Below are 57,671 nucleotides of genomic sequence, written 5' to 3' on the forward strand. Positions count from 1 at the left end.
GGGGGGTCCCCTTTGCTCCCCTGGTCCCCCCCCCCCCCCCTGGCGTGCCCCCCCCCCCCCCGCCGCCCCCTACCCCCCGCCCCCGCCCCCCCCCCCCCCCGGGGGGGGCCCGGCGGGGGGCGGCCCGCAGCCCCTTCGGCATCCGCGCAAGGAGCTCCTGATGATCGATGTCGCCACGCTGGTCGAGCAGGCCCGGGCGGGCCGGCCGCGGGCGGTCGCCCGGCTGATCACGCTGGTCGAGAACGCCGCGCCGCAGCTGCGGGAGGCGATGGCCGCGCTCGCGCCGTACACCGGGCGGGCGTACACGGTGGGCCTGACCGGCTCGCCCGGGGTCGGCAAGTCGACCTCCACCTCGGCGCTGGTCTCCGCCTACCGGCGGCTCGGCAAGCGGGTCGGGGTGCTGGCCGTCGACCCGTCCTCGCCGTTCTCCGGCGGCGCGCTGCTGGGCGACCGGGTCCGGATGCAGGACCACGCGACCGACCCCGAGGTTTTCATCCGCTCGATGGCCACCCGCGGCCACCTCGGCGGGCTCTCCTGGGCGGCGCCGCAGGCGCTGCGGGTGCTGGACGCGGCCGGCTGCGAGGTGATCCTGGTGGAGACCGTCGGGGTGGGCCAGTCCGAGGTCGAGGTCGCCGCCCAGGCCGACACCACCGTGGTGCTGCTGGCCCCCGGGATGGGCGACGGCATCCAGGCCGCCAAGGCCGGGATCCTGGAGATCGGCGACGTCTTCGTGGTCAACAAGGCCGACCGGGACGGCGCCGACGCCACCGCGCGGGAGCTCAACCACATGCTGGGCCTCGGCGAGGCGCGGGAGGCGGGGGACTGGCGTCCGCCGATCGTCAAGACCGTCGCGGCCCGCGGCGAGGGCGTGGACGAGGTGGTCGAGGCGCTGGAGAAGCACCGCGCCTGGCTGGAGGAGCACGGCGAGCTCGCCGCGCGGCGCCGCCGCCGGGCCGCCGAGGAGATCGAGGCGATCGCGCTGGCCGAGCTGCGCGCCCGGATCGGCGACCTGCGCGGGGACCGGCACCTGGCCGTCCTCGCCGAACGCGTCGCCGAGGGCGCCCTGGACCCGTACGGTGCCGCCGACGAGCTGGTCGCCGGCCTGACCCGCGGCTGACCCGGGCCGGGCGCGCGGGCCCGCGAACCGTTTCCGCCCCGCCGCGATCGGATCGCGGCGGGGCGGAGTGGTGCGTGGGGTGCTACGGCTTGCCGCGCAGGCCGCGGAGGTGTTCGGCGACGGGGGCGAGGGCCTGGTACATGTCGTCGAGCTGCTCCGGGGTGAAGCGGTCGATGAAGTGGGCCCGGACGCTGCGCACGTGGTCGGGGGCGACCCGCTGCATGGTCTCCCAGCCGTGTTCGGTGAGGTGGGCGTAGAGGCCGCGGCGGTCGCCGGGGCACTCCTGGCGCAGCACCAGGCCGGCGTTCTCCATCCGGGTGATCTGGTGGGAGAGGCGGCTCTTCGACTGGAGGGTGGCGGTCGCGAGGTCGGTCATCCGCATCCGGCGGTCCGGGGCCTCGGAGAGCACGACCAGGATCTCGTAGTCGTTGATCGCGAGGTTGTGCGGCTGGAGTTCGCGGCTGAGCTGGTAGTCCAGCAGCTTGGCGACCTCCAGATGGGCGCGCCACATCCGCTGCTCCCTGGCGGTCAGCCAGGGAGTCTCCTCCTCGGGCTGCGACGGAGGGGCGTCCGCGGTCTCGATCGTGTGCGTATCCATGCCCTCTAGCATAGCCGATTTAGTTCAATCTTGTACAAGTTTACAGACCGAAACGTCGTCCGAGGTCGCCCAGGTTACCGAGCCCGGGGATGTTGGGGTTGCCGCCGCCGTGCCCGGCCGTGCCCGGCTGGGACGGCACGCCGCCCACCGGGACGCCCGCCTCGGCGTCGACCGCTCCGACCGACCGCTCCGCCATCAGCTTCTCGCTCGACTGCAGCAGCACCTGGCCGGCGCCGATGAACTCGAACTGGTGCTCCTCGCCGGAGGCCCCGCCGATGCCGGTCAGCCGGCGCAGGCCGCCGATCAGCCCGTGCATGTAGTCGTGGTCGTAGTGGTGGCACGGCGCCGGGCAGTCCGCCCAGCCGACCAGTGCCTGCGGGTCCACCCGGATCGGCGGCTCGACGAAGTGCACCGGGCCGTTGGAGGCGGCGACGAAGCGGCCGGTGCCGATCAGGGTCAGGAAGCCCGGGATGATCGACTGCTTGAGCCGCAGCGTCGGGTCGAAGGCCAGCAGGTTGCCGGAGCGGACGGTCAGGTTGCCCTCGTCCAGGTCGTACGAGTTGAGGTCGAACGCCCGGTCGGCCAGCAGCAGTTTGCCGCGGCCCTCGGCGACCACCCAGTCCGCCGCGTGCATCGGCGAGTTGAAGTGCTGGCCGAGCACCCGGTCGACCGCCCCGGCGCCGACGCCCTTGAAGGTGATGTCGCCGTAGTAGGCGACCATCTTGCCCTTCTGGAGGAAGTAGGAGCCGTTCAGGTCGACCGAGAAGGCGTACGGGTTGACGTTGTCGCCGGCCGGCAGGCTGTGGGCGTCCCACACCACCGGCCCGGTGCCGCCGTGGCCGGTCGGCAGCGGGGCCAGTGGGCCGCCGAACTGCTCCTGGGCGTACGGCTGTTGCTGGCCGTACGGCTGCTGGGGCGGCTGCTGGTACTGCTGCTGGGGCTGGTGGCCGGGCGGGGGCGGCGGGTAGCCCTGCGGCGGGGGCGGCGGGTACCCGCCGGGCTGCGGGTAGCCCGGCTGCGGGCCGTACCCCGGCGGGGGCGGCGGGGTCGCGAAGCCGGGCTGGGTCGGCTGGTTGTGCGGCGAACCGTACGGGGGCTGCGGCGGGTAGGACATCAGAGCTTCTCCTCGCTCGCCTGGACGTACACCGCGCCCTGCCCGGACAGTTCCAGCTGGAACGCCTCGCCCGAGCCGCGGCCGATCATGTCGCGCCAACCCAGCGCCGTGGAGAGCTTGTTGCGCACGTCGCCGCGGTGCGCCACGTACGCCTGGGGGTCGACGTGCACCGACTGGCCGGGGGTGATCGGCAGCTCGAAGACGCCGCCGTGGGCCATCACCGCGACCGAGCCCTGGCCCTCCAGCTTGGTGGTGAACAGGCCCTGTCCGGTGACCTGGCCGCGGACCATGCCCATCACCCCGCCCTGCGAGCCCATGAACATGGTGGACTGCCGCAGCGTGCCCTCGAAGGCGAGCAGCCGGTCCGCCTCGACGTACAGGGTGTCGCCGAACAGGTCGATCACATGGACGTGGTGGCCGCCGTGGCCGAACATCACCCGGCCCTGGCCCTCGACGGTCATCAGTGGGGTGTCCTCGTTGGCCACCCGGCGGCCGATCATCGACATCACGCCGCCCTGCCCGCCGGTGATGTTCGGCGTGAAGCGGACGTCGCCGCTGTACGCGAGCATCGCGCCGCGCTGGCTGAACAGCCGCTGCCCGGGCACCACCTGGGCTTCGACCATCTTCCCGTTGATCTTCGTGAAGCCCATCAGACGTCGCCCCCGATGGTGGCCTTCTCGGAGGGCTGGACGTACACCAGGCCCTCGCCGGTGAACTCGATCTGGACGGCCTCGCCGCCGCCCTCGCCGATGATCGTGGTCCAGCCCGCGCCCGACTTCAGGCTGCGCTGCAGGGTGCCGGTGTGCGCCACGTACGCGCCCGGGTCCACCCGCAGCGGCATGCTCTTGTCGACCCGCAGGATGACGGCCGGGCCGTTGGAGGTGACGGCCGCCCAGCCGTGGCCCTCCACCTTGGTGGTGAACAGGCCGTTGCCCGAGGACATGCCGTTCAGCCCGGTGAAGCTGGTGCCGGTGTGCAGGGCGGACTCGGTGCAGAGGAGGTTGTCCGACTCGACGTACAGCGTTTCGCCGTTCAGCCGCACCAGGCTGATCTCGGTGGCCTTGTCGGCGAAGTAGCAGGTGCCCTGCCCCTTCACTTCCATGACCGTCATCTTCTCGCCGGTCAGCCGGCGGGTGACCATGCCGCGCAGGCCGTCCCCGCCGCCGGTCAACTTCTTGAAGGCCATCTGCCCGGTGTAGGCGACCATCGAGCCGTGTCGCGCCTTGACGGCGTCGCCGCCCAAGTCGACGGCGAGCACGCGCGATCCCTGGAGTCTGAACTGTGCCACGGCCGCAATCTAGCCGCTGCGGCCGTGGCGCGGGGAGGGTGCGTGGGCCGACTGGTACCGGTCTGGGACAAACGCGCCGGTCACGCCCGGCGCACGCGCCCCGGTCAGGCCCGGGCGTGCGCCCCCTGTCCGGGGCTCGGAACGGTGCCGGCCGCCTGCTCGACCTCCAGCAGCGAGGCCGAGTGGCGCTCCGCCTCGAAGGCCACCACGCCGCCGCGCAGCCCGAACAGGCGCTTGGAGAGCATGATCCAGAGCACCGCCGCGATGTTCAGCACCAGGGTGCAGATCTTCAGCGCGCTGACGTGGTGGCTCAGCTCGTAGCCCTCCAGCGGCAGGAAGGCCGCGGTGGCGACCACCGTCAGGTACTCGGCCCAGCGCTTGTTCAGCCAGAGGCCGACCGCCTCGACGATCTCGATCACCGCGTAGGCGATCAGCGCGCCCGCGACGATCAGCAGGGTGCTCTTCTTGAAGTCGAAGGTCTTGCGGATGGTCTCGACGATCGGGGCGTGTTCGAGGTCCCAGTGGAAGTGGTCGGTGACCGGCCTGAACACCGTGAGGTTCTCGTCGAAGACCCGGTGCACCGCGTCCTGGCTGTTGGAGAACTTCCACACGGCCCAGGCGACCACGATGATCAGCAGTCCGCGCAGCACCCGCTCGACGGCCAGGAAGCGCAGGATGAACAGGTCCCGCAGCGCCTTGCCGCGCGGCACCAGCGGCGCTTCGTCGGCCGGGCCGGAGCCGTGCGGGGCGCCCAGCGCGAAGTCGCCGCAGCGCAGGCAGCGCCAGGCGTCGCCGAGGGCGGTCGACGCGTGCAGCCGGGAGGCCAGCTCCGGCTCCGTCGGCGCGTAGGTGGTGTGGCCGCGCTTGGCGCAGGTCCTGCGGTCCCAGTCGCGCTTGAACATGTGGTGAGTACCCCCCGTGTGCGATGCCTCGGCGCCCGGATCGGTGGGCGCGCGGGCAGCAGGATAGGGGTTCCGGGTGACGGGCGGTCGCGCTCGGTGGCGTTCCGGCACAGAGCTGTGACAGGGCGGGCGGGCGCCGGACGGGGCTTCGGCCGGAACCGGACGGGCGCCGGGCCGGCCGCTGTGAGATGGGGCACGGTGGCCACCCCCGGCCGGGGTCCCGTCCGTGGGCTCGGCGATAATGGGCCGGAATGCTTGTGAGTCGCTTCACAAGCGAGCCCGCGCCGCCGACCCCCCATATCGAGGTATCCATCGTGAACAGCAGCGCCGTCCACCGCCTGCGCCTGGTCTCCGGCCCCGAAGGGGTCTCCTTCATCCTGCTGCTGATCTGCTCGGTGCTGAAGCGGACGACCTCGTTCGACGCCGTCCCGGTGATGGGCATGGTGCACGGCGTCCTGTTCATCCTGTACGTGGTCTTCTGGATCCAGGCCTGGCAGGCGCAGAAGTGGGACGCCAAGCGCGGCGTCCTGATGTTCGTGCTCGCGGTGCTGCCCACCGGCGGCTTCTTCGCCGAGCGGATGCTGGCCAAGGAGGAGCGGGGCGAGCTGAAGCCCGCCACCGCCTGAGCCGGCCGCCCGGGCCCCCGCTCGGGCTCCGGCCTCCTCGTGGACGGTCGACAGGCTGCCACGGCCTCCTCTCCCAAAGGGCCGCGGCAGCCTGTCGCCGTTTCTTACCGGGGGTGGCTCGATTTCCTACCGGTTGCTACCGGAGGTGGTGCGGGTCAGCTGACGTTGACGCCGCTCCAGGCCGCCGCGACCGCGTTGTACTCGGTGCTGGAGGCGCCGTACAGGTCGGTGGCGGCCTTCAGGGTCGCGGTGCGGGCGGCCTTGTAGTTGGTGGTGGAGGTCATGTAGACGGTCAGCGCGCGGTACCAGATCGCCGCCGCCTTGTCCCGGCCGATGCCGGTCACCGTCGAGCCGTTGGAGGTCGGGCTGTTGTAGCTGACCCCGTTGATGACCTTCGCCCCGCTGCCCTCGGCGAGCAGGTAGAAGAAGTGGTTGGCGACGCCCGAGGAGTAGTGGACGTCCTTGTTGCCGACCGTGGAGGACCAGTAGTCGGCCGAGGCGCCGTCCTTGGAGGGCTTGTCCATGTAGCGCAGCGGCGTGCCGTTGCCGTTGATGTTGAGCTTCTCGCCGATCAGGTAGTCGCCCGGGTCGACCGCGAGGTTGGCGGACCACTCGACCATGGTGCCGAAGATGTCCGAGGTGGCCTCGTTGAGGCCGCCGGACTCACCGGAGTAGTTGAGGTTCGCGGTGGCGGAGGTGACGCCGTGGCTCATCTCGTGGCCGGACACGTCGATCGCGGTCAGCGGGTGGGTGTTGCCGGAGCCGTCGCCGTACGTCATGCAGAAGCAGGAGTCGTCCCAGAACGCGTTGACGTAGTTGGTGCTGTAGTGGACCCGGCTCGCCGCGCCGACGCCGTTGTTCTTGATGCCGTTGCGGCCGAAGGTGTTCTTGTAGTAGTCCCAGGTGGCCGCCGCGCCGAACTGGGCGTCCACGGCCGCGGATTCGCGGTTGGAGGCCAGGCCGTTGCCGAAGCTGTTGGTGGTGTTGGCGACGAGCGTGCCGCTGCCCGAGGTGCCGCCCTTGAGGTCGGTGGTGGACTGGTTGCCCCGGGAGGCGTCCTTCAGCTGGTAGGAGCTGCCGCTCTGGGTGGTGGTGAGCGAGACGCTGCCGACGTTGACGCCCTTGCCGGTGCCGGTGGCGGTCTTCACCTGCTCGTCGGTGGAGAGCACCTGGCCGGTGGCGGCGTCGGTGACGACCACCTGGCGGCTCGGGGTGCCGTCCGCGCGCTGGCCCTCGACCGTGGTGCGGTGGGCCAGTCGCGGGGTGCCGTCGGCGGCCCAGACGACCAGCTCGGGCGCGCCGGCGCCGTCGACCCGGCTGAGCGCGGCCTCCTCCTGGTCGGCGGCGCCGACCGTGGCCCGCACGGCGGCGGTGGCCTTCTCGGCCGCCTGGGGCGCGGCGAGGCCCGGGGTCAGGCTGGGCACGGACAGCTGCCCGGTGAAGGCCCGGTCGACGGACCTCACCGAGCCGTCGGCCTTCTGGTGGACGACCAGGTCGCCGCCGAGCACCGGCAGGCCCGCGTAGGTCCGGTCGTACCGCAGGTGGCGGGTGCCGTCCTTGTCCACCACCACGTCCTTGGGCACCAGCTTCTCCTGGCCGCCGAGGGCGAGGGCCTGGGCGACCGGGGCGCTCTGCCCGGAGGCCAGCGCGAGCAGCGCGGACTGCTGCTGGGCCGGGGAGGGGGCGGCGGCCTGGGCGGGGACGGCGGCGATCTGGATGACGCCGGCCAGCAGTGCGGTGGCGGAGAGTACGGCTCCGACAGTCAGCTTTCGCTTCACGTACGGGGGTTCCTTCCACGAGACCCGCGGGTGCGTGCGGGTGCGCCGCGTACCGGGGCGCCGGGGTTGGCACCTTGGGGGCGGTAGGGCGCGGACGTGCCGGTCCCGTGCGGTACCTGACGATCCGCCGGAAACGGGTGGGGCGGCGGATGGTCGGACGGGACTTGGTCAGAAGCATGACAATCGTTGGCAGGGATGGACAGGGCGCCTACCGGGATTGGCCAAGAACCGCCAGTGCCGGTACGGATGGTTCGGTTGCCGCCCGTTGCCCGGTTTCGGCGGTTCGTCCCGCTGGCGGGACTCCGCCAGCCGGACGGCCTTGACAGCCCCGGGCGGCTCGGGCGGCCCCGGACGGTCTCGACGGTCCGGGACGGCCCGGGCTGCCGCCCGGAACGTCGGACGCCCGGGCCCTCCTGCCGGAGGACCCGGGCGTCCGACGCGCCTGTGCGGTACGTCAGTTGACGTTGACGGCGGCCCAGGTCGCGGCGACGGCGCTGTACTCGGCGCTGGAGGCGCCGTACAGGTCGGCGGCGGCCTTCAGGGTGCCGGTGCGGGCGCCCGCGTAGTTGGTGGTGGAGGTGAAGTAGGTGGTCAGCGCGCGGTACCAGATCTGGGCGGCCTTGTCCCGGCCGATGCCCGCGAGCGTGGAGCCGTTGGAGGTCGGGCTGTTGTAGCTGACGCCGTTGATGGTCTTGGCGCCGCTGCCCTCGGCGAGCAGGTAGAAGAAGTGGTTGGCGACGCCGGAGGAGTAGTGGACGTCCTTGTTGCCGACGGTGGAGGACCAGTAGTCGGCCGAGGCGCCGTCCTTGGACGGCTTGTCCATGTAGCGCAGCGGGGTGCCGTCCCCGTTGATGTTGATCAACTCGCCGATCAGGTAGTCCGGCTTGTCGGAGGGCAGGTTGGCGTAGAACTCGACCATCGTGCCGAAGATGTCCGAGGTGGCCTCGTTCAGGCCGCCGGACTCGCCCGAGTAGTTGAGGTTGGCGGTGGCGGAGGTGACGCCGTGGCTCATCTCGTGGCCGGCCACGTCGAGTTCGGTGAGCGGGTGGGTGTTGCCGCTGCCGTCGCCGTACGTCATGCAGAAGCAGGAGTCGTCCCAGAACGCGTTCACGTAGTTGGAACCGTAGTGGACCCGGCTGGTGGCGCCGACGCCGTTGTTCTTGATGCCGTTGCGGCCGAAGGTGTTCTTGTAGAAGTCCCAGGTGACCGCCGCACCGTACTGGGCGTCCACGGCGGCGGACTCGCTGTTGGAGGACAGGCCGTTGCCGAAGCTGTTGGTCGTGTTGGCGACCAGGGTGCCCGAGCCGGAGGTCTTGCCCTTCAGGGTGTACGTGGCCTGGCCGCCGCGGGTCGCGTCCTTGAGCTGGTAGCTCGAACCGCTCTGGGTGGTGGTCAGCGGGACGGAGCCGACGAAGACGCCCTTGCCGGTGCCGGCGGCGGTCCGCACCTGCTCGTGGCTGGAGAGCACCTCGCCGCTCGCCGCGTCGGTGACCAGCAGCTGGCGGCTCGGGGTGCCGTCGGCGCGCTCGCCCTCGACCGTGGTGCGGTACGCCAGGCGCGGGCTGCCGTCGGTGGCCCACACGACCAGCTCGGCCTTGCCGGTCTGGTGCACGGCGGTCAGCGGGGACTCGTCCTTGTCGGCGGCGATGCCCACGGTGGACTGCACGGCGCCGGTCGCCTGGTCGGCGGCCTTGTCGGCGGGGATCTGCGGGGTGAGGCTCGGCAGGGCGATGGTGGCGCCGGTGGCCTTGTCCACCGAGGTGGTCGAGCCGTCGGCCTTCTGGTGCACCACCAGGTCGCCGCCCAGGACGGGGAGGCCGGCGAAGGTGCGCTCGTAGCGCAGGTGGCGGGTGCCGTCGGTGTCCACCACGGCGTCCTTGGCCACCAGTTGCTCCTGGCCGCCCAGGGCCAGGGCGTGCGCGACCTTGCCGGCCTGGCCGTTGGCCAGGGCGATCAGGTCGGCGCGCTGCTTCGCGCCCTGGGACTGCGGGGCGGGGTCCGCGACGGCTGCGGTGCTCACCTGGACGACACCGGTGAGCAGGGCGGTGGCGGAGAGTACGGCGACTGCGGCGAGCTTTCGCTTCACGAACGAGTCCTTCCGGAAAACCGCGAGCGGGCGCGGTCGCGCGGCGTTCCGGGGGCCGGGGACGGCACCTGAGGGGCGGAACGGGCGCTGACGTGCGGGCCCCGTGCGGACTGAGCGGCTTCGCCACCGGTGGGTGGGGGTGGTGGCTGCCGAACGGGGTTGATCGAAAGCATGACAATCGAGCAAATCAAATGACAGGTCTTGCTCATGAATTGGCCAAGTCCCGCCACGGCGGAGGAATGTGAACGGATGGACAAAAGGGGCAAATCGTCCTGGTTTGCAGCGGGTTACCGTCCGAACCGAAGCCTGGTGGCGCGGCGCCGGGCCGCTCCGGGGCCAACCCCGGTGCGCCGGTGGCCCGTTGCCGCGCGTTCACATCGGCGCAATGTCCTGGTATGGACCTGGCCGTCCGATTGGCGGGTTCCCGCCACGTGTTGCGCTTGTCCACCATCAGGACGCCTGGTAGCACACGTCCCGTCCGCCGGTACGGTAAGGAGGTGGCCAAGCCCCTCGCTCTCGACTTCGACCCGATCGCCCGCGCCGACGAGCTGTGGACCCGCCGTTGGGGCGGGGTCCCCTCGATGGCGGCGATCACCTCGGTCATGCGCGCGCACCAGATCCTGCTCTCCCGGGTGGACGCGGTGCTCAAGCCGTACGGGCTGACCTTCGCCCGCTACGAGGCCCTGGTGCTGCTGACCTTCAGCCGGACCGGCGAGCTCTCGCTCTCCAAGATCGGCGAGCGGCTCATGGTCCACCCGACCAGCGTCACCAACACCGTCGACCGCCTGGAGCGGGCCGGCCTGGTCGCCCGCCGCCCCAACCCGCTGGACGGCCGCGGCGTGCTGGCCGCGATCACCGGGCGCGGTCGCGAGGTGGTCGAGGAGGCGACCCGGGAGCTGATGGCGATGGAGTTCGGGCTGGAGGAGTACGACGCCGAGCAGTGCCACCAGGTGTTCGAACTGCTCAGGCCGCTGCGGATCGCGGCCGGCGACTTCGCCGAGCCGTCCGAGGGGGCTGCGAGGGGCCGGGCGTGAAGGCGGCTACCCTCGTGTGAGCGGTGCGCGGATCCGGGCGTACCGGCGGACCGTGCCGAGCGAGGCGAGGAAGATCATGAAGGCGACCCCCCTGCTGGGCTGGTACCGGGCCCTGGCCATTGCGACCGGTACGGCGCTGCTGGTGTTCTGCGGCTTCATGGTCGCGAAGTACGGCTTCGACGCGGCCAAGGACGTGACCACGTACGTCGCGATGCTGCACGGCTACCTCTACATCGGGTACTTCGTGGTGACCTTCATGCTCGGGCAGAAGCTGAAGTGGCCGATGGGCCGGCTGGTGCTCACCCTGGCGGCGGGCTGCATCCCGTTCCTCTCCTTCGTCTTCGAGCGCAAGGTGGCCCGTGAGGCCGCCGAGCAGCTCCCGGCGGGCGGCGGCGCCCGCCAGCCGGCCGGCGTCTGAGCCCCGGGCTCCGGCTTCCGGGCTCCGACTCCCAGGTTTCGCGAGAGCGCCCCTTCCCCGACCGGGGGAGGGGCGCTCCTGCGTTCCCGGACCCCGTTCGGGCGGCTCCCGGGGCCCCGGGCCGGATCCCGGGTCCCTTTCGGGGGATCGCGGGCCGTGCGGGCGGGTTGTCCATCGACAAGTACTAGGACGTCCGAGTAAATTGTTAGGACGTCCTACTAGCTGTGCCGCCCCGTCGCCGCGGCGGCCGTACGGAGCGGAGTTCGGGATCATGGACGCCGAGGAGATCGAGCGGGGCCGGCAGCGCTGGCAGCAGCGGTACGACAAGGCCCGCAAGCGCGACGCGGACTTCACCACCCTCTCCGGCGACGAGGTCGAGCCGGTCTACGGCCCGCCCGCCGGGCAGGCCTACGAGGGCTTCGAGCGGATCGGCTGGCCGGGCGAGTACCCGTACACCCGCGGTCTGCACCCGACCGGCTACCGGGGCCGCACCTGGACCATCCGCCAGTTCGCCGGCTTCGGCAACGCCCAGCAGACCAACGAGCGCTACCGGATGATCCTGGACGCGGGCGGCGGCGGCCTCTCGGTCGCCTTCGACATGCCGACCCTGATGGGCTACGACTCGGACGACCCGAAGTCGCTCGGCGAGGTCGGCCACTGCGGTGTGGCCATCGACTCGGCCGCCGACATGGAGGTGCTGTTCGACGGCATCCCGCTCGGCGGGGTCACCACCTCGATGACGATCAGCGGCCCGGCCGTGCCGGTCTTCTGCATGTACCTGGTGGCCGCCGAGCGCCAGGGCGTGGACCCGGCGGTGCTCAACGGCACCCTCCAGACGGACATCTTCAAGGAGTACATCGCGCAGAAGGAGTGGCTCTTCGCCCCCGAGCCGCACCTGCGCCTGATCGGCGACCTGATGGCCTACTGCGCCGAGGGCATCCCCGCGTACAAGCCGCTGTCGGTCTCCGGGTACCACATCCGCGAGGCCGGGGCCACGGCCGCGCAGGAGCTGGCGTACACCCTCGCGGACGGCTTCGGCTACGTCGAGCTGGGCCTCTCCCGCGGCCTGGACGTGGACGTCTTCGCGCCCGGCCTGTCCTTCTTCTTCGACGCGCACCTGGACTTCTTCGAGGAGATCGCCAAGTTCCGCGCCGCGCGCCGGATCTGGGCCCGCTGGATGCGCGAGCGCTTCGGCGCCAAGACCGACAAGGCGCAGTGGCTGCGCTTCCACACCCAGACCGCCGGCGTCTCGCTGACCGCGCAGCAGCCGTACAACAACGTGGTCCGCACCGCCGTCGAGGCGCTGGCCGCGGTGCTCGGCGGCACCAACTCGCTGCACACCAACGCCCTGGACGAGACCCTGGCGCTGCCCTCCGAGCAGGCCGCCGAGATCGCCCTGCGCACCCAGCAGGTGCTGATGGAGGAGACCGGCGTCGCCAACGTCGCCGACCCGCTGGGCGGTTCCTGGTACGTCGAGGCGCTGACCGACCGGATCGAGCAGCAGGCCGAGGCGATCTTCCAGCGGATCCTGGACAAGGGCCGGGAGGACCACGAGATCGGCCCGATCACCTCCGGCATCCTGCGCGGCATCGAGGAGGGCTGGTTCACCGGGGAGATCGCCGAGGCGGCCTTCCAGTACCAGCAGTCGGTGGAGAAGGGCGACAAGCGCGTGGTCGGCGTCAACTGCCACCCGCGCAGCGTCACCCCTGAGCTGGAGATCCTGCGGGTCAGCCACGAGGTCGAACGCGAGCAGGTCCGGGTGCTGCGGGAGCGCAAGGCGGCCCGGGACGACGCGGCCGTCCGGGCCGGGCTGGACGCCATGCTGGCGGCGGCGCGCTCGGGCGAGTCGATGATCCCGCCGATGCTGGACGCGGTGCGCGCCGAGGCGACGCTGGGCGAGATCTGCAACGCGCTGCGCGCGGAGTGGGGCACGTACCAGGAGAACGCGATGTTCTGAGGCCGCGGCCGACGCGGAGCCGCCGTACGGGATCCCGTACGGCGGCTTTGCCGTGTCTCCGGCCGGGGTGCGCTCAGCCCGCGAGCATCGGTCCGAGCAGCAGGTCGGTGAAGCGGCGGGTCCACTCCGGGGTGATCGGCTCGCCGCTGACCAGGACGCGGTGCTCGACGGTGCCCGCGATGGTGTCGAAGATGATGTCGACCTCCTCGCGGGCCGAGGTGTCGTCGGTGTCCGCCTCCAGCTCGCCGCGGGCCTGGGCGGCCGCCCGGCCCTGGCGGACCAGCCGCTTCTGCGGGTCCACGATGGCCTCGCGGATCCGCCGCCGCAGCTGCCGGTCGCGGGTGCCCTCGGCGAACAGCGCGAGCAGCGCGGCCTGGGTCTCCGGGCGGGCCAGCAGGTCGGCGAACTGGGCCACCACGGCCTCGATGTCGGCCCGCAGGCTGCCGAGGTCGGGCATCACCAGCTCGTCGAAGAGGGTGGCGACGGCGTCCACCACGAGCTCGTTCTTGGACGGCCAGCGGCGGTAGAGGGTGGTCTTGGCGACCCCGGCCCGGCTCGCCACGTGGCCCATGGTCAGTCCGCCCCAGCCGAGTTCGGCCAGGGTCTCGCGGGTGGCGTCGAGGATGGCGCGGTCGGCGGCGGCGCTGCGCGGGCGGCCCTTGGCCCGGGCGGTGCCCGCGGGCGCCGGGCAGTCCTGGTGCGTGCCCTGCGGGCTCGCTGGGGGCTGGGCGGCCGGCACCGGGCCTCCTTGCGCTCTACTGGTAAGTAACTTGGGTGGGGCTGGTAACGGTAGCGACTGTTCGTCCGTTCGGGCAGCGGGGCACCCCGGGAAAGTGGGGCAGGTCACGTCCCCGAACCACCGGAGGGGCTTGCGGCCGGGCCACCGGCTCCAGTTACGCTACGACTCGTAGCGAAAGCAGTGACAACCAGGCGCCGCGTCCCGTGGGACGGGAGCGGCGCGGGCGCGGGTGGGGATCCGCGCCGAACGGTCCAGGCTACCGGGGGAGGGGCACGGCGCCCGGGAACCCGCACCGCGCGGTCCGCGCGGGGCGACTTTCCGGAGGTTGGTGCCCGCGAGCAGCGCGGACGGGGGAGGATGGTGCCATGCAGCCACGGAATTCGCGTCTCAACAGCTCCGCCCTGCGCGGTGCGGTCGACCTCGCCGCAGTGAAGGCGGCCGGCGAAGCCGCCCAGAAGGCCGAGCAGGCCCGGGCCGAGCGGGCTCGTCAGGCGTCCGCCGCCGATGCGGACGGAGCCGCCCCCGCCCAGTCCGCCCACCAGCTCGTCATCGACGTCACCGAGGACACCTTCGAGACCGAGGTCGTCCAGCGCTCCACCGAGGTGCCGGTCGTCATCGACTTCTGGGCCGAGTGGTGCGGGCCCTGCAAACAGCTGAGCCCGGTCCTGGAGGGCCTGGCCGAGGAGTACGCCGGCCGCTTCGTGCTCGCCAAGATTGACGTCGACGCCAACCCGCTGCTCTCCCAGCAGTTCGGCATCCAGGGCATCCCGGCCGTGATGGCCGTGGTGGCCGGCCAGCTGGTGCCGCTGTTCCAGGGCGCGGAGAGCGCGGCCAACATCCGTCAGATCCTGGACCAGCTGATCCTGGTCGCCGAGCAGCGCTTCGGCGTGGCCGGCCTGGCCGGTGGCGCGGCCGCCCCGGGCGAGGCCCCGGCCGCCGCCCCGCAGCGCCCCGAGGACCCGGCGCTGTCCGCCGCGCACGACGCGCTGGACGCCGGCGACCTGGGCGGTGCCATCCAGGCCTACCGGAACGTGCTGGCCGAGCAGCCGGGCAACACCGAGGCCAAGCTGGGCCTGGCCCAGGCCGAGCTGCTGAAGCGGATCGAGGGTCTGGACCTCCAGGCCGTCCGGGCGGCGGCCGCCGCCGACCCGAAGGACGTCGGGATCCAGCTCAAGGCGGCCGACCTGGACCTGGTCGGCGGTCACGTCGAGGACGCCTTCGGGCGCCTGGTGGCCACCGTCGGGCGGACGGCCGGCGAGGACCGGGACACCGCCCGGCTGCGCCTGCTGGAGCTGTTCGAGGTGATCGGCCCGGAGGACCCGCGGGTCGTCGCGGCCCGGACGGCGCTGGCGCGCGTGCTGTTCTGAGCCCGCTCCGAGCCGGTTCCCGGTCCGTCCCGAGCCGGTTCTGAGCCCGGATCAGGTCCGCTGCCTGGCACGGCGGATGACCTGCGGTGTCGCTGGTGATTTGGCGACAATCCGGTCAACTGAACAGAGGTTTACCAAATCTTGATTTCACCCGTGGGTGGTCACCTTGTGTGACCGCCCACGGGTGTTTCGCTTGCGTTTCCGGCAGATTTCGCCGTCACGTTTCCTTCAAGACGTCACGCAGGGTGTGGCCCGGGTCGATTCCATGATCAACGCCACCTGATGTTGCATTACCCGTCAGTAAGGAACCTCTTGTGCTTCGCCCGGGATTCAAGCACGATCGGCCACGCCCGGTCCCGGGCTCCACACCCCGACCCCGGTCGGCCACGCGGAGCGCGGGATCCCCACCGGGCGGTCCGTCGGCCCCGGCCGGCGGGAGGGAGGGCAGGGGGGTATCCGCGGTCCCACGGCGGTTCCTGTCCTTCGACCGGCCGCGCGGCCCTGCGCGGTCGCTGGTTGTCGCTCGGGGGTGATCGCCGATGTCGTCGGTCCTGCCCGCCGCCCCGCAAGGACGGCCGGTGCTTGGACGGGAGGTCCGCTGCACGCGGGCCGCTCCCGCGTCCGACGACGCCCAAGGCGCTCTCCGCTACCGAGGACGTAGCTCTCTCCCATCCCAGGTCCCCACCGGTGCGGGACGCGCCGCCGGGGAGCCGGAGATGTACGTCCTAGAAGGAGGACTCGCATGTCCCAGACCTACGGCAAGACCCGCTGGAAGCGCTTCGCCCTGGTGATGGTGCCGAGCATCGCGGCCACCGCCGCGGTGGGCGTCTCGATCGCCAACAACGCGCTGGCGGCTTCGTTCAGCGTCTCCGGCCAGAGCTTCAAGGTCACCACGCCGGAGCTGCACGGCAGGAACTTCGCCCAGTTCGGCTCGATCGACGCGGAGTCGAACGGCACGCCGCACCCGGTCGCCGTCTCGGCCTTCGACGAGGCCACCATCAAGGGCCTCTGCCAGTCGGTGGTGACCGACCCCAACGTCATCCCCGGCCTGCCGTGGAAGCTGCCCAAGATCATCCTGCGTCTGGAGGCCGGCAACAGCGAGGACGTCAAGAAGCAGGTCTACGCCAAGAACCTGCTGATCGACCTCGACCAGCTGAACGCCGACGCCGAGTTCTCCAACATCAACATCGGCCAGGAGGCGTCGACCCTCAAGGGCGAGGCCACCCAGGGCTGGAAGTCCAAGCTCGGCGGCCTGCCGTCCGGGCAGACCGGCTTCGCCCAGGCCGCCGAGAAGGCCGACCTGTACAACGTGCAGCAGACCGCCTGGGCCACCTCGGCCGGCACCTTCAAGCTCCCGGGCCTGAAGCTCGCGCTGCACACCGACGGTTCCGGCGAGTGCTACTAGGCCGTTGACGGCGGCGGGCCGGGCCCGGCCCGCCCGCCCCGACGGCACCCGCGGGACCGGGGGCGGTGCGTGCGCCGTCCCCGGATCCCGTGTCTCCTCCATCCCTCGTTCACACCATCGAGGAGCTGCACCGTGTCCAGCGCCCTTGCCTCCTACCGGCCCGCCGAGCACGAGAACCCCGCCCAGTGGCTGCGCCGGGTGTTCCGTACGTTCCGTCGGACGCGGCCGTACTACGGCGGTCTGCTGGCCATGATCGCCGGCGTCCCGATCATGTACTTCCCGTACGCCAAGCTCTCGTTGGGCGGCATGACGGTGGCCATGGCCACCACGGCGGGTGCCGGGTCACTGATCATCGGCGTGCTGCTGATCGTGCTCGGGCTGACCGCCTGGTTCCAGCCGGCCGTACGGGTCTTCGCCGGCATCGCCACCACGCTGCTGACGCTGGTCTCCCTCCCGGTCTCCAACCTGGGGGGCTTCGGACTGGCCCTGCTGCCGGGCCTGATCGGCGGCGGGCTGATGGTCTCCTGGGCGCCGCTGCCGGAGCCCAAGGCCGCGAAGGCGGCCGGGCGCGGACGCTGGGGCCGGGCCAAGGGCGGCGCCGGGGACGCGGCGGCCGGGAACGCCGTGGCGCGGAGCGTCGCCACCGAGCCGGCCACCGACGGCGCCGTCGAGGCGCCCACCGCCGAACTGCCCGCCCAGGGCGGGCCGCAGGCCGCCGAACCCGCGGCCGCCGTCCCGAAGCAGGCCGACGCCGCGGACCGGAAGCGGGCCGCCGCCGTGGACCAGGAGGAGGCGCGGTGACCGGGCCGGCCGAGCAAGCCGACGGTACGACCGTTCCCGCGCAGCGCTCCGGCCGGCACGCGGCCCCGCGCACGCCCGTACGGGTCCGGCTGAGGGGCCGGGCACTGGCGCTGGCCGCGGTGCCGACCGCGCTGCTGATGGCCGCCGCCTACACGCCCAACCCGGCGGTCGCCGAGTCGGCGGCGGGCAAGCCCTGCGGCACCGCGCCGGCCGCCGTGCCGGACGTCGCGCCGGTCGAGACGCCGGTGCCCAAGAGCGAGCTGCCCGAGCCGCCGCCGGGCCCGTCCACGGCGCCGAGCACCGCGCCGAGCACCGCGCCGAGTACCGCGCCGAGCACCGCGCCGGGCACCGCGCCCACCGCCGGCCCCTCGACGGACCCGGGCTCGGTGCCGACCCCCGCACCGACCACCGGCCCGGCCCAGCAGCCGACCTCGCCGGTCAAGCCGTCGGCCGCCGCGACGCCCACCACCACCGGCCCGGCGGCCCGGGCGGGGCTGATCGACGGCCTCGTCGACGGCGTCAACCGGCTGCTCACCCCGAACGGCTCGCCGAGCCCGACCCCGGGCGGCGCCCCGACCACCACCCCCGCGGCGCCCGCCGGCCCGGCCGCTCCGGCCGCCCCCGCCCCGCACACCGAGGCCCCGCATACGGACGCCCCGGTGCAGGCCCCGGCCGCCGCCCCGCAGGCCGCGCCGCCCGCGACCCAGCCCGCCGCCGACGAGCCCTCGCCCACCGCCACGCCGAGCGGCAGGGCGAGCGGCAGGCCGAAGCCCTCCGCGACCCCGTCCGCGGACGCCTCGGCGACGCCCTCCGCGGGCGCCTCCGGCAGCCCGTCCGGCACGCCGACCGAGAACCCCGACTGCGATGTGGACGCCCGGGGCCTGACCGCCGGCGCGCCCGCCCCCGGGCACGTCGTCCCGGAGCAGAACTGGACCCTGAAGACCAGTCGGCTCGCCCTGCACGGCGCGGCCTTCCACGGCGTCTACGACGTGAAGACCGTGACCGGCAGCAAGCGCGTCCTGAAGTTCGTGGTCGACAGCGTGGACATCGACAACCTCGACATGTCGACCCTGGAGGGCAACGGCGTCACCTTCCACGTCCAGGGCGCCCCGGGTTCCACCTCGACGATGCGCAAGGGCCCGGTCACCATGTACGTGGAGCGGCTGTCCGGCCACCTCTCCAAGGTGCTCGGCCTGCCGATCCCGATCGACCTGGGCGAGATCACCCTCACCCCGGACACCCTGCCGCGCTGGCTGTACGACCTGATCGGCTCCATCCCGATCCCGCTGGACCTGGAGCTGACCGGCGTCACCGCCAAGCAGGCCGGCCAGTTCGGCGGCACCCTGCGCATCCCCGGGATGCGCCTGTTCAACGACGACGCCCCCTACAGCGACAAGTAGCGGACGCCACAAGGACCGTGGGGCGGCCCTCCGGAAGGAGGACCGCCCCACGGGTGTTCAGGCCTGACGGGTGCTCACTCGCCCCGGGTGCCCAGGTGGTGCACCTGCACCATGTTGGTGGTGCCGGGGACGCCGACCGGGACACCGGCGGTGACGATGACGGTGTCGCCCTCGCCGAGCCGGCCGAGCTTCAGCAGCTCCCGGTCGACCTGCGCGACCATCGCGTCGGTGGTGGCCACCTGCTCCGTGACGTACGCCTCGACGCCCCAGCTCAGCGAGAGCTGGTTGCGGGTGGCGCTGTCCGGGGTGAAGGCGATCACCGGGATCGGCGAGCGGTAGCGGGACAGCCGGCGGGCGGTGTCGCCGGACTTGGTGAAGGCGACCAGCGCCTTGCCGTCCAGGAAGTCGCCCAGCTCGCACGCGGCGCGGGCGACGGAGCCGCCCTGGGTGCGCGGCTTGCGGCCCGGGTTGAGCGGCTGGAGGCCCTGGGCGAGCAGCTCGCCCTCGGCCGTCTCGCAGATCCGGGCCATGGTGCGGACGGTCTCGACGGGGTACTTGCCGACGCTCGACTCGGCGGACAGCATGACCGCGTCGGCGCCGTCCAGGATGGCGTTGGCGACGTCGGAGACCTCGGCGCGGGTCGGGCGCGAGGCGTGGATCATCGACTCCATCATCTGGGTGGCGACGATGACCGGCTTGGCGTTGCGGCGGGCCAGGGTGATCAGCTGCTTCTGGACCAGCGGCACCCGCTCCAGCGGGTACTCCACGGCCAGGTCGCCGCGGGCGACCATGATGGCGTCGAAGGCGAGGACGATCTCCTCCATGGCCTCGACGGCCTGCGGCTTCTCGATCTTGGCGATGACCGGCACGCGGATGCCGACCTCGTCCATGACCTCGTGGACGTCCTTGATGTCGTCCGCGTTGCGGACGAAGGACAGGGCGATCATGTCGACGCCCAGGCGCAGCGCGAAGCGCAGGTCGTCCTTGTCCTTCTCGGACAGGGCGGGCACGTTCACGGCCGCGCCGGGCAGGTTGATGCCCTTGTTGTTCGAGAGCACGCCGCCCTCGATCACCACGGTCTTCACCCGCGGGCCGTCGACGCTGACGACCTCCAGGGCGATGACGCCGTCGTTGATCAGGATCGGGTCGCCGGCCTTCACGTCGCCGGGCAGGCCCTTGTAGGTGGTGCCGCAGATGTGCTGGTCACCGGGGACGTCCTCGGTGGTGATGGTGAACTCGTCGCCGTTGTCGACGGTCACCGGGCCGTTGGCGAAGGTCGCCAGACGGATCTTCGGACCCTGGAGGTCGGCCAGGACGCCGATGGCCTTGCCGGTGTCCTCCGAGACCTGGCGGACCTTGCGGTACCGCTCCTCGTGGTCCGCGTGGTTGCCGTGGCTCATGTTCAGTCGGGCGACGTTCATGCCCGCCTCGACGATGGCCTTCAGCTGTTCGTAGGAGTCCGTCGCCGGACCCAGGGTGCAGACAATTTTCGCTCGGCGCATATGGATCAGTCTATCCGTTCGTGTTATAGGTGCATTCGGCACGCACCGGGAGGAATCGCCGACGAAAGCTTCCGAGGAGTGAGACGGATCCGTGTCAGTCCTCGGACTCCCGGCGTTCCCGGTGCACCAGCGCGAAGGTCTGTCGGGCGATCTCCAGCTCCTCGTCGGTGGGCACCACGGCGACCGCCACCCGGGCGTACTCGGGCGAGACGATCCGGGCCTCGCCGGACCGCACCGAGTTCAGTTCCGGGTCGACGGCGATGCCCAGTTCCTCCAGTCCCGCGGTGGCCGCCGCGCGCACCGGCGCCGCGTTCTCCCCGACCCCGGCGGTGAACGCGATCGCGTCCACCCGGCCGAGCACCGCGTAGTAGCCGCCGATGTACTTGCGCAGCCGGTGGACGTACGAGTCGAACGCGAGCTTCGCGTCCGCGTCCCCCTCGTCGGCCCGGCGCATGATCTCGCGCATGTCGTTCTCGCCGCACAGCCCGCGCAGGCCGCTGCGGCGGTTGAGCAGGTCGTCGATCTCGTCCACGGACAGCCCGCCGACCCGGTGCAGGTGGAACACCACGCCGGCGTCGATGTCGCCCGACCGGGTGCCCATGACCAGGCCCTCCAGCGGGGTCAGGCCCATCGAGGTGTCCACGCAGCGGCCGCCGGCGACCGCCGAGGCGGAGGCGCCGTTGCCCAGGTGCAGCACGATCACGTTGACCTCGGCCGGGTCCTTGCCGAGCAGCCGGGCGGTGGCCCGCGAGACGTACTGGTGCGAGGTGCCGTGGAAGCCGTAGCGGCGCACCCGGTGCCGGTCGGCGACGTCCTTGTCGATCGCGTACCGGGCCGAGTACTCGGGCATCGAGGCGTGGAAGGCGGTGTCGAAGACGGCCACCTGGGGGAGGTCGGGGCGCAGGGCCCGGGCGACCTCGATGCCGGTGATGTTGGCCGGGTTGTGCAGCGGGGCGACCGGGATCAGCCGGCGGATCTCCTTGAGCACGTCGTCGGTGATCACGGTCGGCTCGGTGAACCGCAGGCCGCCGTGCACCACCCGGTGGCCGATCGCGGCCAGCTCGGGGGAGTCCAGCCCGACGCCGTCGGCGGACAGCTCCTCGGCGACGGCCTTGAGCGCGGCGGCGTGGTCCGGGAAGGCCTGGACGGTCTCGCGCGGCCCGCCGGTGCGCGGGGTGTGCACCAGCCGCCCGCCGGCCTCGCCGATCCGCTCGACCAGCCCGGCGGCCAGCCTGGCCCCGTCCAGCATGTCGATCAGCTGGTACTTCACCGACGAGGAGCCGGCGTTCAGGACGAGGACGCGGGTGCCCTTGCTCATGCGGGGAGCTCCTTGCTGTCCGACGCGAGGTCCTGGGAGGCGTGGTCCTGGGAGGTGCGGTCCTGGGAGGCGTGGTCCTGGGACTGGATGGCGGTGATCGCGACGGTGTTGACGATGTCCTGCACCAGCGCCCCGCGGGAGAGGTCGTTGACGGGCTTGCGCAGTCCCTGGAGCACCGGGCCGACCGCGACGGCCCCGGCCGAGCGCTGGACCGCCTTGTAGGTGTTGTTGCCGGTGTTGAGGTCCGGGAAGATCAGCACGGTGGCCCGCCCGGCCACCGGGGAGCCCGGCAGCTTGGTGGCCGCGACCCGGGCGTCCACCGCCGCGTCGTACTGGATCGGGCCCTCGACCAGGATGTCCGGCCGCAGCTCGCGGACCAGCTCGGTGGCCTTGCGGACCTTGTCGACGTCCGCGCCGGAGCCGGAGGTGCCGGTCGAGTACGAGAGCATCGCGACCCGCGGCTCCACCCCGAACTGGGCGGCGGTGGCGGCCGACTGGATGGCGATGTCGGCCAGCTGCTGGGCGTCCGGGTCGGGGTTGACCGCGCAGTCGCCGTACACCAGCACCCGGTCGGCCAGGCACATGAAGAAGACCGAGGAGACGATCGAGGCGCCCGGCGAGGTCTTGATCACCTCGAAGGCGGGCCGGATGGTGGCGGCGGTGGAGTGCGCCGCGCCGGAGACCATGCCGTCCGCGATGCCCTCCTGGACCATCAGGGTGCCGAAGTACGAGACGTCGGTGACCACGTCCAGGGCCAGTTCGACGGTCATCCCCTTGTGGGCGCGCAGTTTCGCGTACAGCTCGGCGAACTGGCGGCGCAGCGGGCTGGTGGCCGGGTCGACGATCCGCACCTGGGCGCGGTCGGCGGTGGGGTCCTCGGCGGGGAGGTCGATGCTCAGGCTCGACGCCTTGCGGCGGACGGCGTCCGCCTCGCCGAGCAGGGTGAGGTCGCAGATGTTGCGGCGCAGCAGGATCTCGGCGGCGCGCAGCACCCGCTCCTCGGTGCCCTCCGGCAGGACGACGTGCCGGCGGGTGCCCCGGGCGCGCTCCAGCAGCTCGTGCTCGAACATCATCGGGGTGACCCGCTCGGACCGGCCGACCTCGATCAGGTTGGTCAACTCGGCGGTGTCGACGTGCAGTTCGAACAGGCCGAGGGCGATCTCGGCCTTCCGGGGGCTGGCCGAGGTGAGCTTGCCCTCCAGGTGGGTCAGGTGGGCGGCGGTGGGCCAGCTGCCCTCGGGGACGACCGCGACCGGGGTGCCGGGGGCGAGCCGGGCGGCCAGCGCCATCACGTTGGGGCCGGGGTGCTGGCCGAGCGTCAGCAGCACGCCGGCGATCGGCGGGGCGCCGGCGGCGTGCGCGGCCAGCGAGCCGATCACCAGGTCGGCGCGGTCCCCGGGGGTGACCACCAGGGCGCCCTCGGTCAGCGCGTCCAGGAAGGTGGGCAGCATGGCGCCGCCGAAGACGTAGCCGCGCACGTCCCGGGCGAGGCCGGCGGCGTCCCCGAGCAGCACCTCGGCGCCGGTCGCCTCGACCAGCTGGGCGACGGTGGGCGCGGCCAGGGCCGGCTCCTCCGGGATGACGTAGGCGGGGACGGGCAGCTTCTCGGTGAGGGTGCGCTGGATGCGCTGCTTGGCGCCGGGGGCGACCCGGTTGGCGATCATCGCCAGGGTCTGGCAGCCGAGGTCGGTGTAGGCGCGGTGGGCGCCCAGCAGCTCGGCGACCACCGTCTCGGGGTCCTCGCCGTGCCCGCCGACCACCGGCAGCACGGCGGCGCCGAACTCGTTGGCCAGGCGGGCGTTGAAGGCGAGTTCGTCCGGGATGCTGGTGTCGGCGAAGTCGGTGCCGAGCACCAGGACGGCCTGGCAGCGCCGCTCCAGCGCGTGGAAGCGGTCGACCAGGGCGGAGACCAGTTCGTCCTGCCCGTGGGCGGCCTGGAGGGCGGCGGCCTCCTCGTAGCCGAGGCCGTACAGCTCGCTGCTGGGCAGGTCGAGCCGGTAGCGGCCGCGCAGCAGCTCGACCACGTGGTCGGAGCCCGGCTGCCCGGGGGCGGCGTGCACCAGCGGGCGGAACACCCCGACCCGGTCCACCTGGCGGGTGAGCAGTTCCATGACCCCGAGTTCGACCGCCTGGCGGCCGTCCCCCCGGTCGATGCCGGTCACGTACACGCTGCGCGCCACGTGGTTGTCTCCGTCCCGTCGTCTCGGAAAGTGGTCATATCGACCATACCTTCGCACCCCGAACGGGTGTCCGCGAGCAGAGCGACGGGGTTCGGGCAAGGGGCGGAGGTCCCGCCCCGGGCGCCCGCCGACGGGGCGGGCACCCGGGGCGTCCGGGGCACCGGAGGCGCCCGGCGCTCAGCGCGCGGGGCGGAGCCAGACGGTGGAGAGCGGGGGGAGGACCAGTTCGGCGGACCGGGGCTGGCCGTCCCACTCCACCGGCTCGGCCTTGACCGGGTGGGAGTTGCCGACGCCGCTGCCGCCGTACTCCTCGGCGTCGGTGTTCAGCGCCTCCTCCCACAGCTGGTCGCGGCCCGCCAGCCGGGGCAGGCCGACCCGGTGGCCGTGCCGGACGACCGGCGAGAAGTTGCAGACCGCGACCAGCGGCGAGCCGTCGGCCGCGTACCGGACGAAGGAGAGCAGGTTGTCCTCGGCGGCGCCGCCGTCGAGCCAGCGGAAGCCCTCCGGGACGGTGTCCAGCTCCCACAGCGCCGGGGTGTCGAGGTAGCGCCGGTTGAGGTCGCGGACCAGCCGGCGCACCCCGAGGTGCTCCTCGTGGGCCGGCCACCGCTCGTCGAGCACCCACCACTGCGGGCCCTGCTCGTGGTCCCACTCCGCGCCCTGGGCGAACTCCTGCCCCATGAACAGCAGCTGCTTGCCCGGGTGGGACCACATGAAGCCGAGGTAGGCGCGGTGGTTGGCGCGCTGCTGCCACCAGTCCCCGGGCATCTTGGAGACCAGCGCCCGCTTGCCGTGCACCACCTCGTCGTGCGAGATCGGCAGGACGTAGTTCTCGGAGTAGGCGTACACCATCGAGAAGGTGATCTCGTTGTGGTGGTACTTGCGGTGCACCGGCTCCTTGGACATGTAGACCAGCGAGTCGTGCATCCAGCCCATGTTCCACTTCAGCCCGAAGCCGAGGCCGCCGGCGTCGGTGGGGCGGGTGACCCCGTCCCAGGCGGTGGACTCCTCGGCGATGGTCACCGCGCCCGGGCAGCGCCGGTAGACGGTGGCGTTCATCTCCTGGAGGAAGGAGGCGGCGTCCAGGTTCTCCCGGCCGCCGAACCGGTTGGGGGTCCAGTCGCCGCCCTCGCGGGAGTAGTCGAGGTAGAGCATCGAGGCGACGGCGTCCACCCGCAGGCCGTCGACGTGGAACTCCTCGCACCAGTACACCGCGTTGGCGACGAGGAAGTTGCGCACCTCCTTGCGGCCGTAGTCGAACTCCAGCGTCCCCCAGTCGGGGTGCTCGGCGCGCAGCGGGTCGGCGGGCTCGTACAGCGGCTCGCCGTCGAAGCGGGCGAGCGCGAAGTCGTCCTTGGGGAAGTGCGCGGGCACCCAGTCGACGATCACGCCGATGCCGTGCCGGTGCAGGGTGTCCACCAGGTACCGGAAGTCGTCGGGGCCGCCGAGCCGGGCGGTGGGGGCGTAGTAGCCGGACACCTGGTAGCCCCAGGAACCGCCGAAGGGGTGCTCCATCACCGGCATGAGCTCCACGTGGGTGAAGTTCAACTCCTGGAGGTAGCGCGGCAGTTCCTCGGCGATGGCGCGGTAGGTGGTGAGGTCCGGGCGCCAGGAGGGCAGGTGCAGCTCATACACCGACATCGGGGCGCGGTGGTGCGCGGCGCGGGCCCGGCGGGCCATCCACTCGCCGTCCTGCCAGGCGTAGTCGGAGGAGGTGACCACCGAGGCGGTGCCGGGCGGGCACTGGGCGGCCCGGGCCAGCGGGTCGGCCTTGTCCAGCACCCAGCCCTGCCGGGTGTGCACCTCGTACTTGTAGGTGGCGCCCTCGGCCAGGCCGGGGACGAACAGCTCCCAGATCCCGGACGAGCCGAGCGAGCGCATCGGGTGCCCGGTGCCGTTCCAGTGGTTGAAGCCGCCGATCAGCCGGACCCCGACGGCGTTCGGCGCCCAGACCGCGAAGGCGGTGCCAGCCACCCCGTCGACGGTGCGCACGTGCGAGCCGAGCGCCCGCCACAGCTGCTCGTGCCGGCCCTCGGAGATCAGGTGCAGGTCGAGTTCGCCGAGGGTGGGCGGGGTGCGGTAGCCGTCGTGCTGGCGCAGCGGCTCGCCGTCGGGGTACGTCACCAGCAGGGTGTACTCCGGCGGTTCGCCGCCGGCCACCAGGCCGGTGAACAACCCGCTCTGCTGGTGGGTGAGTTCGGCCGGGCCGTGGGCGGTCTCGACGACCACCCGCTCGGCGAACGGGCGCAGCACCCGGATCGCCGTGCCGCCGTGCACCGGGTGCGCGCCGAGCAGCGCGTGCGGGTCGTGGTGCTGCCCGCCCACCAGCCGGTCGACCTCGGCCGGCGGCAGCGGCGCCTCGGGCAGCCGCAGCGCCCCGGTGGGGGCCGGGCGCTCGGCCCCCCGGGGCTGCGGGGCCGCGAGTGGGTCGGCCGGGGACGGGAGGGTGGCCGGGGGCTCCGAGCCGGTGCCGGCGCCCCCCTCCTCCTCGGCCGCCCGGTGCGCCCCGTGCTCGTGGCCGGTGTGGCCTTCGGCGGGGAGCGGTCCGGCCAGGAAGGTGGCCGGTACGGGGCGGGTGGGGCGGCCGGTCGGGTCGATCGGCGTCACGGCGGGGTCCTCCTGCGGCGGGGTGGGCGAACTCCTGCGGGCGGGACAGGAAACGGTCGGGACAGGAAACGGGTGGGACGGGAGACGCGTGGTGCGGAGACGGGCAGTGCGGGAATCGGGCGGTGCGGGAATCGGGCGGTGCGGAAAAGGCGTGGGTACGGGAAGGGCCGGTCAGACGGACAGGGCGAGCCGGTTGATCGCGGCCAGCGGGATCGGCAGCCAGCTCGGCCGGTGCCGGGCCTCGTACACCACCTCGTAGACCGCCTTGTCGATCTCCAGCGCCCGCATCAGCTCCGGCGAGGCGGCCGGGTCGGCGCCGCCGCCGGCGGTGTAGCCGGCGCCGTAGGCGGTGCGGTTGCGCTGGGCCCAGGCGGCGGCCAGGTGGGCCAGTTCCGGGTCGACGGGGCCGCCGGCCAGCAGGTGGGCGGCCGCGTAGTCGAAGGAGCGCAGCATCGCGGCGACGTCGCGCAGGGCGGGCTGCGGTTCGCGGCGCTCGTTGACGGACTTGGCGGGCTCGCCCTCGAAGTCCAGCAGCACCCAGCCGTGCGGGGTGCGCATGGCCTGTCCGAGGTGGAGGTCGCCGTGGATGCGCTGGACCGGCAGGCCGTCCGGGTGGGCGTCGGCGAGCTGCTGGAAGGCGGTGCGCAGGGCGGCCCGGAAGCGCAGCAGTCCGGGGACGGCGGCGACGGCGCTGTCCAGCCGGTCGGCCATGGCGCCGGCCAGCCGTCCGGTCTGGGCGCGGTCGAGCCGGGCGACGGGCATCGAGCGGGCGAGGACCCGGTGCACCTCGGCGGTGGCCCGGCCGAGCCGGTGCGCCTCGATGGCGAAGTTGCCGGGGGAGCGGTCCCCCTTGAGCCGGCCGACCTGGTCGAGGGCGAGCTCCCAGCCGTCCTCGGCGTCCGGCAGGTAGCGCTGCAGCAGTCCGAGGGTGGCGGGTTCGGCGCGTTCCATCCGGCTCTCGAACCAGGCGGCGACCCGGGGGATGCGGGTGGAGCCGGCCCGGGAGAGCGCGAGCGAGAGTTCGAGGTCGGGGTTGGTGCCGGGGTGGATGCGGCGGAACAGCTTGAGGATGTACGAGGTGCCGTAGATGACCGAGCTGTTGGACTGCTCGGCGGTGGAGGCGCGGCCGGGGAGGTTGGCGGGCAGTCCGGAGCCGGGGGTGCGGCGGAAGGAGAGCGCGCCGAAGCGGTCCCCGGTGGCCAGGTGTTCGAGCAGCCGTCCGGTGAGTTCGGGGTCGTGCACCGCGTCGTAGAGGGTCGCGCCGTCGTACGGGCCCTGGCTGAGCCGGCCGAGCACGGCGGCGGGCCCGATGTCCCCGAGCCCGCCGGAGCGGATGCCGAGCAGCAGCTGGTAGATGTCGCCGTGCGGGGCGCCGGCCGTGGTGGCGTGCTCGACCCGCAGCAGGAGGTGCAGCAGGGCCGGGTCGCCGACCTGCAGCGGGGTGCCGACGACCGGGGTGAGGCCGGTGATGGGCCTTCCCTTGCCGGCGTACCAGCGCTGGGTGGGCAGCCAGGAGGCGATCAGTGGCAGGGCCGCCTGGACGAGTTCGCTGACGCCCAGGGCGGTTCTCCGGGCCCCGGCGCCCCGGGTGCCCGCGGGGGTGGCGGGACCGGTGGGGGCGTCGTCCTGGAGGTGGGCTTGAGAACGGGAGGTTTCGGACATGGCTCCCTTTCCCCGGAAGCACGCGGACTGCCCGACGGGTCGTGGCCGGGTCCGTCAGTCTTCCGGATTGCGGCGGCGCGGCGGTCGCGGCACGCGAGCACGGCTCGGGTGTCACGCCTTCGTGTGGGTGGCCGTTGGGCTGTTCTCCGTACGCGGTGGTGCAGAGAACTCCGGGGGCGCGGGGGTTCAACTCGCGCCCCCGGAGGGTCTGGTGGTGCTGTTCACGGCTGCTGTGCCACGTGCGGCGGATCGTTACTTCGATCGCCTGGTCCCGCTCAGGCGCGGGGGCTGCCGGAGCTGGAACCAGTAGAAGCCGTGCCCGGCCAGGGTGAGCAGGTAGGGCCACTCGCCGATCGACGGGAAGCGCACCCCGCCGATCAGCTCGACCGGGTACCGCCCGCCGTACTGCCGCAGGTCCAGCTCGGTCGGCTGCGCGAACCGCGAGAAGTTGTTCACGCACATGACCAGGTCCCCCTCGTACTCGCGCACGAAGGCCAGCACGGCGGGGTTGCTGGAGGGCAGTTCGGCGTAGCTGCCGAGGCCGAACGCCGGATTGAGCTTGCGGATCTCGATCATGCGACGCGTCCAGTGCAGCAGGGAGCTCGAACTGCTCTGCTGCGCCTCGACGTTGGTCACCTGATAGCCGTACACCGGGTCCATGATGGGCGGCAGACTGAGCCTGCCCGGGTCGGCGGAGGAGAAACCCGCGTTGCGGTCCGGGGTCCACTGCATCGGGGTGCGCACGCCGTCCCGGTCGCCGAGCCAGATGTTGTCGCCCATGCCGATCTCGTCCCCGTAGTAGAGGACCGGCGAGCCGGGCAGGGAGAGCAGCAGCGCGGTGAACAGCTCGATCTGGTTGCGGTCGTTCTCCAGCAGCGGGGCGAGCCGGCGGCGGATGCCCACGTTGGCGCGCATCCGCGGGTCCTTGGCGTACTCCGCGTACATGTAGTCGCGCTCCTCGTCGGTGACCATCTCCAGGGTCAGCTCGTCGTGGTTGCGCAGGAAGATGCCCCACTGGCAGCCGCCGGGGATCTGCGGGGTCTTGGCGAGGATCTCGGACACCGGGTAGCGGGACTCCCGGCGCACCGCCATGAAGATCCGGGGCATCACCGGGAAGTGGAACGCCATGTGGCACTCGTCGCCGCCGGAGGCGAAGTCGCCGAAGTAGTCGACGACGTCCTCCGGCCACTGGTTGGCCTCGGCGAGCAGCACGGTGTCCGGGTAGTTGGCGTCGATCTCCTTGCGGACCCGCTGGAGGAACTCGTGGGTCTCCGGGAGGTTCTCGCAGTTGGTGCCCTCGCGGGCGAACAGGTACGGCACCGCGTCCAGCCGGAAGCCGTCGATGCCGAGGTCGAGCCAGAACCGCAGCCCGGCGATCATCTCGTCCTGGACCCGGGGGTTGTCGTAGTTGAGGTCCGGCTGGTGCGAGAAGAAGCGGTGCCAGAAGTACTGCTTGCGGACCGGGTCGTAGGTCCAGTTGGAGGTCTCGGTGTCGACGAAGATGATCCGGGCGTCCGGGTACTGCTTGTCGTCGTCGGCCCACATGTAGAAGTCGCCGTAGGGCCCGTCCGGGTCGGAGCGGGAGGCCTGGAACCACGGGTGCTGGTCGCTGGTGTGGTTCATGACGAAGTCGATCACGATGCGCATGCCGCGGGCGTGCGCGGCGTCGACGAACTCCATGAAGTCGGCGAGGTCGCCGAACTCCGGCAGCACCGAGGTGTAGTCGGAGACGTCGTACCCGCCGTCGCGCAGCGGCGAGGCGAAGAACGGGGGGAGCCAGAGGCAGTCGATCCCGAGCCACTGGAGGTAGTCGAGCTTGGCCGTGAGCCCCTTGAGGTCCCCGACACCGTCGCCGTTGCTGTCCTGGAAGGACCGCACCAGCACCTCGTAGAAGACCGCACGCTTGAACCACTGCGGGTCGAGCTTCTTCTTCGAGGTCTCGGGGAAGGTGTCGGGGACGGGCTCGTTCACTGTCACGCTGGGTTCCTCCGAACCGTGAGGAGGTGAGCCGGCTCGGCTGAGGGATCGAGCCGGACGTAGTTGTGCCGGCCCCAGGTGTAGACGGCGCCGGTGAGCTCGTCGTGCACCGCGTACGGGCCGTCGCCGTCGAGCGTGACGGTGGCCTCCTGGACGTGGTGCGGGTCGAGGTTCACCACGGTGACGACCTGGTCGGTGAGCCCCTCGGGGGTGGTCGCGGTCTTGGAGTAGGCGAGCACCTGGTCGTTGTCGGTGGGGTGGAAGCGCAGGTCGCGCAGCTGCTGGAGGGCGGGGTGGCGGCGGCGCAGCCGGTTCAGCACGGTCAGCAGCGGGGCCAGGGTGTCGGTGCGGCTCCAGTCGCGCGGGCGCAGTTCGTACTTCTCCGAGTGGAGGTACTCCTCGGAGCCCGGGTGGGCCGGCTCGTTCTCGTACAGCTCGAAGCCGGCGTAGACGCCGTAGCTGGGGGAGAGGGTGGCGGCGAGCACCGCGCGGATCGCGAAGGCGGCCCGGCCGCCGTGCTGGAGGTACTCGTGCAGGATGTCCGGCGTGTTGGCGAAGAAGTTGGGCCGCATGTAGGCGGCGGCGTCACCGCTGAGTTCGGTGAGGTAGTCGGTGAGTTCCGGTTTGGTGGTGCGCCAGGTGAAGTACGTGTACGACTGGTGGAAACCGATCTTCGCCAGGGTGTGCATCATCGCGGGGCGGGTGAAGGCCTCCGCCAGGAACACCACGTCGGGGTCGGTCCGGGCGACGTCGGCGAGCACCTTCTCCCAGAACACCACCGGTTTGGTGTGCGGGTTGTCGACCCGGAAGATCCGGACGCCGTGCGACATCCAGAACCGGAGGATCCGGATGGTTTCCTTGACGATTCCGTCCATGTCCTGGTCGAAGTTGACCGGATAGATGTCCTGGTACTTCTTCGGCGGATTCTCGGCGTACGCGATGGTGCCGTCCGTGCGGTGGCTGAACCATTCCGGATGCTTGTTCACCCAGGGGTGGTCGGGGGAGCACTGGAGGGCGAAGTCCAGCGCCACCTCCAGGTGCAGCGCCTTGGCCTCGGCGACGAAGTGGTCGAAGTCCTCGATGGTGCCGAGGTCCGGGTGGACGGCGTCGTGGCCGCCCTCGGGGGAGCCGATCGCCCAGGGCGAGCCGACGTCGTGCGGGCCGGCCGTCAGGGTGTTGTCCGGGCCCTTGCGGAAGGCTCGGCCGATCGGGTGGACCGGCGGCAGGTAGACCACGTCGAAGCCCATCGCGGCGACGGCCGGCAGGCGTTCGGCGGCGCTGCGCAGGTTGCCCGGGCGCGGCGGCTCGACGCCGGCCGGGTCCACCACGGCGCCCTCCGACCGGGGGAAGAACTCGTACCAGGAGCCGAACAGCGCGCGCTCGCGGTCGACCTGGAGCGGCATCGGGCGGGAGGCGCTGAGCAGCTCGCGCAGCGGGTGGCGGACCAGCGCGTCGAGCACCTCGGGGGCGAGCGCGGCGGCCAGCCGGGACAGCGGCGGCAGGGTCTGGTCGCGCAGCGCGTCGGCGGCGGCCAACACGTCGGCGCGGCCCTCCTTCTTGGGCACCCCGGCCGCGGCCTGCTCCAGCAGCCGGGCGCCCTCCTCCAGGACCAGCGCGGTGTCGATCCCGGCGGGCAGCTTCACCGAGGCGGTCCGGCGCCAGGTGGCGACCGGGTCGCTCCACGCCTCCACCAGGTACGACCAGCGGCCGGGCGCGGTCGGGGTGACGTACGCGCCCCAGCGGTCGGTGCCCTCGGCCAGTTCGCGCATCGGCGTCCACGGGCCGCTGCGGCCGCGCGGGTCGCGCAGCACCACGTTGGCGTTGACGGCGTCGTGGCCCTCGCGGAAGACGGTCGCGGTGACCAGGAAGGTCTCGCCGACGACGGCCTTGGCCGGGCGGCGGCCGGCGTCGACGAGGGGACTGACGTCCAGGACGGGGATGCGGCCGATCACGGTGTCGCTCTCTGTCGTCTTGCGGGCGGAGGGCTTGCGAGCGGGGGCCTTCCGGGCGGTCGCCCCGGTGGCCGGGGCCTTCGCGGAGGCGGACCCGGCGGCCTCCGCGGTGGCGGCCTTCGGAGCTGCGGTCTTCGGGGTGGTGGCGGTGGTGCGGCGCGTGGTGGTGGTGCGCCTGCGGGGTGCCGCCGCCCGGTCCTCCTCGGCCGCGGGGTGCCGGGCCGTCGAGGGGGCTTCGGATTCGGAGGATCCGGCACGGACCGCCCCGGAGGCCCTCGGCGCCGGCATCGCCGGATCTGTCCGAGTGTCAGAATCCATCCGTCCGGCGGATTCCGCGACCGCTGCGTCGAGGCCTTCGGCCACCGGTGTGGACTGGTCCCGCGTGTCGCCGTGCATGCCAAGCTCCTGCCCGAGATCGGCGGCAGCTCCCCGCGGGCCTGGGTACGGGCCGGGGGAGTACCGGAGGACTGCTGGGTGGGGAGGACGTGCGACCGGAAGCCTGCCCGCGCCGCTGTTCCCGGCAACCTGCCCGGCGCCCGCCGAGCCGGCGGTGGGACGCCCCGGAGCCCGTGTGCGTCCCGGCGCACGCCTCCGCCGGGCGCGCCCCGGCCGACCCGGTCCACCCGTGAACGAGCGGGCCGGTAGGGAGGACACGCGTCCGTGCGCGGTGAGCGCCGAATGGGCTAAGAAGGACGGGAACGGACAACACGAAAAGGATTCGGACGTGCTGCTTCGCGGGGGACGCCACCCGTCGTCGTACTCCCCACTGCATCAACGACCTTCGGTCATCCTCGCACCGGCGACAAGGTTTTTGCAGCGGTACGACAGTAGTTTCGGGCCTTCTCCCGGGTGGATGCGCCATCGGAAATGAAGCCGTACCGAAGAGTTCACGTATTGGTAGCGCGGGCCCTCGAAATGTGCGCCTCGCGCGCCCCCCGTGCAGTCCAATGCGCCGAATGCGATCTCATCAATAGCCCGAACGGATGCCCAATAGTCCACTTGACGCACTGTCCGGCCGACCGCCACGGCTACGCTTCACGCCGTGAAGGCAATCCGCAGATTCACCGTCCGCACCGTCCTGCCCGAACAACTCCAGCCGCTGCACGAGCTGGCCCTCAACCTGCGCTGGTCCTGGCACCCCGAGACCAGGGACCTCTTCCGGTCCGTGGACCCGGAGGTCTGGGCCGCGACCGGCGAGGACCCGGTGCGGCTGCTCGGGGAGGTCCCGGCCGCCCGGCTGGCCGCGCTCGCCGCCGACCGGCGCTTCCTGCGCAGACTCGGCGACCTCGCCGACGACCTGCGCGAGTACCTGACCGGCCCCCGCTGGTACCAGACCCGGCAGCAGTCCGACGCCGCCCCGCTGCCCGCCGCGATCGCCTACTTCTCGCCCGAGTACGGCATCGCCGCCGCGCTGCCCCAGTACTCCGGCGGGCTCGGCATCCTGGCCGGCGACCACCTCAAGGCCGCCAGCGACCTCGGCGTGCCGGTCGTCGGCGTCGGCCTGTTCTACCGGCACGGCTACTTCCGCCAGTCCCTGAGCCGGGACGGCTGGCAGCAGGAGCGCTATCCGCTGCTCGACCCGGACGAACTCGCGGTCAGCCTGCTGCGGGAGGCCGACGGCACCCCCGGCCGGGTCGACCTGGCCCTGCCCGGCGGCCGCACCCTGGCCGCCCACATCTGGAAGGCCCAGGTCGGGCGGGTCCCGCTGCTGCTGCTCGACTCCGACATCGAGGCCAACTCGCCCGCCGAGCGGGACGTCACCGACCGGCTGTACGGCGGCGGCAGCGAGCACCGGCTGCTCCAGGAGATGCTGCTCGGCATCGGCGGCGTCCGGGCGGTGCGCGCCTACTGCCGGCTCACCGGGCACCCCGCCCCCGACGTCTTCCACACCAACGAGGGCCACGCCGGCTTCCTCGGCGTGGAGCGCATCCGCGAACTGGTCGTCGACGACCGGACCGGCCTCGACTTCGCCGCCGCCCTGGAGGCCGTCCGGGCCGGCACCCTCTTCACCACCCACACGCCCGTCCCGGCCGGCATCGACCGCTTCGACCGCGAGCTGGTCGCCCGCCACTTCGGCGGCGACGCCGCGCTGCCCGGCGTGCCGGTCGAGCAGGTGCTCGCGCTCGGCGCCGAGAGCTGGCAGGACGGGGACCCGAAGCTCTTCAACATGGCCGCCATGGGCCTGCGGCTGGCCCAGCGCGCCAACGGGGTCTCCACCCTGCACGGCGAGGTCAGCCGCTCGATGTTCAACGGCCTGTGGCCCGGCTTCGACCCGGCCGAGGTGCCGATCACCTCGGTCACCAACGGCGTGCACGCCGCCACCTGGATCGACCCGGCGGTGGTCCGGCTCGGCGCCGCCGAGATCGGCGCCGAGCGCGCCGAGGAGGCGATGACCACCGGCGAGAGCAAGCGCTGGACGGGCCTGGAACGGATCGGCAACACCGAGGTCTGGCAGCTGCGGCGCGCCCTGCGGGCCCAGCTGGTGGAGGAGGCCCGCCGCCGGCTGCACGCCTCCTGGCGTCGGCGCGGGGCCGGCGAGGCCGAGCTCGGCTGGGTCTCCTCGGTGCTCGACCCCGACGTGCTCACCATCGGCTTCGCCCGCCGGGTGCCCTCGTACAAGCGGCTCACCCTGATGCTGCGCGACCAGGAGCGGCTGCGCGCGCTGCTGCTGCACCCCACCCGGCCGGTGCAGATCGTGGTCGCCGGCAAGGCCCACCCGGCCGACGACGGCGGCAAGCGGCTGATCCAGCAGATGGTCGCCTTCGCCGACGACCCGGCGGTGCGGCACCGGATCGTCTTCCTGCCGGACTACGACATGGCGATGGCCCAGCGCCTCTACCCGGGCTGCGACGTCTGGCTGAACAACCCGCTGCGCCCGCTGGAGGCCTGCGGCACCTCCGGGATGAAGGCGGCGCTCAACGGCTGCCTCAACCTGTCCGTCCTGGACGGCTGGTGGGACGAGTGGTTCGACGGCCGCAACGGCTGGGCGATCCCCACGGCCGACGAGAGCGGCGGGGCGCTCGACCCGGACAGCGGCGAGGCCGAGCGGCGCGACGACATCGAGGCGGCCGCGCTCTACGACCTGATCGAGAACCAGGTCGCCGCCCGGTTCTACGACCGGGACGCGGACGGGCTGCCGCAGCAGTGGATCGCCATGGTCCGGCACACCCTGGTCACCCTCGGGCCCAAGGTGCTGGCCGGGCGGATGGTCCGGGAGTACGTCGAGCGGCTGTACGCCCCGGCGGCGCAGGCCCAGCGGGAGCTGGCCGGGCAGCACGGCCACGGCGCGCGGGAGCTGGCGCTCTGGAAGGCGACGGTCCGGGAGGCCTGGCCGGCCGTCCGGGTCGAGCACGTCGAGGCGGACTGCCCGACCGAGGCGCAGGAGCTGGGCAGTTCGCTGGAGCTGCGGGTGCAGGTCGCGCTCGGGACGCTGCGGCCGGGCGACGTCGAGGTGCAGGCGGTCTCCGGCCGGGTGGACGAGCGGGACCGGATCTCGGACGCCTGCCTGCTCGCCCTCAAGCCGGTCGGCGGGCCCGATCTGGACGGCCGGATCCGCTACGAGGGCTCGCTGGAGCTCTGCCGGACCGGCCCGTTCGGCTACACCGTCCGGGTGCTGCCCGCGCACCCGCGGCTGGCCTCGCCGGCCGAGCTGGGGCTGGTCGCGCTGCCGGCCGAGTCGGCCGGGATGGACGCGGGGCTGCTGCGCTGAGGCCGCGGGCGGCCGTCCACCGGTGGTGAACCGGGTGGGCGGCCGCCCGCGTACCTCCGTGCGGGAAATGGGGAATGCCCGGCCGGGTGCGTGACGGCGCACCCGGACGGGCACATTCGTGGGGTCCGGGGTCGGGGCCCTAGACCAGGCTGTCCCGCCAGGCCCGGTGGAGGGCGGCGAAACGGCCGGAGCCGTCGATCAGCTCCTGTGGGGAGCCATCCTCCACGATCCGGCCCTGGTCCATCACCAGGACACGGTCGGCGATCTCCACGGTGGAGAGCCGGTGGGCGATGATCACGGCCGTCCGGCCGGCCAGCACGGTGCGCATGGCCCGCTGCACGGCCTGCTCCCCGGGGACGTCCAGCGAGCTGGTCGCCTCGTCCAGGATCAGCACCGCCGGGTCGGCCAGCAGCGCCCGGGCGAAGGCCACCAGCTGGCGCTGGCCGGCCGAGATCCGGCCGCCGCGCTTGCGCACGTCGGTGTCGAAGCCGTCCGGCAGGGCGGCGATGAACTCGTACGCGCCGATGTCCCGGGCGGCCTGCTCGACCTCCTCCCGGGTGGCGCCGGGGCGGCCGACCGCGATGTTCTCGGCGACGGTGCCGGAGAACAGGAAGGACTCCTGGGTCACCATCACGACGCCGCGCCGCAGTTCGGGGGTGGCCAGGTCGCGCAGGTCCACGCCGTCCAGCCGGATCCGGCCGTCGGTCGGGTCGTAGAAGCGGGCCAGCAGCTTGGCGACCGTGGACTTGCCCGCGCCCGTCGCGCCGACCACCGCGACCGTCTGCCCGGCGGGGATCAGCAGGTCGAAGGCCGGCAGCACCTCCTTGCCCGTCCGGTAGGCGAAGCGGGTGCCCTCGAAGGCGACCGCGCGGCCCTGGCCGGAGGCCTCCGGCAGTTCGGCGGGTTCGGCCGGCTCGGCGACGGTCGGTTCGTGGGCGAGCAGGCCGGCGATCTTCTCCAGGGCGGCGGCGGCCGACTGGTAGCTGTTCAGGAACATCGCCAGCTGGTCGACCGGGTCGAAGAGCCGGCGCAGGTAGAGCGCGAAGGCGGTGAGCACGCCCAGCTCCAGCGCGTCGTCGACGACCAGGTAGGCGCCGAGCAGCACCACGCCGGCGAACCACAGGTTGGCGGTGAGGCGGGAGAGGCCGACGTAGCGGGCGATCTCCAGCAGGCCGTCCGCGGTGGCGGTGGCGGACTGCCGGTTGACCACGGCGAAGGCGGCGTCGTTGGCCTTCTCCCGGCGGAAGGCCTGCACCGGGCGGATGCCGTTCATGGTCTCGGTGAAGCGGACGATCAGCGAGGCGGCCGAGGTGCGCGAGCGCCGGTAGACCCGGCGCGAGCGGCGGCGGAAGGAGTGGGCGATCAGGGCCAGCGGCAGGAAGGACGCCAGCGAGACCAGGCCGAGCCGCCAGTCCAGCACCACCAGCAGCACCGAGATGTAGCAGACCGACAGCAGGACCGTCAGCAGCTCCTGGAGGCCCTCGGAGAGCAGCTCGCGCAGCGCGTCGATGTCGCTGGTGGCGCGGGAGATGATCCGGCCCGAGGTGTAGCGCTCGTGGAAGTCCAGGCTGAGCCGCTGGGCGTGCCGGAAGATCCGGCCGCGCAGCTCCAGCACGATGTCCTGGTTGACCCGGGCGCTGATCTTGATGAAGACCCACTGCAGCACCGGGCTGAGCAGCGCGCAGAACAGGTAGGCCGCGACCACCGCGATCAGCGGGCCGGAGTCGTGCTCGCGCAGCGCCGGGATGCCGCGGTCCATCGCCACCGCGACCAGCAGCGGGCCGGACTGGAGCGCGGCCTGCTGGACCAGGATCACCACCATCGCGACGGTGATCCGGGCCCGGTGGGTGCGCAGCAGCGAGCGCAGCAGCGCCCGGGGCGCGCCGGGTGGGACGGGGATGTCCTCCTCGTCGGCCGGCGGCGGGGGCAGCTCCTCCTCGGCCGGCGCGACGGGTTCGGCCCGTACGGGTTCGGCGGTGGTGGTCATGCGCGCGCTCCTTCCGGTGCGAGGGGGCCGTCGGGTATCAGGGCGGCCTCGCCCGACATCAGTTCCCGGTAGTGCGCGCAGTCGCGCAGCAGTTCCTGGTGGGTGCCGACGGCCGTGATCCGGCCGTCCGCCAGCACCGCGACCCGGTCGGCGAGCAGCACGGTGCTGGGGCGGTGGGCGACCACCAGGGCGGTGGTGGTGCCGAGGACCTCGCGCAGGGCCCGCTCGACCAGGGCCTCGGTGTGCACGTCCAGGGCGGAGAGCGGGTCGTCCAGGACGAGGAAGGCCGGGTCGCCGACCACCGCGCGGGCCAGCGCGAGGCGCTGGCGCTGGCCGCCGGACAGGCTCAGGCCCTGCTCGCCGACCTCGGTGTCCGGGCCGTTCGGGAGCTTCTCGACGAAGCCGGCCTGGGCGGTGTCGAGGGCGGTGCGCAGCTGTTCCTCGCCGGCGCCCGGGGCGCCCATCAGGACGTTCTCCCGGACGGTGGCGGAGAACAGGGTGGGCTCCTCGAAGGCGACCGAGACGAGTTCGCGCAGCCGCGGCCGGGGCAGTTCGCGGATGTCCCGGCCGTCCAGCGTGATGGTGCCGGCGGTGGCCTCGTACAGCCGGGGGAGCAGGGCGGTGAGGGTGGTCTTGCCGCTGCCGGTGGCGCCGACCAGGGCCATCGTCTCGCCGCTGCGGATGTGCAGGTCGACGCCGGCCAGCAGGTCGGGGCTGTCGTCGGGGGCGTCGGGGTAGCGGAAGCGGACGCCGGTGAAGCGGATGCCGTCCGGGGCGGTGGGCGCGGCGGCGGTGCCCGGGGCGGGGGTGTCCGCCTCGGGGGTGTCCGGTTCGTCCAGCACCTCGAAGAAGCGGTCGGTGGCGGTGGCGGCCTCGTTGGCGTAGGCGAGCAGCCAGCCGAGCGACTCGACCGGCCAGCGCAGCGCGAGCGCGGTGGAGAGGAAGGCGACCAGGGTGCCGGCGCTCAGGTCGTCGTGGGCCACCAGGTAGGCGCCGACGGCGAGGGCGCCGGCGAGCGCGATCTCCGGCAGGCCGACGATGACGGCCCAGAGGTTGGCGAGCAGGTGCGCCTTGCGCAGTTCGGTGCGGCGCAGTTCCTGGGCCTGGGCGCGGAAGCGCTCGGTCATCGACCGGTGCCGGCCGAAGGCCTTGAGGATGCGGATGCCGAGGACGGACTCCTCGACCAGGGTGGCGATGTCCCCGTTCTGGTCCTGGGCGAGCCGGGCGGCGCCGGAGAAGCCGGACTCGAACCGCCGGGTGAGCACGAACAGCGGGACGACGGGCACCAGGGCGATCAGCGCGAGCCGCCAGTCCTGGGTGAACATCACCACGGTGCCGGCCAGGAACATCACCGAGTTGACGATCAGGAAGACCAGCGGGAAGGCCAGGAACAGCCGCATGGTGTACATGTCGGCGGTGGCCCGGGAGAGCAGCTGGCCGGAGCCCCAGCGGTCGTGGAAGGAGACCGGCAGCCGCTGGAGCTTGGCGAAGAGGTCCCCGCGCATCGCCGTCTCCAGCCCGGCCAGCGGGCGGGCCAGCACCACCCGGCGGGTGTAGAACAGCGCGGACTCGACCGTGCCGAGGACCAGCAGCAGGCCGACCAGCGGCCAGAGGCCGGCCAGGTCGTGCTCGGCGAGCGGGCCGTCCACGATCAGGCCGAGGACCACCGGGACGGCGAGGGTGCTGAGCATGCCGAGGGTGGCGGCCGTCACCGAGACGGCCAGCCGGCCGCGGACGGCGCGCGCGTACGGCCACAGGCGCAGCAGGGAGCGGACCGTGGAGTGCCGCGGCCCGGGCCCGGCGGGGCCGGTTCCGTCGCTCTGGGGGCTTCCCGGGGTCGGGTTCTCGGGGTCTTGTCTGTTCTCGGCCATCGCGGTGAGGGTAGGCAGACGGGCCGTCATTTCTCATCCGGTTTTTCGCCCCTGTCGGTGGCGCCCGGCGAGAACCGGCCACTCGGACGGGCGGTGCGGGCGCGAATTAGGGGGCGCGCGCCGCCATTCGTGCAGGTAGGAGTGCGCCGTGCGCCTCTTGCGGGCGCCTGCCGATGAGCCGATGACACGTCCTGTACGGATGTCCAGTGGTGCGTGAGTGACAGGAGTGCACAGATGACGGTCGAAACCGAGCCCACCCCCGGCCCCGGCTCGGCAATCGTGCAGGTACGGGCCCAGCTCAGCCTCAGCACGACCGCGGCGAGGAACCTGGCGACGACGACCAAGTCGAAGCCGCAGATGCAGGAGATCACCTCCCGCTGGCTGCTGAAGATGCTGCCGTGGGTGCAGGTCAGCGCGGGTACCTACCGGGTCAACCGGCGGCTGAGCTACGCGCCCGGGCGCGGCCGGGTGAGCTTCGCCAAGACCGGCGCCGCGGTGACGGTGATCGCCCCCTCGCTGGCGGAGGTCCCGGCGCTGCGCGGCTTCGAGGACGAGGAGGTGCTGGCCGAGCTGGCCCGCCGGTTCGTGCAGCGGGACTTCGCGCAGGGCGAGGTGCTGGTGCAGGAGGGGGCGCCGATCGAGGAGGTGTTCCTGATCGCGCACGGCAAGGTGGACCGGATCGGCACCGGCAAGTACGGCGAGGTGACGGTGCTCGGCACGCTCGCCGACGGCGACCACGTCGGCGACGAGGCGATCACCGAGGGCGGCGGCAGCTGGCCGTACACCGTGAAGGCGAGCACCTCCGGGGTCGCGATGGCGCTGTCCTGGCCGGTGCTCCAGGAGCTGATCGGCCGTTCCGAGTCGCTGCGCGAGCAGCTGCTGGGCTTCGCCGCGGACGCGGCGCAGGCGCAGAACGAGCACGGCGAGGCGGAGATCGACCTCGCGGCCGGCCGGCAGGGCGAGTACGAGCTGCCCGGCGCCTTCGTGGACTACGAGCTGAGGCCGCGCGAGTACGAGCTGAGCGTCGCGCAGACCGTGCTCAAGGTGCACAGCCGGGTCGCGGACCTCTACAACCAGCCGATGAACCAGACCGAGGAGCAGCTGCGGCTGACCATCGAGGCCCTGCGGGAGCGGCAGGAGCACGAGATCATCAACAACCCGGAGTTCGGCCTGCTCGGCAACACCGACTTCGACCAGCGGATCCAGACCCGCGCCGGGGCGCCCACCCCGGACGACCTGGACGAGCTGCTGAGTATGCGCCGCGACACCGACTACCTGTTCGCCCACCCGCGCGCGATCGCGGCCTTCGAGCGGGAGTGCAACCGGGTCGGCGTCTACCCGTCCACCGTCGACGTCCTCGGCAAGCAGCGGCCGACCTGGCGCGGGGTGCCGATCTTCCCGTGCAACAAGATCCCGGTGTCCGACCAGCAGACCAGCGCGTTCATCGCGATGCGCGTCGGCGAGGACAACCAGGGCGTGGTCGGCCTGACCCAGATCGGCATCCCGGACGAGGTGGAGCCGGGCCTGAACGTCCGCTTCATGGGCATCGACGAGAAGGCGATCGCCTCCTACCTGGTGAGCACCTACTACTCGGCGGCGGTGCTGGTGCCGGACGCGATCGGCGTGCTGGAGAACGTCGAGCTCGGGCACGCCGGGAGCTGAGCCCCGGCTACGTGGCGGGGGCGGGCGCGCGCAGCAGCCGCAGCGAGCGCCCGCCCAGCACGACGGTGCCGGCCGGGGCCGGTTCGTCGGGGTGTACGGCGGCGGTGTCGACCAGGGGCTCCCAGCCGGGGGCCGGCGCCGCCGCGGGCAGGGTGAACACCACCGGTTCGTGGCCCGCGTTGAGCAGCAGCAGGAAGCCGTCGTCACTGATCGGCCGTCCGGCCTCGTCCCGTTCGGGCAGCGCGGAGCCGGAGAGCAGCATGCCGAGGCAGGCGGTCGGCGCGAACCAGTCGGCCTCGGTCATCTCCGTGCCCCGCGGGGTGAACCAGGTGAGGTCGGGCCGGCCGCCGGGGGTGGTGGCCCGGCCGGAGAAGAACGCCCGCCGGTGGAGCACCGGGTGGTCCCGGCGCAGCCGGACCAGCCGGGCGGTGAGCGCGCACAGCTCCTGCCAGCCGGGCTGTTCCAGCAGCGACCAGTCCAGCCAGCCGACCTCGTTGTCCTGGCAGTAGGCGTTGTTGTTGCCGCCCTGGGTGCGGCCGAGCTCGTCCCCGGCGGTGAGCATCGGGACGCCGGCGGAGAGCAGCAGGGTGGCCGTCAGGTTGCGCAGTTGGCGCAGGCGCAGCCGGTTGACCTGCTCGTCGGTGGTCTCGCCCTCGGCGCCGTGGTTCCAGGAGCGGTTGTCGTCGGTGCCGTCCCGGTTGTCCTCGCCGTTGGCCTCGTTGTGCTTGCGGTCGTAGGAGACCAGGTCGCGCAGGGTGAAACCGTCGTGCGCCGTCACGTAGTTGACCGAGGCGTACGGGCGGCGGCCGGCCCGCTGGTAGAGGTCGGAGGAGCCGGAGAGGCGGTAGCCGAGTTCGCGGACGTCCGGGCGGGCGCCGCGCCAGAAGTCCCGGACGGTGTCGCGGTACTTGTCGTTCCACTCGGCCCACAGCGGGGGGAAGCCGCCGACCTGGTAGCCGCCGGGGCCGACGTCCCAGGGTTCGGCGATCAGCTTCACCCGGTTCAGCACCGGGTCCTGGGCGACGGCGGCGAGGAAGGGGTGGTCGGTGTCGACGGCGTCGCCGCCGTTCGTGCCGCCGCGGGCCAGGGCGGCGGCCAGGTCGAAGCGGAAGCCGTCCACGCCCATCTCGGTGACCCAGTACCGCAGCGAGTCGGTGACCAGCCGGATCACCTGGGGGCGGCGGGTGTCCAGGGTGTTGCCGCAGCCGGTGTAGTCGGCGTAGCCGCGCGGGCGGTTGGGCGGGAGGCGGTAGTAAGCGGCGTTGTCGATGCCGCGGAGGCTGAGCGAGGGGCCGAGTTCGGCGCCCTCGGCGGTGTGGTTGAACACCACGTCCAGGATCACCTCGATCCCGGCGGCGTGCAGGGCGCGGACCATCCGTTTGAACTCGCCGACCTGGCCGCCGCGGGAGCCGGAGGCGGAGTAGCCGGCGTGCGGGGCGAAGTAGCCGATCGTGTTGTAGCCCCAGTAGTTGACCAGGCCGCGGGCCTGGAGGTGGTCCTCGCTGGCGTACTGGTGCACCGGCAGCAGTTCGACGGCCGTCACCCCGAGGCGGGTGAGGTGGGCGAGGGCGGCGGGGTGGGCAAGGCCGGCGTAGGTGCCGCGCAGGGGCGGGGGGACGTCGGGGTGGCGCATGGTGAAGCCGCGCACGTGCAGCTCGTAGAGGACGGTCTCGGCCCACGGGGTCTTCGGGCGGCGGTCGTCGGACCAGTCGTCCTCGTCGTGGACGACCACGGACCTGGGCACGTACGGGGCGGAGTCGCGGTTGTCCCGGACGGTGTCGGCGACGTCCGCCTCGGGCCAGTTGCGGACGGCCGCGCAGGCGGCGTCGTGGGAGGTGTAACAGCCGTCGACGGCGCGGGCGTACGGGTCGAGCAGCAGCTTGGCGGGGTTCCAGCGGGCGCCGGTCCACGGGTCCCAGCGGCCGTGCACGCGGTAGCCGTAGCGGGTGCCGGGGCGCACGCCGGGGAGGAAGCCGTGCCAGACCTGGACGTCCTGCTCGGTGAGGTGGTGGCGGGTCTCCTGGCCGTCCTCGTCGAACAGGCACAGTTCGACGGCTTCGGCGGCGGGGGCCCAGAGGGCGAAGTTGGTGCCTCGCCGGCCCGTGCGGTCCAGGTGGTGGCGGGCGCCGAGGGGTTGGCAGCTGCCGGGGTTCAGCTGCTGTTCTGACGCCATGGCGGGGGCCTCCCTGGGCGGGGTGTTCTGGGTCCATTCACCTTCTCTTTCCCGGAATGTGTTGGCCGGAAGCGGTCCGGGGTTTCGGGAGCGGGGGTTTCGGGGGCGGCGTGTCTTCGTTGGGAGGGTTCTCGTTGTTCCGGGCATCGGACTTGAACAGTGGGAGGGCCCCGGGATGCGGCGCCGTGGACGGGTGTGGGCGCGGGGCGTGGCGGCGGTGGCCTGCTGCGTGGCGGTCCTGGCGGGGTGCGGCGGGCCTCCGGGCGTGCCGGACGGGGACGCGGTGGGGCCGGGTGGGCGTACGGCCCCGGCGGCGCCCTCGCGGGCGGTGCTCTCGGTGCAGCCGGTGGACGGGGCGCAGGACGTGCGGCCGGAGGGGGCCGTCCGGGTGACGGTGGCGCAGGGGCGGCTGGTCTCGGTGCGGCTGGCGGACGGGAAGGGCACGGAGGTGCCGGGCACGATCGCGGCCGACGGCGGCGAGTGGGCGCCGGACGGGCCGCTGCCGCTCGGGACGGCCTTCACGGTGGACTCCGTGGCGGAGGACGACCAGGGGCAGCGGGCGGCCCAGCACTCGGCGTTCACGACCGTCACCCCGACGCACACCTTCGTGGCGTTCTTCACCCCGGAGGACGGTTCCACGGTCGGGGTCGGGATGCCGGTCTCGCTGCGGTTCAGCCGTCCGATCACCGACCGGGCGGCGGTGGAGAAGGCGGTGCAGGTCACCGCCGATCCGCCGGTGCCGGTGGCCGCGCACTGGTTCGACGGGCAGCGGCTGGACTTCCGCCCGCAGGCGTACTGGGCGGCCGGGACGAGGGTCACGGTGGCGCTGCGGCTCAAGGACGTGCAGGGCGCGCCGGGGGAGTACGGCACCCAGAGCCGGGAGCTGCACTTCACCGTCGGGCGGGCGCAGGTCTCCACCGTCGACCTGGACGCCCACACCCTGACCGTCCGGGCGGGGCAGGGCGGCAAGGTGGTCCGGGTGCTCAAGGTCTCCGGCGGCAGCCGGGACCACTCCACCTACCGGGGGGTGATGGTGGTGTCGGAGAAGTACAAGGTGACCAGGATGAACTCGCAGACCGTCGGCATGGGCGACGAGTACGACATCAAGGACGTCCCGCACGCGATGCGGCTGACCGCCTCCGGCACCTTCGTGCACGGCAACTACTGGGCGGACCCGGGGGTGTTCGGCGCCGCCAACACCAGTCACGGCTGCATCGGGCTGTCCGATGCCAAGGGCGGGGCGAGCAAGGACTCCCCGGCGGGCTGGCTGTTCGAGCACACCCTGGAGGGGGACGTGCTGGAGGTGAAGGCCTCGTCCGGGGACTTCGTGCCGCCGCAGAACGGGCTGAACGGCTGGAACGTGCCGTGGGAGCAGTGGGTGGCGGGGAGCGCGCTGGGCCGGGGGGCGACGGCCACCGCGTCCGCTTCGGCGGCTCCTCCGTCGGCTTCGGCGCTGCCGTAAGTCCCGTTCGCCCGTTACGTCCTGTCTTCACCACGGTTTCACGCCCGCGTCAACCGACTCCTCTCAGGTTTCACTCGGACGGCTTAGCTATCCTGCTCCGGCGCGCCCGCAGCCCGGCCCGGAAAGATCCACGTCCGGTGCAACTCACGGGGGCACTCAACGCGTCAAGAGAGTGAATACCGGGAGGGGAGAAACCGTGAAGACGGGGAAGACGGCCGGCACCGCGATACGCACCACCAACCGCTACGGGCGGAAGAGTGCGATGGCGCTGGTTATGGGCGGGGTACTGCTGCTCACCGCGGCCTGTGGCGACGACAAGGGCAGTGGTTCGGGCGGTACGGGGGGTTCGGGTGGCGGCAGCGCGGCCTCGGCCGCGGCGGACGGGGGCGGGTCGGCCACGCCGAAGCCCTCGGCCGCGGTGCTGGCCGTGGAGCCGAAGGACGGTGCCCTGGACGTCCCGCCGAACGGGCTGCAGGTGTCCGTCTCGAACGGCAAGCTGACGACGGTCGAGGTGACCGACAAGGACGGCAAGCCGGTCGAGGGCGCGATCACCCCGGACGGCTCCGGCTGGAAGCCCGCGGGCGCGCTCGCGGTCGGCATGGCGTACAAGGTGAACGCCCAGGCGAAGGACGGCGAGGGCCTGGTGGCCGCGTCCACCACCTCGTTCACCACGCTGACGCCCGAGAAGAAGATCTCCACCAACGACAACATCAGCGACGGCGCCACCTACGGCGTCGGCATGATCGTCTCGGTGAACTTCAACAAGGACGTCAAGAACAAGGACGCCGTCGTCAAGGGCATCTCCATCGAGAGCAGCAACGGCACCGTGGTGAAGGGCCACTGGTTCGGCGACCGCCGGGTGGACTTCCGTCCGGAGGCGTACTGGGCGCCGGGCACCAAGGTGACCGTCAAGTACCGGCTGAAGAACGTCGAGGTCGCCCCCGGCATCTACGGCGACGTGGACAAGGACGAGCCGTTCACCATCGGCCGGTCGATGGTCTCCACCGCGGACGCCAAGGCGCACCAGATGACCGTCGAGCGGGACGGCAAGAGCACCACCCTGCCGGTCACCCTCGGCGCGGACGCCACGCCGTCCTGGGGCGGGACGATGGTGGTCATGTCCAAGGAGAAGGTCACCCGGATGAACTCGCAGACCGTCGGTCTCGGCGGCGAGTACGACATCCAGGACGTGCCGCACGCGATGCGGCTGACCACCTCCGGCACCTTCGTGCACGGCAACTACTGGGCCAGCCCGTTCGGCAAGACCAACGCCAGCCACGGCTGCGTGTCGATGCAGGACGTGAAGGGCGGCAGCGACTCCTCCGTCGCCGGCAAGTTCTTCAACGACTCGATGATCGGTGACCCGATCAAGGTCGTGAACACCAAGGAGAAGACCGTCGCGCCCTCCAACGGGCTCGGCGGCTGGAACGTCGACTGGGCCGCCTGGTAGGCCCCTTCGGCGTCTGTCGTCCGTCGTGCGGCCCGGTCCTCACTCGTTGGGGTCGGGCCGCCGCGGTTTCCGGGGCGAGCAGCCCCACGCATGGCGCAACCTTTCCGGTGGCCGGTTGCGTATACCGGTCGGGTCCGTCGGGTCCACGGGGAGTTTCTCGGATCTTCTGAGGGAGGGAATCGACGATGAGGTCGATACGCAGAGTGGTGGCCGTCGGTCTGGTCGGCGGGGCGATGGCGCTGACGGCCGCCTGCGGTGGGGGCAGCGGGGCAAACGGGGGGAACGGGGGCGGGGGGAGCGCGGCCAAGGCCGATCTGGCGGCCGGCGCGGCGAGCGCCAAGCCCACGGAGGCGGCGCCCAGCAGCAAGACGCCGAAGGTCTCCACGGCCGCCGTGAGCATCGAGCCCAAGGCCGGCTCGGTGGACGTGGCGCCGAACGCGCTCAAGGTCGGCGCGACCGGGGGCAAGCTGACCACCGTCAAGGTGAGCGACAAGAGCGGCAAGGAGGTCCCCGGGACGATCTCCGCCGACGGCGCCTCCTGGACGCCCGCGGCGGGCCTGGAGGTGGGCACCGCCTACCGGGTCAGCGCGATGGCCGCGGACGCCGACGGCGCGGTCGCCACGGCGGACAGCGACTTCACCACGCTGACCCCGACGGCGCTCGCCAAGGCCTCGGACAACGTGGACGACAACGCCACGTACGGCGTCGGCATGATCGTCTCGGTGAACTTCAGCAAGGACGTGAAGAACCGGGACGAGGTCGCCCGCGGCATCAGCTTCGAGACCAGCAACGGCACCGTGGTCAAGGGCCACTGGTTCGGCGACCGCCGGCTGGACTTCCGCCCCGAGCAGTACTGGGCGCCGGACACCAAGGTGACCGTCAAGTACCGGCTGAAGAGCGTCGAGATCGCCCCCGGGGTGTACGGCGCGGACCGGGACGAGCCCTTCACGATCGGGCGGTCCCAGATTTCGACGGTTGACGCCGCTGCGCACAAGATGACGGTCGTACAGGGTGGCCAGTCGAGCGAGATCGACATCAGCGCCGGCGCGCCCGAACACCCCACCTGGAACGGCACGATGGTGGTCATGTCCAAGGAGGGCGTGGTGCGGATGCAGTCCAGCAGCATGCCCGGCATGACCGGCGCGCCGTACGACCTCCAGGTCCCGCACTCGATGCGGCTCACCGACTCCGGCACGTACGTGCACGGCAACTACTGGAGCAGCAGCAGGACCTTCGGCGAGGACAACGTCAGCCACGGCTGCGTGGGCCTCAAGGACGTCGAGGGCGGCGGCTCCGGCACGTCGGCGGGCAAGTTCTACGACGGCTCGCTGATCGGTGACGTGATGATCGTGAAGAACTCGATCAGGAAGGAGACGCTCGACCCGTCGAACGGGCTGAGCGGCTGGAACGTCCCGTGGAGCGCCTGGTAAACCGCCGTTGAGGTGGGGGAGGGGTCAACCCGGGATTGACGGAAGTCGGCCCGGGGGGACCCCTTCTTGCATCCGGCATATGCCGACGCGGAGAGATCGTTTGCTCATTGTCCGTACGCGGCTGCTTGCGTTCCGCAATGATGGTCCGCATGGCGGGTTGGGGCGAAGCAGATCAGTCATTGGTTTCCGGGGCCGGCGTGGTCGCCGAAGTGTCCTGGATCGACGTCCAGGGCGGCGGGCTCTCGGCGTTGGAGCGGCTCACCTCCGCGGAGCTGGAGGAGATGTATTCCAGCAGACTGTGCGACCAGTCCGCGCCCAACGAGGTACGGCTGCCCTCCCGGCCGGAGTCGGGCCCGGTGGCCCGTCGGCTGGTGCTCTCGGTCCTGGAGTCCTGGGAGCTCCACCAGCACCTGGAGGCCGGGGAACTGCTCACCAGTGAGCTGGTGTCCAACGCGGTGCGGCACGCGGCCGGCCGCACCATCGGACTGCACGTCAGCCGCAAGCCCGGCTGGCTCCGGATCGAGGTCCGGGACTCCTCCCGGGCGCTGCCCTGCATGATCCTCGCCGAGCCCCAGCCGGTGAACGAGCGCGGGCGGGGCCTGAGGGTCGTCGACGACCTCTCCGACCGCTGGGGCGCGGACCTGCTGCCGCGGGGCAAGGGCGTCTGGTTCGAGCTGAAGGTGCGCGAGCGGGGCTGAGGCGTCCGGCCGGTCGGCGTTTTTCACGGGGAAACGCGCAGGGCCCCCGGATTCGCCGTGGTCCGGCGGGCGGGGGCCCTTGCAAGTCATCGCGCCGGCCAAGGGGGTGCGTGCCGCGCGATGGGCGTCGGCAGTGCCAGGTCGGGCCCGCCGAAGTCATCAACCCAGGGCGGCGTGCGGTGTCGCCCGCCGTTGGGCTGCTTCGACTATCGCATGGATCTCAGCATGCGGGCAAACCAGATGACTTCGAATGCAAGGCATGTTACGTAGTTCACCTTTGGATTTTGCATAGGTTAACGCTGCCGCCTGTGAATATTCATGATCACGGGCCTGCTTGCCTGTGACGGCGAGGTCTGCCGGGGCTCGGCGTCAAGGGGCTCGCAGGGGGAGGGGCGGGGCGCTGTCCCGCCGGAGTGCGCCCCTGGCGCGGGCGGCGTGGCGGTGGACGGCGGCCGGGGAGAGGGCGCCCGGGCGGGGTGGTGTGGCCGCTGGGGTGCCGGGGGTGCTGCGGCAGGCGCGGCAGAGGCCGCCGAGGAGGGCGTGCGGGCGGCAGGGGGTGCGGCAGTCGGTGCATTCGGGAATGGGGACCGGCTGCGGGGGACGCGGGGACTGCGGGCGCTCGGGTGGCAGCTTGTCGATCAGGCGGCGCCGGGTGAAGCCCGCCGGGCTGTGGATGTCCGGCGGCAGGTTCGCGGTGAGCGCGGCGGTGAAGAGGGGGAGCGTGGTCCCCCGGTCCAGCCACTCGGCGGCCAGCGGTTCGAGCGCGGCGCAGTCGGCGGCGGAGAGGGCGAGGCGGGGGTCGACCAGGCCGAGGCCGGCGAGGGCGGCATAGGCGGCCGAGGTGGGGGAGGTGCGGTTGAGCGTTCGCTCCCTGGGGGGATCGGGTGCGGCGGGCGTTGACGCCTCCCCGGTGGAGAGGAAGTGCGCCCACCAGCCGTCGGAGCGGGGCGTCCGGGAGAAGTAGGTGCGGAACACCCAGCGGCACTGGCGGGAGGCGAGGCGCTCACGGACGCGGCGCAGGTGACCTGCGGTGGAGAGCTTGGTGAGGGCGGAGCGGCAGGCCATCTGCCCGTAGTGGGGCTGGAGGACGGCGAGGGTCTTCGCGTCCATGGCGGCGCCGTCGGGGAGACGGTCGATGAGCGAGGCGAGGTAGGCCTCGCGGGCCGGGAGGTGGGCGAAGTCGCGCGCGGAGCGGGGGAGTTGCTCCGGGGCGGACTGCTTGCCGTACCCAGGGGTGGCCATGGCGGTATCGTCGTGGGTAGCCACAGGATCGAGCTCGCATTTCGATCGTGCCGGTCAGACCCCCGTTCGGTGTTGGTAGCACCGGCGGGGGTTGTTTCGTTGGTGCGCACGCTACACGGGGGAACCGGCTGTGGTGTAGTCGTGACGATAAGTCATATGTGCTGCGTACGAGGGTGGTTGGGAGGTAGTTACCTCACCGTTCCATTAAAGGGTCACTCGGCTCGTGTCACTTGAGCTTCGGTGGCGAAGGTGATGAAGGCGGACCAGGCTTCGGGGGAGAAGGTGAGGGTCGGGCCGGCCTTGTCCTTGGAGTCGCGGACGTGGATGGCGGAGGGGGAGGTGGCGACCTCGACGCAGTTGCCCTCGTCGTGGTCGCTGTAGCTAGAGCGGAGCCACGGTTTGGTGGTGTTCATAGTTGCTCCAGTGTCTTTCGGACGAGCTGTGCCGATTCCTTCGCGTTCAGCGCCTGCGCGCGGATCATTGCGTGGCGTCGGCTGAGCCTGCCTACGAGTTGTGGTTCGGAGTGGAGCGCGTTCGTTTCATGTGTCTCAACATACGCATACTGCTCGTTGTTGACCGTTTCCAAGATGACGAGCGATCCCGAGAGGCCGGTAGGGGGTAGCTCTCCGGTGGGTACGATCTGGACCCGCGTGTTGCGTGAGTCCTCGAAGTCAAGCAGCCGGTGAAGCTGCTCCTTCATGACCTCCCTGCCGCCGACGGAGGTGTGAAGGGCTGCTTCGTAAATGGTGAAGCTGAACATCACCTCGGGCTTCGCGAGCAGATCCTGCCGCTTGAGACGGAATGCCAGGCGTTCTTTAGCGGTGGCGTCGTCCACGGGTGGCAAGTGGCGACTGAGTACCGCCCTGGCGTAGTTCTCGGTCTGCAGCAGGCCCGGGATGTAGAGGGCCTCATAGAAGTAGAAGGCAATCGCCTCCTTCTCGACGTCGAAGAAGACATCACTGCGCGCCGGCTTGGTCTCGGGGAGAAGATACGGCTCGGCCGCCACCAGCATCCCCTTCGCGTCGCACAGTTCATCCGCCGCCTGAAGCACCTTGAGCGTTGGCCGCCGCCTCCCTGCCTCCATCGACCGGACGCTCTCGATGTCGTAGCTGGCTGCCTGGCTCAACTGTTCTCGCGTCACGCCCGCCGTCGCCCGCCACCGCTTGAGCTGGTCGCCGCAGTACTTCCACGACATCGGGTTCTCCTTCGGCACGCTCACGGCCGGTACCCCTCCCTGCCCTGGTCACAGGGCGGTCAAGCTGTCGCTGTACATGCGGTGTAACTGTTGAGGCTATGCCTGGATGCCGACGATCGAAGGGTGAAATGGCCGAACTCAGCTCTCCCGAGTGACGCCGTCCGTACACACCCAAGGACCCTGATGCTCACTCAGCCCGCCGACGTCGTCGAGTGGATGTTCCCCCGGCTCCCCCGTAGCGCCGGCCGTGCCCGTATCCGGTTCATCCGGCAGGCCTTCGAGTGGGAGGTGCCCATCGACTCCGCCGAGACCGGGCTGATCCTCCTCAGCGAACTCGTCACCAACGCCTGCCGCCACGCCCGTTCCCCGCGTGACCGGATGATCGGTGTCCGCGTTCTCCTCCCCACCGACTCCCTGCTCCGGATCGAGGTCTCGGACGCGAACTCCACCCTCCCGACCCCGTGCGAGGCCACCCCGGACGACGAGTCCGGCCGGGGCCTCGAACTCGTCGCCGCCCTGGCCACCTCGTGGGGCGCCCACCTGCGCGGTGACGGCTACATCGGCAAGACGGTCTGGTGCGAACTCGCCCTTCCCACCCCGGCCAACCCGCACGGCTGAGCCCGCGACCTGCGGAGACGCGCAACTGGCGCTCCGCCGGAGCGCGTCCTGATCTTCGACGGCGTCGGCAACCGGCGCCCGAGAGGATCAGGAGACCTGTATGCGCCCGCTGCCCTGGCCGCCCGCCCCGATCAGGACCGAGCGGCTCGTACTCCGCGAGCCCGAGGCCCGGGACCGTGCGGCGTTCGTCGAGCTGCTGGCCTCGGCGGAGGTGAACACCTACCTCGGTGGCCCCAAGCCGCGGGACGAGGTCGAGCGCGAGATGCCCGGGGCGCCCAGCCGGAGCCCCGGGGTCTTCGCCGTCGATCTCGACGGGGAGACGATCGGCCAGGTCCTGCTCCGCAAGGAGGCGGGGCGCCTCGGCCGGGTCGGTGAGCAGGCCGAACTCGGCTACCTGTTCCTGCCGCAGGCCTGGGGTCGCGGCTACGCCGCCGAGGCGTGCGCGGCGGTCCTCGACTGGTTCACCGGCGTGCTCCCCGGCGAGCCGGTGGTGCTCGCCACCCAGACCGCCAACCTCCCCTCGATGCGCCTCGCCGCGAAGCTGGGCTTCACCGAGGTGGAGCGCTTCGAGGCCTTCGGCGCCGACCAGTGGCTCGGCCGGTGGTCCCCGGAGCCCCACCGGGACTGACCGGCCCCGCCGCTGGTCCTGTCGCCGGCCGCGCGAGAAGTCGGGTGGGCCGACTTCTCGCGCTCAACCGCTTTGGTGGAGGTCAGTTCCACGGCTCCCGGTCCGGGTCCTCGCCCAGCACGTGAGCGGCGGCCGCACAGAGGTCCCGGCCGTACAGCTGGTTGCTGCCGTACCCGGAGCCCCACAGGTCGGTGGCGGCCCGGGCCACGGCGCGCCAACTGAACTCCTCGTCGACCCGCCAGGTGCGAACCTGCACGGCCATCTCCGTGGTGACCGTCGACGGGTCCACAAGGTTGGGTTTCATCTCAGCGGCTCCAGGTCGTGTCCGACGATTCCGGCCGGACCGTCGATCAGTCCTTCTCCTCGACCTCGACGGCCGCCCGGATGTCCAGCGTGCGCCGGGCCAGTTCCCCGGGCTCGCTGGCGCCCGTCTCGTCGACGACGATGCCGACGGTGCTGCCGTCCGCCCAGGCGCAGGTGGTCTGGGGCACGGCCGGGAAGTCGAGCACCGCGCAGTCCATCGCGCCGCCGAGGGGGCCGGCCGGGTAGTCCTGGCGCCCGACCACCACCGGGTCGTCCGACGGGGCGCCCGTCGTCTGCGTCTCCGTGCCGAAGTACTTGTCCAGCTCCCGCCGGACGTCCGGGAAGCTACCGGTCAGCCCGATCAGGGTCAGCGTGGATTCGGTCGCCCCGGCGGGGCCGTAGCCGGCCACCGTCAGCTCCCGGTACGGCCGCAGGGCCGTCATCTGCCGCTCGATGTCGGCGCGCAGGGTCAGGATGCTGTCCTCGTCCGGGAGCCGCACCTGGTCGCCGATCCGGTCCGCGAGCACGATCCGGTGCCGCGTCGGCGCGCCGAACCCGGTCACCGCCGCGACGGTCACCGCGGCGAACAGGCCGACGACCACGCCCGCCGCGATCAGGGCGTTGCGGGGCACCCGCCGGTACCAGGGCAGCGGAGCCACCGGCTCCAGGGTGTTCGCCCAGATCGCCCGGAGGCCGCTGGGCTCCTCGGCTCCCTGGGCACTCTCGGACCCGGTCGTATCGTCACTCTGCACGGGCCCGGATCCTACGGCAGCGCCCAGAAGGCCCGCCGGGGTTTTCGCGGCGCCGACGCCACCGGTGGCACCCGCATCCCCGACCTCACGGGACGGAACACCCGGGGCCGTCGTGGGTGGCGCGGCCATCCGCCGGCCGCGCGAGAAGTCGGCCCGGCCGACTTCTCGCGCCGGTCGGGGTGGTCCTCGCACGGTCCGGCGGGACACACACGCGCACGCGCCCCTGGCAGCTCCCGCACGCCTCTACCGCCTGGTGCGGTGCTGCGCCAGATTGGTCGCCGACCGTTGAGTACGACCGAAGGGACGCTGCGATGGGCGAGCACGAGAAGCAGCCGCCGGACCCCGGGCAGGGGACTCCGCCGCCGAACAACAGCGACAGCAAGGTCGACGTTCCGCCGCCGGGCAACGGGAAGCACAAGAAGTGACGGCGGACGACGGGGGCCTGGCCGGGCTCCGGACGCGCCTGCACGCGGAGATGGAGCGGGGCGGGGCGTGGCCGGCCGACTCGCCGTGGCTGCGCGAGGCCTTCGCCGCGCTGCCCCGGGACGGGTTCGCACCGGACAGGTTGTGGCGGTGGGACGGCCGGGCCTACGCACCGCTCGACCGCGCGGTGGATCCGGGCGGCTGGGCGGGTGAACTGTACTCCGGGGCCTACTCCGCAGCCGTCACCCAGCTCACCGGAGGACTCCCGTCGTCGTCGTTGTCCGCGCCCTCCGTGGTGGCGGACATGCTGGACAGCCTCCGCGTGGAACCGGGGCACCGGGTGTGGGACCTCGGCACCGGCCAGGGCTGGACGGCGGCACTGTCCGCCTGGCGGGCCGGGCCCAGGCTGGTGGTCGGCACCGAAGTCGACGAGCACCTGGCCGCGTTCGCCCGCACCCGACTCGCGGCCGCCGGGCTCGACGCCGAGGTGACGGCAGGTGACGGCACCGACGGCGGGGTGCCGGGTGGTGGCCAGGTCGACCGGCTGCACGCCACGTACGCCGTCGAGACCGTGCCCTGGTCCTGGGTGGAGGCGGTACGGCCCGGTGGGCGGATCGTCTACCCCTGGGGCCGGCTGGGGTACGTCGCCCTCACCGTCGCCGACGACGGGGCCGCCGCACACGGCTGGGTCCACGGCCTGGCCCAGTTCATGGGCGACCGGACCGGTCCGGCCCAGCCGGGCACGGGGCCCGCCGCCTATGCGCAGGTGCGCCGCGGTGCCGAACCCGAGGCGCACGGGGCACTGGACCGTGACCCGGCCGGCCTGGAGGACTGGCACCTCCGGTTCGCGCTGCGCGTCGCCGTCCCGGACGCCGTGCTGTCCACGGTGCGGGGCGAGGACGGGCCCGCCACCCTGCTCCACGACGGGGACCGCTCGTGGGCCGAGATCCGCTCCCGATCGCTGCTCCTCCAGGGCGGGCCGCGCCGCCTCGGCGACGAGGTGCTGGCCGCCTGGACGCAGTGGGACGCGCTGGGCCGCCCCGACCCGTACGACTACGGCATCACCGTCACCCCCGACACCCAGTGGGCCTGGCAGGGCGCCCCGGACACCGGCCCGAAATGGCCCATCGGCGGCCTGCACCCGGCCACGCGCTGACCACGAGCCCTGCCGAGCAGCCCCCGCACTCACGCCGCCCGGGGCGGCCGCCGCATCGGGCAATGGAGCCGCGCTGAACGACGTTCTCCGGCGATCCGGGCCGGACGAGGACTTCGCGGCGGACGTGGCGCCCGCTCGCGCCATGTCCGCCGTGTCCGCCGTGTTCGCCGACGAGGTGGCCATGGCCGCCGTCAGCGCCGCTGAACCTCTCTCCACCCGAGGGGCCTGCGCGAGAAGTCGGACCGGCCGACTTCCTGCGCCGGATTCGGGAGCCTCGGCGTGGGAGGTCTGTGACTCCCGGGATGGTCACTGGCATGTGAGAGCCTGTCCACGCTTGCCCAAGGCCTGTTTGCGCGATTCACTTGCACAGAAAGGCCCCACAGCCCGCGAAGGGGGGATCACAGATGCTGTTGAACTTCAGGGTCGCGAACCACCGCTCGATCAGAGACGAGCAATCCCTACAGCTGAACCCGGTCTACGACGCGGACCGGCCGCCCGGGACGCACTGGGAAGCGGTCCCTGTGGTGGGCATCTTCGGGGCCAATGCCGCTGGCAAATCGAACGTCATCGATGCCCTGGCGTACATGACCAGGATGGTCGTCAGCTCGCATCGCGACGCGGAGCCGGACGGGGGCGTGGCCCGTCAACCCTTCCGGCTCGAAGAGGCGGCGCGCGGGGAACCGTCCTGGTACGTGGTGGACCTGCTGATCGACGGGATCCGCTACACCTACGGGTTCAGCGTGGACGACGACCGGGTGGTCGACGAATGGCTGCACAGCTTCCCCCACGGCAGGAAGCGCAAGATCTTCGAGCGTTCGGTCGACGGGCTGGAGATCGGTGACTCGCAGCACCGGCGAGAGCTGGAGCTGGTCGAGAACATCACAGAGCCCAACGTCCTCTTCATGTCCCTCGCGGCACGCTCCCGGCAGGACGACTTCCGCCCGGTGTACGACTGGTTCGCCCGAAGCCTCCAGTTCAGCCGGCGAATGCAGGGCCCTGGCCGCATCGGTACAGCGCGGATCCTCGAAAACCCGGACCGGCACCCTGAGTTCATCGCGCTCCTGCGTGCCGCAGACCTCGGGATCGCGGAATGCGGCACGGAGCGCGTGCTGCTCGACGAGGAAGAGCTGCGGAAGCGCTACGGTACGCGCATTCCGCCGTGGCGGCTGGAGGAACTCGAAGAGCACGGACCACGTGAGGTCATGCGCCCCTGGATAGGCCATCGCGGGCGCGACGGGATCGTCAGGATGGACGTTTCCGAGGAGTCCGAGGGCACCCAGGCCCTGCTGCGGCAGGCACCTCTCTTCATGGGGGCGCTCCGTCGGGGTGGCACCTTCGTGGTGGACGAGATCGATTCGAGCCTCCACCCGATCCTGACAGCGCGCCTGATCGGGCTGTTCCAGAATTCCGCGACCAACCCGAACGGTGCCCAGCTGATCTTCACCTCGCACGATGCCAGCCTGCTCGGCCGAACCGACGGCGAGGACGTCCTGCGGCGGGACCAGGTCTGGTTCGTGGAGAAGAACGAGCACGGCGAGACGGAGCTGTTCGCCCTCGCCGACTTCAAGCCGCGCCAAGAGGAGAACCGCGAGCGGCGGTACCTCGGCGGGAGTTACGGCGGCGTGCCGTACATCGACGACGATTTTGCCAGTGCCATTGCGGCGCGGGGGGACGATGATGGCAAGGGCGGCGAAGCCGAGCGGACGCAAGCGTCCCACAGGCGCTGAAGTCGAGTGCTCGGAATATCGAGGTGGCGTTCTCCAATCCGTGTTTCGAGGTGTGGCTCCTGCTGCATTTCACGGAATACCGCCGTCCGGCCCGTTCGTTCAGGGAACTCCTGCCAGTCCTTGAGAGAACCTTCCCGGCCGGATACGAGAAGACCGGCGTGAAGTTCGACCACTACGAACCGCACTGGCGGCTGGCGGCGAGCCGGGCGAAGCAGCTGGCGGAGCCCGGGAGCGAGCACGAGACCAATCCGTCCACCGGCGTGTGGAAGCTCGCGCTCGCCATCGGGGGTGGCGAAGCCGGGTCATGACGTCCCGGGTCAGGAGATCGAGAAGCCCATCTGGTTGACCACCGGCGTCATCGGCACGTACAGCACCTGCGCGTAGCAGGTCGTCTGGTGCGCCGTCGATCCGGGCGGGCAGGCGACCTCCGACCTGGCGGCGACGATGACGCCGCGGGCCTCCATGTCGCCGTTCGGGCCGGACGGGTTCGCCAGTGCGGGGCCGCCGCTGTCGCCCTTCGCGGCGACCGCCCGGCGGTCGCCGCCCTTCGACTCCGCGATGTCCACCGGCTTGATCTTGGTGCCCTCGTCGTTCGTCGTCTCCACGTCGACCCGCTTGACCTGCACGTCGCACTTCCACCCCGACTGGGCGCCGCTCAGGCAGATCAGGTCCCCGACGTTGTTCCGCCCGGCGCCGTACGTGTGCCGGGACGAGCCGCCGTTGTCCGACCAGGAACCGTCGTAGAACCGGCCGCCGCCGTTCCCGTTGACCGCGATCATGCCGACGTCCAGGCCGTTGCCGACCGCGGCCAGGTCGCCGATGTAGCTGCCGGTGCCGTTGTAGTACCGGCCGCCGCCGCAGTGTGCGGCGGTCAGCACCACCTTCGTCCCGCCTTTCCAGCCGCTGAACGCCGTCGAGCAGAACGACGCCTTTCCGGTGTTCACCTCGGCGCCCGCGTAGTACGGCGCGCTGTCGGAGTGCCGGTTGCCGGACAGCGCCACCGGTGTCTCCTCGACGCCGGCCGACACCGGCATCCCGGCGATCTCGGCGGCCCGCGAGGAGTACGCCTGTACGGTCGCGTCGCCGCCGGTCAGCTGTTTCGCCGGCGCCGGCGCGTACGTGATCGCGATGGCGGTGCCGTCCTCCTGCGGGCCGATCGACGTCCACGCGTCCCGCGCCACCGCGGCCGTGAACCGGTCGATCGCGGCGCGCATCTCCGCGCGGGAGTACGGGCTCGGATGGACGTCGACGGTGTAGCCGGGGCCGACGTCCGCGGCGTTCGCGTCGAGCAGGGAACGGACCTGGGCCGGGGTCTCGCCCTTCCAGTAGATGTCGGCGTGCTGGTTCGCCGCGTCGA

General features: G+C 72.1%; 44 protein-coding genes (1 of these 44 running past the window's edge). 20 read left to right on the top strand and 24 right to left on the bottom strand.

What is annotated here, in order from left to right; all coding sequences use genetic code 11:
• The first annotated feature begins 160 nt into the window (after positions 1 to 160).
• The gene (gene meaB, locus ACFY4B_RS15780; RefSeq protein WP_380745328.1) at positions 161 to 1,117 is read left to right on the top strand and encodes a methylmalonyl Co-A mutase-associated GTPase MeaB; all 957 of its coding nucleotides are present in this window, start codon (positions 161 to 163) and stop codon (positions 1,115 to 1,117) included.
• Between the two features lie 82 nt (positions 1,118 to 1,199).
• Here the strand turns inward: meaB and ACFY4B_RS15785 are convergent, their stop codons facing one another.
• From ACFY4B_RS15785 to ACFY4B_RS15805, 5 genes are all read right to left on the bottom strand, one after another.
• Complete coding sequence (locus ACFY4B_RS15785; protein WP_387968283.1) at positions 1,200 to 1,715, bottom strand: MarR family winged helix-turn-helix transcriptional regulator; 516 nt, start codon at positions 1,713 to 1,715, stop codon at positions 1,200 to 1,202.
• A 40-nt stretch (positions 1,716 to 1,755) separates the two neighbouring features.
• Positions 1,756 to 2,565 carry an AIM24 family protein gene (locus tag ACFY4B_RS15790; RefSeq protein WP_049651462.1) on the bottom strand — a complete coding sequence of 270 codons (810 nt, stop codon included), beginning with the start codon at positions 2,563 to 2,565 and terminating at the stop codon, positions 1,756 to 1,758.
• A 263-nt stretch (positions 2,566 to 2,828) separates the two neighbouring features.
• Positions 2,829 to 3,479 carry an AIM24 family protein gene (locus ACFY4B_RS15795; RefSeq protein ID WP_049651451.1) on the bottom strand — a complete coding sequence of 217 codons (651 nt, stop codon included), beginning with the start codon at positions 3,477 to 3,479 and terminating at the stop codon, positions 2,829 to 2,831.
• A complete protein-coding gene (locus ACFY4B_RS15800; protein ID WP_074001459.1) occupies positions 3,479 to 4,117 on the bottom strand; it encodes an AIM24 family protein in 639 nt (212 codons plus the stop codon). Before ACFY4B_RS15800 ends, ACFY4B_RS15795 begins: the two co-directional genes overlap by 1 nt.
• A gap of 104 nt (positions 4,118 to 4,221) precedes the next feature.
• Entirely contained in the window at positions 4,222 to 5,019 is a 798-nt protein-coding gene (locus ACFY4B_RS15805) for a DUF2127 domain-containing protein (protein WP_049651453.1), read from the bottom strand.
• Positions 5,020 to 5,270: 251 nt separating this feature from the next.
• Between ACFY4B_RS15805 and ACFY4B_RS15810 the strand changes: the two genes are divergently transcribed.
• Positions 5,271 to 5,645: a DUF3817 domain-containing protein gene (locus ACFY4B_RS15810; RefSeq protein ID WP_049651454.1), complete on the top strand. Its 375-nt coding sequence runs from the start codon at positions 5,271 to 5,273 to the stop codon at positions 5,643 to 5,645.
• Positions 5,646 to 5,800: 155 nt separating this feature from the next.
• On the opposite strand, the gene ACFY4B_RS15815 is transcribed toward ACFY4B_RS15810, so the two are convergent.
• Together ACFY4B_RS15815 and ACFY4B_RS15820 are read right to left on the bottom strand one after the other, a co-directional pair.
• Positions 5,801 to 7,423, bottom strand: coding sequence for a M4 family metallopeptidase (locus tag ACFY4B_RS15815; protein WP_387968285.1), 1,623 nt, complete (start codon positions 7,421 to 7,423; stop codon positions 5,801 to 5,803).
• Positions 7,424 to 7,877: 454 nt separating this feature from the next.
• Positions 7,878 to 9,509 (bottom strand): M4 family metallopeptidase, encoded by a 1,632-nt coding sequence (locus tag ACFY4B_RS15820; RefSeq protein ID WP_387968287.1) that lies wholly within the window; start codon positions 9,507 to 9,509, stop codon positions 7,878 to 7,880.
• 497 nt (positions 9,510 to 10,006) lie between these two features.
• Here ACFY4B_RS15820 and ACFY4B_RS15825 point away from each other — a divergent pair, with 497 nt between their 5' ends.
• The 3 genes from ACFY4B_RS15825 to ACFY4B_RS15835 all read left to right on the top strand — a co-directional run bounded on the left by ACFY4B_RS15825 (position 10,007) and on the right by ACFY4B_RS15835 (position 12,918).
• Entirely contained in the window at positions 10,007 to 10,543 is a 537-nt protein-coding gene (locus ACFY4B_RS15825; protein ID WP_387822059.1) for a MarR family winged helix-turn-helix transcriptional regulator, read from the top strand.
• Between the two features lie 76 nt (positions 10,544 to 10,619).
• Entirely contained in the window at positions 10,620 to 10,961 is a 342-nt protein-coding gene (locus ACFY4B_RS15830; RefSeq protein WP_049651458.1) for a DUF3817 domain-containing protein, read from the top strand.
• A gap of 271 nt (positions 10,962 to 11,232) precedes the next feature.
• The gene (locus ACFY4B_RS15835) at positions 11,233 to 12,918 is read left to right on the top strand and encodes a methylmalonyl-CoA mutase (protein WP_117489563.1); all 1,686 of its coding nucleotides are present in this window, start codon (positions 11,233 to 11,235) and stop codon (positions 12,916 to 12,918) included.
• A 73-nt stretch (positions 12,919 to 12,991) separates the two neighbouring features.
• On the opposite strand, the gene ACFY4B_RS15840 is transcribed toward ACFY4B_RS15835, so the two are convergent.
• Positions 12,992 to 13,657, bottom strand: a complete 666-nt coding sequence (locus tag ACFY4B_RS15840; protein ID WP_079271888.1) for a TetR/AcrR family transcriptional regulator — start codon at positions 13,655 to 13,657, stop codon at positions 12,992 to 12,994.
• A 365-nt stretch (positions 13,658 to 14,022) separates the two neighbouring features.
• Between ACFY4B_RS15840 and ACFY4B_RS15845 the strand changes: the two genes are divergently transcribed.
• The 4 genes from ACFY4B_RS15845 (at position 14,023) to ACFY4B_RS15860 (ending at position 18,630) form a co-directional block, all read left to right on the top strand.
• Positions 14,023 to 15,024, top strand: a complete 1,002-nt coding sequence (locus ACFY4B_RS15845) for a tetratricopeptide repeat protein (RefSeq protein ID WP_380740417.1) — start codon at positions 14,023 to 14,025, stop codon at positions 15,022 to 15,024.
• Between the two features lie 742 nt (positions 15,025 to 15,766).
• The gene (locus ACFY4B_RS15850; RefSeq protein ID WP_049651461.1) at positions 15,767 to 16,429 is read left to right on the top strand and encodes a DUF6230 family protein; all 663 of its coding nucleotides are present in this window, start codon (positions 15,767 to 15,769) and stop codon (positions 16,427 to 16,429) included.
• A 132-nt stretch (positions 16,430 to 16,561) separates the two neighbouring features.
• Positions 16,562 to 17,230 carry a DUF6114 domain-containing protein gene (locus ACFY4B_RS15855; RefSeq protein WP_380740415.1) on the top strand — a complete coding sequence of 223 codons (669 nt, stop codon included), beginning with the start codon at positions 16,562 to 16,564 and terminating at the stop codon, positions 17,228 to 17,230.
• On the top strand, positions 17,227 to 18,630 hold the full coding sequence (locus tag ACFY4B_RS15860; protein WP_387968290.1) for a hypothetical protein: 1,404 nt from the start codon (positions 17,227 to 17,229) through the stop codon (positions 18,628 to 18,630). Before ACFY4B_RS15855 ends, ACFY4B_RS15860 begins: the two co-directional genes overlap by 4 nt.
• A 74-nt stretch (positions 18,631 to 18,704) precedes the next feature.
• On the opposite strand, the gene pyk is transcribed toward ACFY4B_RS15860, so the two are convergent.
• From pyk to ACFY4B_RS15895, 7 genes are all read right to left on the bottom strand, one after another.
• Positions 18,705 to 20,132, bottom strand: a complete 1,428-nt coding sequence (gene pyk / locus ACFY4B_RS15865) for a pyruvate kinase (RefSeq protein WP_049656903.1) — start codon at positions 20,130 to 20,132, stop codon at positions 18,705 to 18,707.
• A 94-nt stretch (positions 20,133 to 20,226) separates the two neighbouring features.
• Positions 20,227 to 21,450 carry an acetate kinase gene (locus ACFY4B_RS15870; RefSeq protein ID WP_074001464.1) on the bottom strand — a complete coding sequence of 408 codons (1,224 nt, stop codon included), beginning with the start codon at positions 21,448 to 21,450 and terminating at the stop codon, positions 20,227 to 20,229.
• A complete protein-coding gene (gene pta / locus ACFY4B_RS15875; protein ID WP_387968292.1) occupies positions 21,447 to 23,630 on the bottom strand; it encodes a phosphate acetyltransferase in 2,184 nt (727 codons plus the stop codon). The genes ACFY4B_RS15870 and pta overlap by 4 nt, the downstream gene beginning before the upstream one ends.
• 177 nt (positions 23,631 to 23,807) lie before the next feature.
• Positions 23,808 to 26,237: a 1,4-alpha-glucan branching protein GlgB gene (glgB, locus tag ACFY4B_RS15880; RefSeq protein ID WP_380779956.1), complete on the bottom strand. Its 2,430-nt coding sequence runs from the start codon at positions 26,235 to 26,237 to the stop codon at positions 23,808 to 23,810.
• 171 nt (positions 26,238 to 26,408) lie between these two features.
• Positions 26,409 to 27,899 carry a phosphotransferase gene (locus tag ACFY4B_RS15885; protein ID WP_074001466.1) on the bottom strand — a complete coding sequence of 497 codons (1,491 nt, stop codon included), beginning with the start codon at positions 27,897 to 27,899 and terminating at the stop codon, positions 26,409 to 26,411.
• 252 nt (positions 27,900 to 28,151) lie between these two features.
• A complete protein-coding gene (gene treS, locus ACFY4B_RS15890; RefSeq protein ID WP_074001467.1) occupies positions 28,152 to 29,876 on the bottom strand; it encodes a maltose alpha-D-glucosyltransferase in 1,725 nt (574 codons plus the stop codon).
• The gene (locus ACFY4B_RS15895; RefSeq protein ID WP_375876983.1) at positions 29,873 to 31,828 is read right to left on the bottom strand and encodes an alpha-1,4-glucan--maltose-1-phosphate maltosyltransferase; all 1,956 of its coding nucleotides are present in this window, start codon (positions 31,826 to 31,828) and stop codon (positions 29,873 to 29,875) included. Before ACFY4B_RS15895 ends, treS begins: the two co-directional genes overlap by 4 nt.
• Positions 31,829 to 32,870: 1,042 nt before the next feature.
• Between ACFY4B_RS15895 and glgP the strand changes: the two genes are divergently transcribed.
• On the top strand, positions 32,871 to 35,537 hold the full coding sequence (glgP, locus tag ACFY4B_RS15900; RefSeq protein ID WP_387968295.1) for an alpha-glucan family phosphorylase: 2,667 nt from the start codon (positions 32,871 to 32,873) through the stop codon (positions 35,535 to 35,537).
• Positions 35,538 to 35,676: 139 nt separating this feature from the next.
• Here the strand turns inward: glgP and ACFY4B_RS15905 are convergent, their stop codons facing one another.
• Both ACFY4B_RS15905 and ACFY4B_RS15910 read right to left on the bottom strand, forming a co-directional pair.
• Positions 35,677 to 37,524 carry an ABC transporter ATP-binding protein gene (locus ACFY4B_RS15905; protein WP_117489576.1) on the bottom strand — a complete coding sequence of 616 codons (1,848 nt, stop codon included), beginning with the start codon at positions 37,522 to 37,524 and terminating at the stop codon, positions 35,677 to 35,679.
• The gene (locus ACFY4B_RS15910) at positions 37,521 to 39,395 is read right to left on the bottom strand and encodes an ABC transporter ATP-binding protein (protein WP_074001469.1); all 1,875 of its coding nucleotides are present in this window, start codon (positions 39,393 to 39,395) and stop codon (positions 37,521 to 37,523) included. The genes ACFY4B_RS15905 and ACFY4B_RS15910 overlap by 4 nt, the downstream gene beginning before the upstream one ends.
• A gap of 234 nt (positions 39,396 to 39,629) precedes the next feature.
• Between ACFY4B_RS15910 and ACFY4B_RS15915 the strand changes: the two genes are divergently transcribed.
• Entirely contained in the window at positions 39,630 to 41,057 is a 1,428-nt protein-coding gene (locus ACFY4B_RS15915; RefSeq protein ID WP_375876971.1) for a family 2B encapsulin nanocompartment shell protein, read from the top strand.
• Positions 41,058 to 41,064: 7 nt separating this feature from the next.
• On the opposite strand, the gene glgX is transcribed toward ACFY4B_RS15915, so the two are convergent.
• Positions 41,065 to 43,230, bottom strand: coding sequence for a glycogen debranching protein GlgX (gene glgX, locus ACFY4B_RS15920; protein WP_387968298.1), 2,166 nt, complete (start codon positions 43,228 to 43,230; stop codon positions 41,065 to 41,067).
• A 175-nt stretch (positions 43,231 to 43,405) separates the two neighbouring features.
• On the opposite strand from glgX, the gene ACFY4B_RS15925 reads away from it, so the two are divergent.
• The 4 genes from ACFY4B_RS15925 (at position 43,406) to ACFY4B_RS15940 (ending at position 48,270) form a co-directional block, all read left to right on the top strand.
• The gene (locus ACFY4B_RS15925; RefSeq protein ID WP_387968300.1) at positions 43,406 to 44,692 is read left to right on the top strand and encodes an Ig-like domain-containing protein; all 1,287 of its coding nucleotides are present in this window, start codon (positions 43,406 to 43,408) and stop codon (positions 44,690 to 44,692) included.
• A gap of 196 nt (positions 44,693 to 44,888) precedes the next feature.
• Positions 44,889 to 46,142, top strand: a complete 1,254-nt coding sequence (locus ACFY4B_RS15930) for an Ig-like domain-containing protein (protein WP_234348164.1) — start codon at positions 44,889 to 44,891, stop codon at positions 46,140 to 46,142.
• Positions 46,143 to 46,327: 185 nt separating this feature from the next.
• A complete protein-coding gene (locus ACFY4B_RS15935; protein ID WP_107418682.1) occupies positions 46,328 to 47,572 on the top strand; it encodes an Ig-like domain-containing protein in 1,245 nt (414 codons plus the stop codon).
• A gap of 149 nt (positions 47,573 to 47,721) precedes the next feature.
• Positions 47,722 to 48,270 (top strand): ATP-binding protein, encoded by a 549-nt coding sequence (locus tag ACFY4B_RS15940; RefSeq protein WP_387968302.1) that lies wholly within the window; start codon positions 47,722 to 47,724, stop codon positions 48,268 to 48,270.
• A 369-nt stretch (positions 48,271 to 48,639) separates the two neighbouring features.
• On the opposite strand, the gene ACFY4B_RS15945 is transcribed toward ACFY4B_RS15940, so the two are convergent.
• The 3 genes from ACFY4B_RS15945 to ACFY4B_RS15955 all read right to left on the bottom strand — a co-directional run bounded on the left by ACFY4B_RS15945 (position 48,640) and on the right by ACFY4B_RS15955 (position 50,731).
• Positions 48,640 to 49,512: a hypothetical protein gene (locus tag ACFY4B_RS15945; RefSeq protein ID WP_387968304.1), complete on the bottom strand. Its 873-nt coding sequence runs from the start codon at positions 49,510 to 49,512 to the stop codon at positions 48,640 to 48,642.
• 212 nt (positions 49,513 to 49,724) lie between these two features.
• Complete coding sequence (locus ACFY4B_RS15950; protein WP_387968306.1) at positions 49,725 to 49,925, bottom strand: DUF397 domain-containing protein; 201 nt, start codon at positions 49,923 to 49,925, stop codon at positions 49,725 to 49,727.
• Complete coding sequence (locus ACFY4B_RS15955) at positions 49,922 to 50,731, bottom strand: helix-turn-helix domain-containing protein (RefSeq protein WP_387822098.1); 810 nt, start codon at positions 50,729 to 50,731, stop codon at positions 49,922 to 49,924. Before ACFY4B_RS15955 ends, ACFY4B_RS15950 begins: the two co-directional genes overlap by 4 nt.
• A 159-nt stretch (positions 50,732 to 50,890) precedes the next feature.
• On the opposite strand from ACFY4B_RS15955, the gene ACFY4B_RS15960 reads away from it, so the two are divergent.
• Both ACFY4B_RS15960 and ACFY4B_RS15965 read left to right on the top strand, forming a co-directional pair.
• Positions 50,891 to 51,325 (top strand): ATP-binding protein, encoded by a 435-nt coding sequence (locus ACFY4B_RS15960; protein WP_387968308.1) that lies wholly within the window; start codon positions 50,891 to 50,893, stop codon positions 51,323 to 51,325.
• Positions 51,326 to 51,425: 100 nt separating this feature from the next.
• Positions 51,426 to 51,953, top strand: coding sequence for a GNAT family N-acetyltransferase (locus tag ACFY4B_RS15965; RefSeq protein ID WP_049649071.1), 528 nt, complete (start codon positions 51,426 to 51,428; stop codon positions 51,951 to 51,953).
• Between the two features lie 82 nt (positions 51,954 to 52,035).
• Here the strand turns inward: ACFY4B_RS15965 and ACFY4B_RS15970 are convergent, their stop codons facing one another.
• On the bottom strand, positions 52,036 to 52,257 hold the full coding sequence (locus ACFY4B_RS15970) for a hypothetical protein (protein ID WP_074001478.1): 222 nt from the start codon (positions 52,255 to 52,257) through the stop codon (positions 52,036 to 52,038).
• A 46-nt stretch (positions 52,258 to 52,303) separates the two neighbouring features.
• Positions 52,304 to 53,008, bottom strand: a complete 705-nt coding sequence (locus tag ACFY4B_RS15975; protein ID WP_387968311.1) for a hypothetical protein — start codon at positions 53,006 to 53,008, stop codon at positions 52,304 to 52,306.
• A gap of 421 nt (positions 53,009 to 53,429) precedes the next feature.
• Here ACFY4B_RS15975 and ACFY4B_RS15980 point away from each other — a divergent pair, with 421 nt between their 5' ends.
• From ACFY4B_RS15980 to ACFY4B_RS15990, 3 genes are all read left to right on the top strand, one after another.
• On the top strand, positions 53,430 to 54,587 hold the full coding sequence (locus ACFY4B_RS15980) for a protein-L-isoaspartate O-methyltransferase (RefSeq protein WP_387968313.1): 1,158 nt from the start codon (positions 53,430 to 53,432) through the stop codon (positions 54,585 to 54,587).
• A gap of 404 nt (positions 54,588 to 54,991) precedes the next feature.
• A complete protein-coding gene (locus ACFY4B_RS15985) occupies positions 54,992 to 56,314 on the top strand; it encodes an ATP/GTP-binding protein (RefSeq protein WP_387968314.1) in 1,323 nt (440 codons plus the stop codon).
• Positions 56,315 to 56,337: 23 nt separating this feature from the next.
• Positions 56,338 to 56,622, top strand: coding sequence for an RloB family protein (locus tag ACFY4B_RS15990; protein WP_375876959.1), 285 nt, complete (start codon positions 56,338 to 56,340; stop codon positions 56,620 to 56,622).
• A gap of 9 nt (positions 56,623 to 56,631) precedes the next feature.
• Here ACFY4B_RS15990 and ACFY4B_RS15995 read toward each other — a convergent pair whose 3' ends face one another.
• Positions 56,632 to 57,671, bottom strand: the 3' portion of a protein-coding gene (locus tag ACFY4B_RS15995; protein ID WP_387968317.1) for a hypothetical protein. The gene runs 220 nt beyond the window's last position; 1,040 of the gene's 1,260 nt are visible here — the last part of the coding sequence; its start codon lies beyond the right edge, outside the window; it ends in the stop codon at positions 56,632 to 56,634.

Source organism: Kitasatospora sp. NPDC001261, from assembly GCF_042896795.1.
Classification (GTDB): Bacteria; Actinomycetota; Actinomycetes; order Streptomycetales; family Streptomycetaceae; genus Kitasatospora.

Coding starts and splice junctions, on each gene's coding strand:
- meaB (WP_380745328.1), top strand. CDS start 161: ATGATCGATGTCGCCACGCTGGTCGAGCAGGCCCGGGCGGGCCGGCCG.
- ACFY4B_RS15785 (WP_387968283.1), bottom strand. CDS start 1,715: ATGGATACGCACACGATCGAGACCGCGGACGCCCCTCCGTCGCAGCCC.
- ACFY4B_RS15795 (WP_049651451.1), bottom strand. CDS start 3,479: ATGGGCTTCACGAAGATCAACGGGAAGATGGTCGAAGCCCAGGTGGTG.
- ACFY4B_RS15805 (WP_049651453.1), bottom strand. CDS start 5,019: ATGTTCAAGCGCGACTGGGACCGCAGGACCTGCGCCAAGCGCGGCCAC.
- ACFY4B_RS15810 (WP_049651454.1), top strand. CDS start 5,271: ATGCTTGTGAGTCGCTTCACAAGCGAGCCCGCGCCGCCGACCCCCCAT.
- ACFY4B_RS15830 (WP_049651458.1), top strand. CDS start 10,620: ATGAAGGCGACCCCCCTGCTGGGCTGGTACCGGGCCCTGGCCATTGCG.
- ACFY4B_RS15835 (WP_117489563.1), top strand. CDS start 11,233: ATGGACGCCGAGGAGATCGAGCGGGGCCGGCAGCGCTGGCAGCAGCGG.
- ACFY4B_RS15845 (WP_380740417.1), top strand. CDS start 14,023: ATGCAGCCACGGAATTCGCGTCTCAACAGCTCCGCCCTGCGCGGTGCG.
- ACFY4B_RS15850 (WP_049651461.1), top strand. CDS start 15,767: ATGTCCCAGACCTACGGCAAGACCCGCTGGAAGCGCTTCGCCCTGGTG.
- pyk (WP_049656903.1), bottom strand. CDS start 20,132: ATGCGCCGAGCGAAAATTGTCTGCACCCTGGGTCCGGCGACGGACTCC.
- ACFY4B_RS15870 (WP_074001464.1), bottom strand. CDS start 21,450: ATGAGCAAGGGCACCCGCGTCCTCGTCCTGAACGCCGGCTCCTCGTCG.
- ACFY4B_RS15885 (WP_074001466.1), bottom strand. CDS start 27,899: ATGTCCGAAACCTCCCGTTCTCAAGCCCACCTCCAGGACGACGCCCCC.
- ACFY4B_RS15905 (WP_117489576.1), bottom strand. CDS start 37,524: ATGACCACCACCGCCGAACCCGTACGGGCCGAACCCGTCGCGCCGGCC.
- ACFY4B_RS15910 (WP_074001469.1), bottom strand. CDS start 39,395: ATGGCCGAGAACAGACAAGACCCCGAGAACCCGACCCCGGGAAGCCCC.
- ACFY4B_RS15915 (WP_375876971.1), top strand. CDS start 39,630: ATGACGGTCGAAACCGAGCCCACCCCCGGCCCCGGCTCGGCAATCGTG.
- glgX (WP_387968298.1), bottom strand. CDS start 43,230: ATGGCGTCAGAACAGCAGCTGAACCCCGGCAGCTGCCAACCCCTCGGC.
- ACFY4B_RS15925 (WP_387968300.1), top strand. CDS start 43,406: ATGCGGCGCCGTGGACGGGTGTGGGCGCGGGGCGTGGCGGCGGTGGCC.
- ACFY4B_RS15935 (WP_107418682.1), top strand. CDS start 46,328: ATGAGGTCGATACGCAGAGTGGTGGCCGTCGGTCTGGTCGGCGGGGCG.
- ACFY4B_RS15940 (WP_387968302.1), top strand. CDS start 47,722: ATGGCGGGTTGGGGCGAAGCAGATCAGTCATTGGTTTCCGGGGCCGGC.
- ACFY4B_RS15945 (WP_387968304.1), bottom strand. CDS start 49,512: ATGGCCACCCCTGGGTACGGCAAGCAGTCCGCCCCGGAGCAACTCCCC.
- ACFY4B_RS15950 (WP_387968306.1), bottom strand. CDS start 49,925: ATGAACACCACCAAACCGTGGCTCCGCTCTAGCTACAGCGACCACGAC.
- ACFY4B_RS15960 (WP_387968308.1), top strand. CDS start 50,891: ATGCTCACTCAGCCCGCCGACGTCGTCGAGTGGATGTTCCCCCGGCTC.
- ACFY4B_RS15965 (WP_049649071.1), top strand. CDS start 51,426: ATGCGCCCGCTGCCCTGGCCGCCCGCCCCGATCAGGACCGAGCGGCTC.
- ACFY4B_RS15970 (WP_074001478.1), bottom strand. CDS start 52,257: ATGAAACCCAACCTTGTGGACCCGTCGACGGTCACCACGGAGATGGCC.
- ACFY4B_RS15985 (WP_387968314.1), top strand. CDS start 54,992: ATGCTGTTGAACTTCAGGGTCGCGAACCACCGCTCGATCAGAGACGAG.